Here is a 56,307-nt window from a genome sequence, read left to right on the forward strand (position 1 = left end):
GTTCTCACCCAACCCAGGGGCGCCCCAGCCGGGGTTGGGCCCCCGCGCGCGGCGCCCGCGGGGGCGGGGGGGGGGGGGGCGGGGGGGGGGCCCCCCCCCCCGCCCGGGGGACGTCTCCCGGGGACCAGCGTCGGGGATCAGCGCCGGAACAGGCCGGTGAGCACGTCCCACCAGCTGCGCCGCTGCGCGGGAACGGTCGCGGTCTCAGCCGGTGCCGAGGCCGATGCCGAGTCCGAGGCCGCGGTCGGTCCCGCCGCCGCTCCCGCCGCCGCTCCCGCCTCCGGTGCCGCGGCCTTGGCGGCCGCCCGCTGGGTGGCCGCCAGCGCGCGTTCGGCGAGCTCCCGGGCCTCCTCCGCCGCGCGCTCCGCCTCGGCGACCGACTCCGGGTCGGGCTCGATCTCCTGCGCGGTGAACTCCACCGGCAGCGCCGTCAGGTGGCGTGAGATCCAGGCCGAGCTCCAGGTCAACTCCTCCTCGGGGACGGCCAGTCGGAGGTCCGGGAGGAGGGTGAGCAGGATGTCGATCCCGGCCTCGGCGACGTGCCGGCCGATGTCCTGCCCGGGGCACTCGTGCGGCCCGGCCCCGAAGGACAGGTGCGAGCGGTTGCCGTAGAGCGGGGTGGCGAGGTCGGGCCGGATCGTCGGGTCGACGTTGCCGGCGGCGAGCCCGAGCAGCAGGAGGTCCCCGGCCTGGATCTGCTGGCCGCCCAGCTCGGTGTCGGCGGTGGCCCAGCGCCCGGCGACCAGGGACATCGGCGGGGAGTCCCAGAGCACCTGGTCCAGCGCCTCGCCGAGGGTCATCTGGCCGCCGGACAGGTGGGCGCGGAAGCGCGGGTCGGTGAGCACCATCTTCAGCGAGTCGGCGATCAGGTTGACGGTGGTCTCGTTGGCGGCCAGCAGCACCACCCGCAGGTGCTCCATCACCTCGTCGTCGGTCAGCCGGGCCGGGTGGGCGAGCAGCCGGCTGGTCAGGTCGTCGCCGGGGGAGTCGTGCTTGATCGCGATGGTGCGGCGCAGGCTCGCCACCACGTACTCGTTGCTGGCGATCGCCGTCTCGGTGCCCTTCATCAGGTCCCGTGCGGCGTCGACGAGTTGGGGGCCGTACTCGTCGGGCATGCCGAGCAGCTTGGTCATCACCAGCATCGGCAGGTGCTCGGCGAACTGGGTGATCAGCTCGGCCCGGCCGGTCGGCCCGACCACCTGGACCAGGTCGGTGGTGAAGCGGCGGACGTGGCGTCGGATGCCGCGCCGGTCGAAGCCGTTCAGGCCGTCCAGCAGGGCGTTGCGCAGCCGGCGGTGCTCCTCGCCGTCGGCGAACACGCAGATCGGCTGCCAGGCGACCACCGGCAGCAGCGGGGAGTCCGGCGGCACTTCGTTGTTGCGGAAGGCGCTCCACAGCCGGGAGTCGCGGGAGAACAGCGAGGGGGTGCGCATCGCGGTGATGTTGGCGGCGTGGCCGAGGATCAGCCAGGCCTGCTGGTCGCCGTGCAGCAGCACCGGGGCGACGTCGCCGTGTTCGGCGCGCAGCTTCTCGTACAGGCCCGCCGGGTCGGCCTCGGCCTCCGGGCCGTAGAGCCGGCGCAGTCCGCCGGGGCCGGTCGGCTCGATCGCGCGCCCGTGGGCGGGGCAGCCGGGCGGCGGGACGGGGACGGCGTCGTCGGGGAAGGGGGTGGTCAACAGGGTCTCCGGGTCACGAGGTTCGGAAGCGGTACGTCGGGGGTGCGGGCAGGGGATGAAGCTGGGGATGAAGCCGGGGATGGGGGCCGGGTGGCGGGCCTCAGCCGGCGGGCGGCGCGGCCAGCTCGTACAGGTAGTGCATCAGCGTCATCAGGGTGTCCCGGCTGGACTGGCGGCTGCGCGCGTCGCAGGCGACGATCGGCACCTCGGCCGGCAGGTCGAGTGCCTGGCGCAGCTCGTCGAGCTCGTAACTGGGCGCCTCGGGGAAGCCGTTGACGGCCACCACGAAGGGCACGCCGCGGTCCTCCAGGCGGCCGATCACCTCGAAGCTGACCTCCAGCCGACGGGTGTCCACCAGGACGACGGCGCCGAGCGCGCCCTCGAACAGGCCGTTCCAGAGGAACCAGAAGCGCTCCTGCCCGGGGGTGCCGAAGACGTACAGCACGAGCTTGTCGCTGATGCTGATCCGGCCGAAGTCCATGGCCACCGTGGTGGAGGTCTTGCGTTCGACCCCGGTGGGGTCGTCGACGCCGACCCCGGCCTGGGTCATGGTCTCCTCGGTGGTCAGCGGGCGGATCTCGCTGACCGCGCCGACCAGGGTGGTCTTGCCGACGCCGAAGCCGCCGACGATCACCACCTTGACCGCCGTGGTGACGGTGTCGGGCAGCAGGTCCGCGCTCGCCGGGCCGACGACCGTGTCAGAGCCGTTGAAGTCCATGGATCACCGCCTCCAGCAGGGCACGGTCGGGGAGTTCCGCCGCGGGCACGGCGGAGCGGGCCTCGATCCGCCCGTCGTCGAGCAGGTCCGCCAGCAGGACGGTGACCACGCTCGTGGGCAGTTCGAGGTAGGCGGAGACCTCCGCCACCGAGAGCGGCGAGCGGCACAGCCGCAGGATCGCCGCGTGCTCGGGCTGCATGGCGGGGGTGGGCTCCGCGAGGGAGACGATCAGGGTGACCAGGTCGAAGACGCCCGGCCCGGAGGGGCCGCTGCGGCCACGGGTGATCACGTACAGGCGATCGGGCTCGGGTCCGTCCCAGCCGCCCTGGTCGGAGGTCATGTCACTGCCTCACTGTGCTCGTTCACGTGCCCGCCCGGGCGCCGGGGGTGCCGCGCGGGGGCGCTGCCGGGGTCGTGCTCGGCCGGCTCACGCGACCGCCTCCGGGTTGCGCGGCGGGGTGGAGAGGTGCTCGCCGATCCGCTCGACCAGGTCGCGCATCTGGTGGCTGACCAGCCCGGCGTCCACCCCCTCGTCGGCGAGCACCGCGAGGTAGGCGCGGTCACCGGCCGACATCAGGTAGAAGTAGCCGCCGTCCACCTCGATGACGACCAGCTTCATCGCGCCGTTGCCGTGCGGGAACTCGTGCCCGACGGCGGCGGCCAGGCTCTGCAGCCCGGCGCAGGCGGCGGCCAGCCGGTCGGCGGTGTCCGGGTCGGCGCCGTACTGGGCGATCCGCAGGCCGTCGGCGGAGAGCACGATGACGTGGCGCACGTACGGGACGCTGTGTGCGAGGTCGTTGAGGATCCAGTCCATGTTGCTGCGGTGCGGAATCACTGCTCGCCTTTCCCTGCCGTCTCTTCACTACTGGTCTGTGCGGCCCTGTTCGGTGGGGTGGTGCTCGACCCGCTGGTGGTGCTCGACCCGGCGGCGTTCGTCCCGGTGCCGTTCGAGCCGGTGTCGTTCGGGCCGGCGGAGCCGGTGCCCTTGTAGCCCTCCATGAAGGCCTCCAGCCACAGGCCGGGTTGCTTCTTGGGGCGGGGCGCCGGGGCGGCCGGTCCGGCGGCGGGCCCCGCGGTGGGGCCGTTGGGCTGGGTGGTGCCGCGCGGGGGCGTGGCGAAGACGGCCCGGCCGGTGGGGCGGCTGCGGCGGCGCTGGGGCAGGCCGTTGGCGGTGCGCTCGGTGACGATCACCTCGTCGTCCCCGCCCGAGGCGGCGGACGGGCCCGGCCCCCAGGGGCTGGTGGAGCCGAAGGACGGCCCGATACCCGCGGACTGGCCCAGCCCGGCCGTCTGGCCGAGCCCGCTGGAGGCCCCGAGCCCGCCGGAGGCCCCGAGCCCGCTGGAGCCTGCGAGTCCGCCGCCCCCCGGCCCGCCGGCCGACCCGGCGCCGGCCGGGGCCGTCCGGGCGCCCCAGGGCCGGGCGGGGGCCGCGTGCCGGGCCTGGTTGGCCGGGAGCGGGCGCGGGCCGGAGAAGGCGCCGATGCCGTGCGCCCGCCCGGTCGGCGGGGCGGTGGTGAGCAGCTCCTGCGGCACCACCAGCACCGCGCGCACGCCGCCGTACGCGGAGCGGCGCAGCGAGACCTGGAAGCCGTACGCCTGGCAGAGCCGGCCGAGGATGGCGAAGCCCAGCCGGGGGGACTCGGTGAGGTCGTCGAAGTCCTTGGAGACCATGGCCTCGCGCATCGAGCGCTCGGCCCGGGAGCGGGCTTCGTCGGTGAGTCCGAGGCCGCCGTCCTCGACCTCGATCGCTATCCCGCTCTGCACCTCGGAGGCGCTCAGGTGGACGTGGGTGTGCGGCGGGGAGTAGCGGGTGGCGTTGTCGAGCAGCTCGGCCACGGCGTGGATCAGGGGTTCGACCGCCGGTCCGGTGACCGAGATCTGGGCGACCGGGTGGAGGTCGACCCGCTGGTACTCGAGGATCCGCGACATCCCGCCGCGCAGCACGCTGTAGAGGGCGATCGGGCGGGTCCACTGGCGGCCGGGCCGGGCACCGGAGAGGACGGCGATGGAGTCGGCGAGGCGGCCGACCAGGGCGTTGCCGTGGTCGAGGCGCAGCAGGTCGTCGAAGACGGCCGGGTCGTTGCCGTGCCGGTCCTCCATCTCCCGCAGGTCCTTGGCCTGGCGGTGGATGATCGCCTGGACCCGGCGGGCCAGGTTGACGAAGGCGCGCTCGGCGGAGTCGCGCCGGCTGACCTCGTCGTCGACGGCCTGGGCGATGCCGCGCACCACCAGTTCCAGCGAGGCGCGGAACTTCCGTGACAGCAGCGGGTTCGGGCGCTGGAAGGGCTGGAGCAGCACGTCGATGGACGAGCCGTACCGGGCGCCGCCGACCAGCCGGCGCAGCTCGCCGGTGGCCATCCGCTCGATCTCCTCCTCCTGCCCGGCCAGCTTGCGGTGCAACTCCTCGACGCGCCGGGTGTGTTCGTCGCGCAGTTCGGCGAGGGCCCGTCCGCGGCGGGCGGATTCGGCGGCCACCACGGCGACCAGCACGGTGGCCGTGGCCCCGCACCACAGCACCTGGGCCCGGGCTCCGGCCGACACCACCACCGCGGCGACCGCGACCGCCGCCGCCATCACGGCGGTGGGCAGTATCCAGCCGAGCAGGGGCGCGGGGCGCCGTCTGGCGGTTGACGATCCAGCTCGAAGCATTCGGCATCCTCAAACGATCGGAACAGAAATCGGCACGGAACAGGGGAAACGAGTGGGGACGGGCGACGACCGGATCCGGAGGCGTGGTTCGGCAGCATAGCCAAGTTCAGGACAACCCTGACCGAAACTCAAAAATACTGTCCGTCAACCGACTTGTGACAACTTGCCGGACATGACCGACATCTCGCACACCTGTCGCAGTCCGGTCGGTCGGCCCTGGCCACCAGGCTTCTCGCCCGGCCGCCCCCGCACCGGCAACCCGGCCGGGATTCGCTCATGCGAAGGGTTTCCGGCCCAAGTCGGCACGATCAGCGGAGAGTTCGTGCTAGATGCGGCTCCGGGGTGCGCCGATCACTCCTCCGGGGGACGCCACGGCGTGGCGCAACAACTGTTGCTCTGGTGGGCAATGGCTGTTGACGGCGTAGCCGTACGCTCCCTACAGTGCGGGCCATGAACGACGACGACCCCGCTCGGCGGGTGGCGGCGGACGTGGCCGGGGGCGGCGGGCTGGACGGCCTGCACCGCCTCTCCGAGGCCATCGACGCCCTGGAGGAACGGCGCACGGAACTGGTCGAGGAGCTGCGGCGCGGACGGCAGGCCACCTGGGAGGAGATCGGCCGGGCCTGCGGGATGACCCGCCAGGGCGCGACCCGCCGCTGGGCCGGCCGGCTGCGCGCCCGCTCCTTCGGCCTCGCCGCCACCGCCTACCAGCACGGCCGGCCCGGCTACCCGCAGGCCCTGATCGGCTCGGCCGTGCCGCGCGAGGCCCGCCGGGTGCTCGACCTGGGCGCCGGGACGGGCAAGCTGACCCGGCTGCTGGTCGAGGCCGGGCTGGACGTGGTCGCGGTCGAACCCGACCAGGAGATGCGCGACCAACTCGCCGCCGCCGTACCGAAGGCCGCCGTACGGGCCGGCTCGGCCGAACGCATCCCGCTGCCCGACGGCAGCGTGGACGCGGTGGTGGTGGCCCAGGCCTGGCACTGGTTCGACCAGGCGGCGGCCGTCCCGGAGATCGCCCGGGTGCTCGCCCCCGGCGGGACCCTCGCGCTGATCTGGAACGTCCGGGACGAGACCGAGCCCTGGGCCGCCGAACTCGGCGCCCTGATGCACCGGGCGGCCCCTCAGCAGCTCGACACCGCGCCCTCCCTGCCGGCCCCCTTCGGCCCCCCGGAGCGGCTGGAGATCCGCTGGGAGCACCCCACCACCCCGGCCGGCGTCCTCGCCATGGTCGCCTCGCGCAGCTACGTCATCGCCCTGCCCGAGGCCGAACGCACCCGCCTGCTGGCCGACGTCGAGCGGCTGCTCGCCACCCACCGCGGGGTGGCCGGCCGGGACGAGATCGCCATGCCCTACCTGACCAGGTGCACCCGTGTCCGCCTCGGCTGAGCCTCTGTTCGCGCCCGGGCCCGTCGTCACCGTCCGCCGCCTCGGGCTAGCGGACGCCGAACCGTACCGGGCCTTCCGGCTCACCGCCCTGCGCGAGACGCCCACCGCCTTCACCTCCGGTTACGCCGAGGAGCGGGACAAGCCGATGGCCGCCACCCTCGCCCGGCTCGCCGAGGCCGAACAGGGGCCGGGCGCCCTGCTCGGCGCCTTCGACCCGGACGGCACCCTGCTCGGCACCGCCGGACTGCGGGTCGGGCGGCGCGGCCAGGAGCGGCACAAGGCCACCCTGTACGGCATGGCGGTGGCCCGCCCGGCCGGCGGGCGCGGGGTCGGCCGCGCCCTGGTGGAGGCGGTGCTCGCGGTGGCGGCCGAGGACGGGCGGCTGCGGCAGGTGCTGCTCACCGTCTCGGAGGGCAACGAGGCGGCGCTGCGGCTCTACACCTCCTGCGGCTTCGAGGTGTGGGGCCGGGAGCCCGCGGCCGTGCTGGTGGACGGTCAGCCGGTCGCCAAGCTGCACATGATCCACCCGCTGACGGTGAGGGTCTGACAAATGTCATGGTCCGGGGGTGTGGCAGCACACTGCCGACCACCCCCGGCCGGCCGCCACGATGAAGCCATGACCACCACCGACCTGCACCACCCCGACACCCGTCGGGCCTTCCGCACCGTACGACGACTCGTCTTCGTCTACCTCGGCCTCAGCGCGCTCACCATGGTGGCCGCCGTCGCCCTGCGCTCCCACACCGACCTCATCACCCCGGCCGTGTGGGTCCGCGGCACCATCGTCCTGGTCGGCGCCGCCGTCGCCCTGCTGCTCACCGTCCGCGCGGCGCGCGGCTCCCGCGGCGCCTTCCGACGGCTGCGGATCATCTCCGGCGTCATGCTGGTCGCGATCGCTGCGATCATCGCCGTGCCGGGGGTCTTCCCGGTCTGGATGAAGATCGAACAGGGCCTGTGCGGCCTCGCCCTGGCGGGTGTGGCCGCAGTGATCAACGGACGGCAGCTGCGTACGCTGTTCGCCCGGCCCTGAGCACTGAGGAAGGAACGCACACGGTGACCGACCTCGACCGCGAGAGCACACCGGCCCCCGCCCACCGCTGGGCGGGTGGCCTGCGGCGGATACTGCTGGGCGCCGGGATGCTGGTCTTCCCCGCGCTCACCGCGATGGCCATGAGCGGCAACGTCAGCGGGTCCGCAGCGGTCGCCGGGTACGCCGTCGTCGTCGCGTTCTGCCTCTGCTACGTGCTCCTCGCGCTCGCCCTCGGCCGGGCCGGGCGCCACCGGACCCGGTGGATCGCGGCGCTGCTGGCGGTGATGACCGCCCTGTTCCTCGCCGCGCTGCCGTTCGCCCACGCCGACGCCTTCTTCCTGGCCACGGTCATCGTCTCCGTGGTCGCCGTGCTGTGGCGCAAGCACACCGTCGCCGTGGTGGCCGGCGGCACCCTGGCCGCCCTGCTGGTCCCCTGGGCGGTGCCCGCCTGGCACACCGGGCCCGGCGGCTTCCAGGCGCTGGCCCTGCTGTTCACCTCGCTCACCTGCGGCGCCTTCGCCGAGATCGCCGCCACCAACCAGGCCCTGGTGGCCGCCCGGGCCGAGGTCGCCCGCCTCGCCTCCGAGGCCGAACGCAACCGGATCGCCCGCGACCTGCACGACCTGCTCGGCCACTCGCTCACCGCGATCACCGTCAAGTCCCGCCTGGCCCAACGGCTGGCGGTCAAGGACGTGGACCAGGCGGTGGCCGAGATGACCGCCGTGGAGACGCTCTCCCGCCAGGCCCTGGCCGATGTGCGCGCCGCCGTCTCCGGCTACCGCGAGGTCACGGTGGCCGGCGAACTCGCCCGCGGCCGCGAACTGCTGCGCGCCGCCGGGGTGGTGGCCGACCTCCCCTCGGCCGCCGACGCGGTCGGCCCGGACCAGCGCGAACTCTTCGGCTGGGTGCTGCGCGAGGGCCTCACCAACGTCGTCCGGCACGCCCGGGCCGCGCGCTGCTCGGTGCTGCTGACCCCCACCTCGGTGGAGATCCGCGACGACGGCCGGGGCGGGTCCGGCGGCCCCGGCGCCGGCCTGGTCGGCAGCGGCAAGGGGCTGACCGGGCTGCGGGAACGGGTCGCGGCGGCAGGCGGTACGGTCGAGGCCGGCCCGCTCGACCCGCGCGGGTGGCGCCTGCTGGTCACCGTCCGGCCCCCCGAATCCCGCCCCGAAGGGACGACATGACGATCCGCCTGCTGCTCGCGGAGGACCAGGAGCTGGTCCGCACCGCGCTGCGCACCCTGCTCGACCTGGAGGACGACTTCGAGGTGGTCGCCGCCGTCGGACGCGGCGACCAGGTCGTCGAGGCCGCCCGCGAGCACCGGCCGGACGTCGCCCTGCTGGACATCGAGATGCCCGGACTGGACGGCCTGGCCGCCGCCGCCGTGCTCGCCCAGGAGGTGCCCGGCTGCCAGGTGGTCATCCTCACCACCTTCGGCCGGGCCGGCTACCTGCGCCGGGCCATGGAGGCGGGCGCGCTCGGCTTCGTGGTGAAGGACGCCCCGGCCGAGGTGCTGGCCGACGCCATCCGCCGGGTCGCGGCGGGGGAGCGGGTGGTGGACCCGGACCTCGCCGCCGCCACCCTCGCGGCCGGCGCCTCCCCGCTCACCGCCCGGGAACGCGACGTCCTCAACGCCACCCGCTCCGGCGCCGGAGTCGCCGAGATCGCCGGGAAGCTCTACCTCTCCGAGGGCACCGTCCGCAACTACTTCTCCTCGGCCATCGCCAAGACCGGCACCCGCAACCGCACCGAGGCCCTGCGCTTCGCCGACGAGCGCGGCTGGCTCTAGGTTCTGTCCGGGCGATCATGTGCGGAGCCAGATGGGAGGGCTGCTGCGGTGATGGTGCCGTGATAGGCGTGGCCGCGTTTTGTCGTAGCGGGTTGCGACCGCTCTGGCGTGCTTGAGCTTGTTGATGGCCCGTTCGACGGTGTTGCGTTTCCTGTGCCGCTCCTCGTCGAAGCCCGGTGGCCGCCCGCCGAGTGAGCCCTTTCGCAGTCGGGCGGCCCGGGTGTCGGTCTTCCCGGGGATCGACTGTCGGATTCCGCGTCTGCGCAGGTAGTCGCGGCACGGCCTGTTGCTGTAGGCCCTGTCGGCGGCCAGGCTGTCGGGCGTCCCGCGGGCCCTGCCCGGCCCGATCCGCAGGACGCGGACCTTCTCCGACACCGGCTCGAACTGCGTGCAGTGGGCCCGCTGCCCCGGTGTGACGACCAGGGACAGCGGGCGGCAGCGGCCGTCCGCGTTCAGGTGGACCTTGGTGGTGAACCCGCCGCGCGAGCGGCCGAGGCCGTCGCCTCCCGCGCCACCTCCGTCAGGCGGGCGACGAGGCTCTGCCACGGTGTCTCGTCCTGGTGTTCTCCCGGCCCAGCCCCCTTTGAATCAAGGGCTGGTGGCGGATCGGTGCGGGCGCCCGCCGCGTACTGGTGGGCCCGCACGATCGTGGAGTCGACGGAGACGTTCCAGTCGATGTTGTCGGTTGAGTCCGCTTCAGCCTGGACCCGATGCAGCAGCAGCTCCCAGGTCCCGTCGGCCGACCACGTCCGGTGCCGCTCGTAGACCGTCTTCCATGGACCGAACCGCTCGGGAAGGTCGCGCCGGTGAACACCGGTCCGCCCCCGGCGGCCGAGGACCGCAACTCCCGGTAGGCCAGCCGCCGCTGCTCGGACATGGCCTTCCCGGGCGCGACCGGGACGTGATCGCGCGTGGTGCCGCGTTGCCTTCGCGATGCGGTGCCACGCCCGCACCACCCGGCCACCCGACCGTGGGAGCCCGCTCTCCGTGCCTGACCTGGCTCTGCCGCCGCCCGTCGCCTCACCTCAGCACGTTCGCTTCGAAGCAGTGTTCGTTCCATCGGGTGGTTTGCGCGGGAAGCCACGACGACCGAAGCGCCCGCCTGCCAGGATCACCCCTCGCCGCCCCGCACACCCGCCGCTGACCGCGCCGAGTGAGTAGTCGACGCCCGCCGCGAGCACATCAACAGCGCCTTCCCGAAGAGGAGTTCATTGTGGCGATGACCAGCAGGCTGGCCGTCAGCGTCCTGCTTCATGACCACCGAACCGACCGGATCGCCACCGTGCACTACGGTCCGCGCAGCTGGCACCCGACGCCGGCCTGGACGCTGCCGGGTGGCAAGGTCGACCAGAACGAGAGAGTCGACCGTGCGGCGGCACGCGAACTCCTGGAGGAGACCGGCATCGTGGTGAAGCCGGCCGATCTTCGGCTCGACCGCGTCCTGCACGCCGCCCGGGGCTGGGACGGAGAGGGTGCGTACGTCCTGTTCCTGTTCGCCGCTGAACGCTGGAGCGGCGAACTGGTCAACCGCGAGCCGGACAAGCACCTCGGCGTCGTCTGGGCGCCCGCCCGCGGCCTCCCCGGGCCGATGTTCCCCAGCACCGCGGCGCTCCTGGACGCCTACCTCTGTGACGGTCCCCGCTTCCTCACCCTGGACTGGCCGGAGCCGACCCCGGCCACCAACTGACCCCGGACCCGTCCGAAGGAGCGCCGTGACCGTCCCCACCGCCACCGACGCCACGACCGCCGTGAACGCCGCCGACCCGCCGGTCTCCGACAGCGAGCGGCTCCTCTTCGGCGGACCGATGCGCTACGACTACGGCTGGGCGAAGCACGAACTCGCGGGCGCCGGGCTGTCGTTCTGGTCCATCGCCCGGCAGATGCCGCGTTTCGTCGCCCTGGCCGGCCGGATGGCCTGGAGCGCCGACCGCGCCGCGATGCTCACGCTCGTCGGCGCCGAGCTGCTGCGCGGCGTGGCCGCCGCCCTGGCCCTGATCGCGACCAACCGCGCGCTCGGCCGACTGCTCGCGCCCGGCCAGGTCTCCGACGTCCTGCACTCCGCACTGCCCGCGATCATCACGGTCGGCGTGATCGCCGCCCTGTCGGCGCTGCTGTCCACCGCCTCCAACTGGGCCTCCGGCCGCCTCGAACCGGCGGTCTTCCGGCAGGCCACCGTCGACTTCCTCGGCATCGTCGCAGGCGCCGAACTCGAAGCCATCGAGGACCCCGAATACCTGGCCGAGGTCGACAGCGCCCGCTGGGGCGCCATGTCCCTGCAGCACATCGTCGGCCGCGCCACCGCCCTCCTGACCGCGCTCTTCGCCCTCACCTCCGCGGCGGGCGTCCTGTCCGTCCTCCACCCCGCCCTGCTGCCGATGCTGCTCCTCATCGCCGCACCCCGCGGCTGGGGCGCCGTGCGCACCGCCCGCCGCCGCTACGCCTCCACCCGCGCCATGGTCCAGCACTCCCGCGCCAGCACCCTGCTCGCGGACATGCTGATCCGCCCCTGGTCCGCCGCTGAACTGCGCGTCCACGGCTGCGGCCCCTTCCTCCTCGGCCACTACGAGCAGATGGCCCGCGCCGCCGAACGGGAACAGGGCCGCCTGGCCCGCGCGAGGGCGGGCACCGACCTCCTCACCGCGACCCTGACGGGCCTCGCCACCACGGCCGCGTTCACCGTGCTCGGCTGGCTCGTCCTCGGCGGCTCGATGCCGCTCGCCGTCGCCGGCACCGCGGACGCGGTGCCGGCCTGTTCGCCATCCTGCGGTAGACCTTGTTGTCCGAGCACGCGCGGCGGGGTACCTGTCCAGCATGCGCGGGACGACCCGTGATCATTGTTAGTCTCGGGCACCTGTTCGCAACTTGCGCACGAGGCCCTCGGGGGAGCATCGGTGAGTGTCGTGGAGAAGCCGTTCCTGATGTTGGTCGAGGATGTCATCGTCCCAAGGCAGGGCAGGCTGGTCATGCCGACAGGCCGGATCGAGCGTGGGCGGGTTCGCAAGGGCGACGCGGTGGAGCTCGTCGGCTTCGGCGCCCGGGCGCTCGCTCATGTCACCGGCATCGACGCGGGCAGTCGGCTCGTCGACGAGGCGAGTGCGGGCATGAACGTGGGGCTGCTGCTGCCTGGTGCGATGGCGGGAGCAGTGGAGCGGGGGCAGATTCTCGCGGCACCGGGCTCAATCGGCGCACGCGTCGCCTTCGCCGCGGACATCACGCCGCTGCCGAAGGAACAGGGTGGGGTAGAAGTGCTCACCGGGGAGAGTCTCCACTTCTATATCCGGGTTGCCGCTGTGAGGGGCGTGGTGACGCTGCCTCGCGAAACGGATGTGCTGCAACCGCTTCACATGAGCGCGGCGACGGTCACGCTCGAACGGCCCGTCGCTCTCGAGGAGGGCCAGTCGTTCGCTTTCCGTCTCCGCGGTCGCGCCGCCGGCTCGGGAAATGTGACCCGGCTCTTGCACTGAGCCCCGTGAACGGATCCACCGCCTGCTCCGGGGGTCCCCATCCGGTGTTCCCCAACGGTCGATGCCCGCCGGGTGCGCCCACCCGCCCCCGCCGCTGCGCCCCGCACACCTACCGCGGCCCCCGTCGGGCACGTCGCTCGACGAGGGCCGCGGGACTGTTCTCTAGTACCAGTCCGTCCAGTCCTCCTCGTTGGAGGACTTGAGGTGGGCGCGGGACTTGACGTCCTTGTCGTTGAGCATCGGGGTCCAGAAGCGGCCGGTCGAGTGCCAGGTGGTGGTGTACTTGCCGTTCGCGTCGTTGTAGACCTCCAGGAAGTCGCCGGGGATCCCGGCGATGTCCCGTCCCCAGGCGGCCCGGCAGGACGGGCTGTAGCGCAGTTCCAGCGGGCCGTTCTGGGAGACGGTGATGGCGTCGTTGGCGCAGGTGGTGGCGGCCGGGTCCAGCCCGTTGCAGCCGCTGGCGTAGCAGCTGGTGGCGGCGGAGGCCGGGGCGGCGGCGAGCAGGGCCCCGGACATCGCCAGGGCCAGGGTGGCGCCGATCGTGGCGGCCTTGCGGGTGACGGAACGCACGGGGTCCTCCGAATGGTGCGGGATCTGGGTCAGCGCTCCCACTCTCGGGCCCCGCGTCACCGTCCCTCTAGCGTCCCGGTTTCCCAGGGACGCTCAGGCCCGTCCCACCGGGACGCGGCGGGCTCCGGCCCGGGCGCCCACGCCGGGCAGCTCGCTGACGGTGCCGCGCCGGCCGGCGAGAACGGCCGCTACCGCGCCGGCGGGCGGGCACACCACGAGCCGCGGCCCTCGGACCCGCGCCGCTGGGACTGCGCTGGGCGACACCCCTGACTCCGTCCGGACCAACACCGGCGGCCCCGCGCCCCGCGCCCGTACACACTGAGCGGGCCGGTCCGCGTCCGAACCCCCGAGCGGACAGCGGACCGGCCCCGGCCGAGGCGTCAGTGCCAGGTCACCTCGATGTGCTGCACCAGGAACGCCAGCGCGGTGAGGAGCGCCCCGGCGCCGGTGTTCGACAGCACCGAGCCGAGCATCCGGCCCGGATCGCGCCAGGCCGGCCGCTGCGGCTACTGCTCCGGGGACGGCGCGGCGGCCCCGTCTGCGGGCAGCGCCGTGCCGCGGGATGCAGGTGATGCCCTTACGGCGAGAGCCGCTCACGGTCCACCAGCCGGGCCCCACCCCGGCCAATGGGGCCCTGACGTCGCGTCCTCGCGCGGTCGCCCGCTGGTCACGAGCCGGTCGAGCGCGGGGCGGCCAGCAGATCGGCGGCCCGGGCAGTCTGCCGGTACAGGACGTGCTGCCCGGTGCGGGTACGGGTGACCAGTGCGGTGCGGTGCAGGATGCCGAGGTGGTAGGAGACGGTGCTGGCGGCGAGGAAGTGGCGCTCGCTCAACTCCGCGGTGGTGCGGGCGGTGTGCAGGTCGGACAGGAGGCGTGCGCGGGTCACCCCGAGCAGGGCGTCCACCGTCGGCCCGGGGCTGGGATCCGGTCCTGGCCGGCAGGGGTAGGCGAACATGGGCTGGCGCGTGGCGGGTGCCGGTATCGAGTCGATGACGATGCGCAGGTCGGTGGTGGTGAACACCGAGGGGGTCAGGACGAGGCCGGTGCCGGCGGGGACGCGGCCGTGGAAGCGGCTGACCAGGCTCAGCCGGTCCTTGCTCCAGAGCACCCTGGGGTGCAGGCCGGCCAGCATGCCGGACAGGCCGTCGCGGGCGATGGTCCGGGCCCGGTGGGTGATGTCCTCCTCCATGCGGGTGCGCAGGGCCGTCCACTGCGGGGCGAGGGCCGACTCCCACAGCCGGTGCAGCTCCGCCGCCACCCGCTCGGCGAAGTCCCGCTCGCCCCGGTCCAGGGCGTCGCGAAGGACCACCGGGGTCACCCGGCCTGCCAGGCGCTCCTCGCCGACTCCCTGGGCCATGGTCCGCAGTTCCCAGTGCAGACGGGCGGAGGCGGTGGTGGCGACCGTGTGCAGCTCCTCCGGCAACGCGCTCTCCGGGGCCTGTGGCTGCGGTGTCAGGAAGTCCGGCACGTAGTCCCACGAACCGCTGAACATCGAGCCCAGCAGAGCGAGCTTCTGGTCGCGGACCGCCTCCTGGACCCTGCCCCGCCAACCCCCGCCGCCCGGCGGCGCGTCGTTGCGCAGCAATGCGAGGGCGCCGACCACGGTGCTGAGCGGAGAGATCGCGAACCGGGTGTTCGCGAGTACCGCGCGGTCCATATCGAGGTAGAGCACGACACCCCCGAGGTCGGCTGTCGGCCAGCCGAGCGGCCGGCGTCATGGGTCTTCGAACCTGATCGAATCACTCGAGGGGCAGGCCCGTCAGCCGGTTCCCTTGAGCGCGGGACGGACAGCACGAAGCCAACCGCGGCCACCGCCGTCCGTCCCACCGGCCGACGGCCGAGCAGACAACGCTCCAGCACAGTCGAAGAAGGGACACCCTCCGATGCGCCTTCGCGCAATCGCCGCCACCGCGGCCGCAGTCGCAACCCTCGTACTCGGCCCCGTCGCCGCCGGCCCGGCGCACGCCGCTCCCGCGTCCTGCAGCGGCTGGATCGATGTCGGCAACTCCGGCCCGTACATGTACGGGGGTACGTACGCCGGCTACGTCGTCCAGCAGTACGACACCTGCAACGGCTACGTGGGGGCCCGCTGGCACTGGGACTCCAACTTCTACGGCTACGCCTCCCAGCACGGGTTCACGGTCAAGCTGTACGTCGGCTCGCCCTACCCGGGCGGGTGGACGTACCCCGACTACGACAGGGGCGCCTCCTGGGGCCAGGACGTCGACTACAACCCCCCTATCGACCACGCTCCGTCCGGCCTCAGCGAGGACATCTGGCGAGCGGGCGCGGAGATCAACGACAGCACCTGTGTGGAGTGGGGTTCCCTGCACAACTACGCGAACGGGGGCGAGACGGACCCCTCTCCCCAGGGCGGCTGCAACGACCGCTGGGCCCCGATGTAAGCCGGGTGACCGCCGGGTACTGACGACCGCGAGGTCTCCCGGGCACTGAAGCCGGGTCTGCGGTGGTACGGACAACAGGCCCACGATGATGCGCGAAGGAGGTGGTGTCACCGAAGCGGTGACACCACCTCTTCCCGTCGCGTACCGCTACTCGGTCAGCTCGTCGACGAGCTGCCAGGCCAGCTGGGTACCGGCTGCCTCAAAGCCCTGCCGGATGTTGTCCAACGCACTGTGGATCTCTGCCCAGGACTGCTCGCCTACGGGGGAGCACTTGGTGCGCGGCCCGTCAGCGACCGGGTCGGCACTTGTTGATCACGCCGGACACCCTGGACAAGAAGCCAGTTTGCCTTGGGAGCAACGGCACCCCGATCAGCGTCTCCGGCGTCGCCGGCAGGCTGGCGTGGACCGCACCTTCCTGTACCGACACCGTGACCTGCTCGCCCTGGTCCACGCCGCGGAACTCCAGCCCGCAGGCCAAGACCCGGTCGACTCGCTGGTCAGCCGCGTCCGACCGGCCCTCCGCTCGCAGCCTGAGCGCCCCGCCCGGAGCGCTCAGGCTGCGGCCGTACTCGGTGAGAGCGAGTACGCCGGTGCCCCGAACCGGTGTGTCCGCATCGACCGACCGGGGGTCCAGGCTCAGTTCACCGGCAAGGCCGGGCGCCAGGTCGAGTAGTTCCCAGGTCCATTCGTCGTCTTCCTCCTCGGTGTCCACGTGGCCTCCTGCCAGCGCAGGCAGTCCGAGGGCTGCGCGCCGCTGCTGCTCGTAGGCGAGCGGAACCCCCAGCTCCAAGTGCTGCATGTCCTCGCCGGGTATGTAGGCGAAGCGCCGCACGATCGTGCCCTGCTCGGCGACCAGGACCGCCGATCCGTCGTGCTGGTCGCTGTGCCAGTAGGCCTGGGCTCGCCCGTACCGGGCACTCAGGCGTGCACACGCCTCCAGGACCTCGGCCGCGCGCTCGGCGGAGCTCGGGTCGCACCATGATCCGACCACCAGAGTCCAACCCGCGAGCTCAGGGGTGACGAACACGCGGCGGTACTGATCGAGCGGGTTCTCGTCCAGGCCGGCGTGACTGTCGCAGTCGGCGGCGTACACACCGGCGGCGAACGGCACCGGACGCGGCGCGGACAGACCGAGCAACTCCATCACCCCGCCCTGGTCACCCGTGCTCACCGCGATCCACGACAGGAAGCAGCAGGCTATGGATGCAGGCACGTCGTCGGGCAGCTTGATCCGCACCAGCCTCTCCAACGCCGCCAGGTCGCGAGCGCTCATCACCGCCTCACCGCCGATCTCCGCCAGTGCCTCCAGAGCGCCCGCACGCGCGGCGCCGGGGCCACCGCAACGCACAGCCTGCAGTAGCGGCACCACAACCGCACCCCACGACGAGAACGACCGCACGGCCGTCCGCCGCACCTCCGCGTCCGGGTCACCCAGCAACGGCACCACACGCTCCGCAAGGAGCACCCCGTCGGCCCCGCACTTGCAGATGGCCATGACCGCCGCGCGACGCACTACCGGGTCCTCATGCGTCAACGCGCCGGTGTAGCCGTCCAGTGCCACCGCCCCGAGGCCGGTGAACACCCGAAGCGCCCGCCAGTACGCCTGCCCCGGAGCCACGCTCCGCAGAACGTCCAGCACCGGCCGAAACGCCGAGAGGCCTGTACGGCGAAGGACACCCAGCACAGCGGCCTCGCTCACCGGTGAAGCAGCGTCGCCGAGGTGCTCCATCAGGGCTGGCAGGGCTGCCGGGCCGAGCGAGGCCAGAGCGTCTTCGGCGGCATGCCGGTCAGCCTCGTCAGGAGCTGCGAGGTCCAGAACGAGCTGGTGGATGGTCATGGGCGAACGCTAACGGGCGGCACGGACAACCTGCCCGTGTACCGAATGACCGGCGCCACAGGCTGCTGCCGGGTTTGCATGTGCTTCGCTCAGGGTGGGGCTATGACGAGGGGCCGAGGTCACCGTTGACAACGGTCTCGGTGATCAGGGGACGGTCCCAAAGGGCGAGGATCTCGTCGGCCAGGGCCACGATGGGCCGCGGGTCTTCTCTCCCGAACGTCTGGATGGAGGCAGCCGAAAGGCTGCGCGGGACTGCTCCGGCGTCGAGCAGGACTCGCCAATCCCCGGGCGCGAGTTCGAGGAACTCCAGTCCGGTCAGCGCGGCGATCTCCAGCGGGTCGGCGAGCGTGCCGGGGTAGGCACAGAGCGTGCGCAGACGGGGCAGCCCGACGACGGGGGCGAGGCTCAGGGGAGCGCCACTCCACGCCCCGATTCTCAGGACCTCCAGCGCGGGATGGGCGGCGGCCTCGATGCTCCTGATGCTCTGGTCGTGGACGATGGCCGCGACCGGCCGCTTGTCCCACCGGTGTCCGGTGTACCAGTTCCGTTCTGGGCCGAGGACCAGGTCGGTGAGCGATTCGGCCCACAGCGACGCGCCGATGCTCTGCTCGTGGTCGAGTACGATCACCTGGCCGAGGTGGCCGCGGGGGCCGGGCGTCAGGTCGACGGCGATCATGTCCCCTCCGCCGGTGCCGCCGAGAACGATCCACCCCGGAGAGCCGACCAGGTCCTGTACGGCGTCATCGGGTCCCGTGAGGACGGCCCCCGTGGCCGCATGCTCCCAGCGGAAGTACGAACGGTAGGACAGGTCGGCGACGGCCAGGTCTTCCAGGGAACTCAGCTCGAAGCCGACCGCGCCCCAGACGCGCTCCGCTGCCTCATAGTCGTCCTGCCAGTCCTCCCACCGTGCGCGCGTCACCCGGTAGAGCGCCTTGACCTCCTCGGGAAGCGAAAGGCCCAGTCTCTCCTCGGCGGCGGCGATCTCCTCCTCGGTGGCGCCGATCGCGTCGGGTATCCGCTCGCGGAGCGTCCGTTCCAGCAGCGCCGCGTCCACGGACGGGGCCGGCCGGGCCCCGTCCGCCGGCTCGGGCAGGCGGCGCCACGGCTCGGGGACGGCGCCCTCGACCAGGGTCAGCGCGCCCACACCGCTGCCGATGCCGGGATCGACTGCCGGGCTGCGATCGAACAGCCGGAGAACCGCCGCTCCGTTCGGAGGGATCTCCACGGTGAAGGCGATGTCGGTCACTCCGGCCCCGGCAAGCGTGTCCCGCACCCGCTCGATCGCGTCGTGCTCCTCCTGGTTGTCCGACAGCAGCATGGCCCGACCGGGCGGCGGGTACCGCCACTTCACGGGCACGCTGTACGAGCTGCGGCCGATGTTCCCCGACACCTGGCCGCCCGGCACGGCAAGCGCCTGCGCGTGCTCGGTCCGCAGGAGCCGCAGCAGCGGCTCCCAGATCTTGAAGTCGTACAGCGAGGACAAGTAGGCCTCCGATTGGTGCGGTGATCGCAATGTCGGCGATTATGCCCGCCACCTGCGACACCCCACCGACAGGCGAGCACGGGACAGAGGCGGCCCGGACAGTCGCATCCTGCCGGTTCGGCCGCCGTCCCTACCGCGGGCGGTAGCCCGCCCCCGCCGCGCCCGGATTGCTCCGCTGCCTCCCGTCACCGGCCGTTGCTGCACTGGCGGTTGAACGGGTCCGGTAACGGCAACGGTCGTCGGCCGGCGCGGACTCTGGCAGTGCCACCTGACATCCTGTGCTGACTTGGATGAGTACGTCGTGTGCCGGCCCCGCTCGCCACCAGCCATTCACAGAGTGATCCTGGGGTAGGAAAACGGCCATAGACGTTCCGCCGCGGCGACTACGGGCAGGGACAGGCCTTCATGCGATCGAGGGCAGCCATCGCTCGGGTCGGGCGGTGAACTCATGGGGGTCTTTCAGTTCTGCCTGTTGTCCGTCAGGCAGGTACTCACCCAGGCTCCCTGCCTGTGACTGATCAGCGGCACACTGCGCGCATGAGTACTGATCCCTCATACCTGAGAGCCAGGCCGAGGACGGCTCCGCAGCGGGAGGCCGGCCAGCGGGTCTGCTCCGTAGCGTGGTGACCGAATGCACCCCGGCCGCGGAAGGCTCCGTGAGCGTCCGAACCGCTGAGCGCCCCCGCTGCGGCCGGCCGGTGAACGAGCTGGACAATGACCGTATGGACAGGACTGGGAGGCGGTAGGTGCGCGGAGTGCTGCACACCGTACGGAAGGATCTGTTCACCCCGGCCCCGCAGCCGATGCCGCCCATGAGCGGGCCGGGACTGCTGAGGTGGCTGCCGCACGGCGCGGTCGTCGCGGTGGCGGTCTTCGCGGCCGTCTCCGCTACCGAGGACATCCCGTTGCGGCCGATCGGGATGCTCCACGCCGCGCTCCTGGTACCGGCGCTGTGCCGGCCGCTGCCGGCCTGGTGGCTGTCGCTGGTGGTGCTGCCGGTGTTCTCGTTGTACCCGCCCTTCGCGCCGTACACGGGATGGGCGTGGGCCGTGCAGGCCGGACTGTCGTTCCTGGTCGCGCTGCGCAACCCGCCTCGGGTGACGGCCGAGACGGTGGCGCTGAGCACCGCGCTGCTGCTGGGACTGCAGCTGGCGGGCAGGCGGATCGGGCCCTGGTACTTCACGGTGATCGTGCTGGTGCTGTTCGCCCTCGTCGTGGCCGCCGCGACCGGGGTGCGCCGGACACGAGAGGTCCGCGCCCGGCTCGCGGAGCAGGAGCGGGCCCTCGCGCAGGAGCGGGCGCACCGCACCGTCCTGGAGGAACGCGCCCGCATCGCGCGCGAGTTGCACGACGTGGTCGCCCACCACATGTCCGTCATCTCCATCCAGGCCGAGGCCGCCCGGTACCGGGTCGCGGACCCGCCCCGGGAACTGGTCACGGCGCTGGCCGACATCCGCGCGGGCGCCCTGGAGGGACTGACCGAGCTGCGCCGCCTCCTCGGCGTGCTGCGCTCCGAGGACCGTCCCGGCGGGCGTGCTCCCGAGGCTCCGCAGCCCACCCTGGAACGGCTCGACGACCTGCTCGCCGGGGTGCGCGCGGCCGGGCTCGACGTGCGGGCGACGGTCTCCGGGACGCGCCGCCCGCTGCCCGGGGGAGTGGAGCTATCGGCCTACCGCATCGTGCAGGAGGCGCTCAGCAACACGCTGCGCCACGCCCCGGGCGCCACGGCCCGCGTCGAGCTGACGTACACCGACGCCGCCCTGCGGCTGCGGATCCGCAACGGGCCCGGCACCGCGGCCGCCGAGCCCTCGCCAGGAGCCGGGCCCTCGCCAGGCGCCGGGCACGGCCTCCTGGGCATGCGCGAACGTGCCGTGATGCTCGGCGGGGAGTTCTCCGCCGGCACCACCCCCGACGGTGGCTACGAGGTCACCGCGCTGCTGCCGGTGTCCGCCGCCCCCGCCGTCCGGACAGACGGGAACCGGGCAGACAGGAACCGGACAGACAGGAAGCAGAGCGCATGACGATCCGAGTGATGATCGCCGACGACCAGGCGATGGTCCGCGAGGCCTTCTCGGTGCTCCTCGGCGCCCAGCCCGGCATCGAGGTGATCGCGACCGCCGTGGACGGCCTGGACGCGGTGGCCAAGGCCGAGGAGCTGCGCCCCGACGTGGTCGTGATGGACATCCGGATGCCCGGACTGAACGGCATCGAGGCCACCCGCCGGATCACCGGGCAGGCCGGCCTGCCGACCAGGATCCTCGTCCTGACCACCTTCGACCTCGACGAGTACGTGTACGAGGCGCTGCGGGCCGGCGCCGGCGGGTTCCTCCTCAAGGACGCCTCCGGAGTCGAACTGGCCGAGGCGGTACGCGTCGTGGCCGCCGGGGACGCGCTGCTGTCGCCCGGGCTCACCAAGCGGCTCATCGAGGAGTTCGCCCGGCTGGGCGGCTCGGCGAAGCCGTCCGCGCGGGTGCGGATCGACGTCCTCACCAACCGCGAGAGCGAGGTGCTCACGCTGGTCGCCCGAGGCCTGTCCAACGCGGAGATCGCCGCCGAACTCGTCGTCGCCGAGCAGACCGTCAAGACGCACATGGGCAGCATCCTGCAGAAGCTCCAGCTGCGGGACCGCACCCAGGCCGCAGTCCTCGCCTACGAGACGGGACTGGTCGTTCCCGGCCGCACCGGTCTGTGATCCCGTGGTGGTACGCCGGCACCGGCCCGGACGTCTCCCTCCGACCCCCTACCTGAGAGCTGCTCCGGAGAATGGCTCCGCGGTGTGAGGCCCGTGCGGGTGCCGGATTCCTAGCGTTCTTGTACGAGCCGGTCCTCGCCGCCCCCGTGTGCGGTGGCGAGGACCTCGCGGCTCCCGACACGTTCCGCGGGCGGCGACCGTCCCGCGCACCATCGCAGGAGTACAGCCATGACCACACCCGAAAGCTCCGCCGCATCGCCCGGACGTCCCGCCGCGTCGCCCGGACGTCCCGCCCGGACCGGACGTCCTGCCGCGTCGCCCGGACGTCCCGCCCGGACCGGACCTCCCGCCCGGACCGGCTGGCCGGTCCGGATCCTGCGCGCCGCATGCGCCGTCCTGGCGTCGTTCCTCGCGTTCCTGGCCGTCGCCGTCGTGCTCGGCGCGTACGTCCCCTCGATACCCAAGGCTGGGGTGATCGGGCCGGTCCTGGGCGGGCAGTACCCGTTCCACACGGCCCTGTTGGCCCTCGTCGCCGCCGGCCTCGCCGCGGTGGCCTGGTGGGCCGGTCTGGTGCGCTGGGGACGCGTGGTCACCGTCGTCTCGACGCTGTGCACCGCGGGTGCGCTGGTCATCGGCGGCATCCAGTTCCAGGCCGCCCGGGAGTCCGGCGCCGAAGTCTCGCTGGGCCAGGTGTTCACCGAACTCGGCTACCCCGCGGCGAAGCCGGACGCGACCGAGACGTTCGCGAGCCCCGACGGCGAGCCGCTGCGCGTGGACACCTACCTGCCTGCGAGGAATCCGGGCAAGCGGACCCCGGCCGTCGTGCTGGCCCACGCCGGCGGCTTCCACACCTTCGACAAGAGCGACCTGCGCGGCACCGGCCGCTGGCTCGCCGACCACGGCGTCGCCGTCTTCGCCGTCGACTACCGCCTGGCCGGTCCCGACCGCCCCACCTGGGACAAGGCCCCGCAGGACCTCGTCTCCGCGATGGCCTGGGTGCAGCGCAACGCCGACGCGTACGGCGTCGACGGCGCGCGGATCTCGCTCGGCGGGATGTCGGCGGGCGGCACCCTGGCGATGAACACCGCCTACCGCCTCCACAACGGCACCATCAAGGCCGCCGAGGGCGCCACCCCCGCGCCCCCGGCCTCCGTGATCGGCTTCTACCCCGGCACCGACGTCGCGCAGATGTGGCAGGACGACGTGGCCGGGACCCGCGAGGCGGCGCAGATGTACACCGGCGGCACCCCGCAGCAGTACCCGGACCGCTACCGCGAGGTGTCCCCGACCTCCGACGTCCGCCCCGGCCTGCCCCGCACCCTCCTCGTCGTCGGGGACCGCGACCGCAGCGCCCGCCCCGAGACCGTCACCGGCCTCGGCGACGCGCTGAGGAAGCAGGGCGTCGACGTCGAGGTGAAGGAACTGCCGTTCGCCGACCACGCCTTCGACGACGCGTACGGCAGCCTCACATCCCAGACGAGCCGGCAGATCCTGCTCGACTTCCTCCTCGCCGCCCCGCACTGACGCCGGACCCCGGCCGACGGACGGACCCAGCCGCTTCCGCGGCCACCATACGTTTTCCGCCACCTCTGGGACGTACCGCGCCGGACAGGTCATCGAAGCCGAGCTCGCGTGTGGCACCCCCGGCCGACGGCTCCGGCTCCGGCTGCGGCGGGACCGGAAGCCGTGGCCCATCATGCGGCGGCCCAGCACCACGGTCGTCTCCGACGGCGCGTCGGTCACCGCAGCGACGGGGCAGCCGCGCCAGGCCGTCCCGTCGCCGTCCCCCTATACGAGGAGAGAACTTGACCTCCCTTGAAGAGCTCGAAGAGCGGCTCCGGGCGCTCGACCGCGAGGAGGAGGACCTGGGCCGGCAGCGGGCCCTGACGCTGCGCGCCTACGTCCAGGCCGCCGGCGGAACGAACGAAGCGGTCCGGCGGCTCGGCATGGACCCCCGCACCCTGGTGCGCCTCCAGCGGCTGGACGAGCTGGCCATGGTGGTCTACCGCGGCACCGGCATCGGCTACGACGAGGACGGCCGCCCGTACGGAGAGCTCGGCGACGAGGACCCGAGCGCCCAGCAAGTCGCCGACTCCCGCTGGTGGCGCGTCGCCAAGGCGACCCGCCCCCGGATCAAGGCACTCGTCGTCGTCACGGCCGGCACCGTCACCCGGATCTGGCAGGTCCAGCCCGGCGCCCCGTGGACGGAGCAGGACGGCAAGGTCGCCATCCCCCTGCACAGCCCCCGCTCGACCGGGAAGCCGTGGCCCGCCACTTCCCCGAACTGGGCATGACCATCGGCTCCAACCGCCCCATGCGTCGCGGGCTGATCCGCGAATACCTCCCCCTGGCCAACCCGGCAGAGAAGAAGTAGAGCTGATGGAAAGGGAGTTGAGCTCATGCAGCTGATCAATCACGACGCCATGGCGCAGGCCTTCCCCGACGGCCTTCTCGTCCTGCCGGAGCACCTGGCTGCCCTCATCACCCACGCCCCGACCCGGGCATTCCTGCGGGATGTCGGCCTCCCGGACCGCGAGCGGTGGTTCGAGTCGAGCCAGGAGCTCGTGGACGGCCGCGTTCGGATCGGAGGCGAAGCCTGGCAACGGGTCGCGGAGCAGCATCCCGGCTGCCCGTTCGACATGTCGGCGTGGCTGGCACTCGGGGGCATCGGCCTCGACGGCGTGGCAGTGGACACCGCGACCGGACTCGTCTACTCGATGCCCGACGGAGGGTCATCACACCTGCTGAACAGCAGTGTGCAGTGTCTCGGGAGCTTCCTGTACGCCCTGGAGGTGGAGCGCGGGGCCTACGACCCCGAGGCCGACGGCGGGGCCGACCCGGACGGCGCGGTGGAGCGCCTGCTGGAACTGATGCGCGCGGTGGACCCGGCCGCCGCACGTCACGCGGCGCCGGAGTACGAGTACGGGGGCCCCACGTGGTCCATGGTCCTGCACTACGTCAGCAACATGCTGGGCGACTAGGACGCCTGTTTCAGAAGGCGTCGAAAGCGTGTCCGGTTGGCCGTCCGGGGAAGCTCCGGGCGGCCGACCAGCGGCCGACCAGCGGCCAACCAAAGGATGCTGACCGGGGCGCATCGCGGCAACCCGCCACTACCATCACGCCGTCGTGTCGTCGCCCGTGGGGGTGATGAGGCGGGGGTCGGCTGGCGGCGGCGGCCCGCGCCGTGGGGTACTGGGCGGGTGCGTATCAGCAGGACGGCGACCGCCGTCGGGGCCGTCGCGCTTGCGCTGCTGACGGCGGTGCCCGCCTACGCGGCCGAGACACCGCCGGTGCGCGGCGCCCACCGGACGGCCGCCGTCGTGGATGCCGGGGTGCTGGGACGTCAGGCCGCCCTGGAACGGCTCGCCGACGCCGTCACCGGGGTGCCCGAACACCTTCGCGCGACAGTGCCCGGCTACGCCGGACACACCATCGACCCGCAGCGAGGCGTCCTGGCCCTGTACTGGCACGGCGACGTACCCGCACGGGTCACCCACCTGCTGGAGCACCCCCGCCGGGGATCACCGCGACCGTCCGGCCGGCGCCCTACACCCTGGGGCAGCTACGCGCGGCGCGGGACCGGCTCGTCGAGGCCGCCGTGCGGGGTGCGGCGGGCGCGGTGTGGCACGGCGCCGGCTCGGCGGCGGACGGCACCGGTCTGGTCGTCGCCTACACCCCCGACACCACCGGCCGCTCCCTCTCCGGCGAGCAGGTCGCCGCGCACGCCGCCGAGCTCGCCGGTGTCCCGGTCCAGGCCGCGCCCGCGATCGCCCCGGTGGCCACCGCGACCCGGCACAGCGACGCCAGCCCGTGGCGTGCCGGCGCCGAGCTCAGGGCGCCCGACGGTGCGTTCTGCAGCTCCGGGTTCGGCGGGTGGCGCGGCAAGACCGCGGTCCTGCTCACCGCCGCGCACTGCGGGACCTCGGGCACGTACAAGGCTGGCACCGGCACGACGATCGGCACCGCGTCCGACTCGGACACCGGGCTCGACGTCACCGTGATCAACACCAACGGGCCGCCCAGCGGCCGGTTCTACGACGGGGCGTGGGACAACGCCTCCGGGTACTCCAAGCGCGCCATCGGCGCCGGGCACAACAGCGTCGGCGGCCTGTTAACCGAACTAACATCGACATATTCGCAGGTCAGGGGCATGATCTGTTAGCTTCCCCGGGTGTTCGAAACTGATCGTCCCGAGCGGGATCTGGAGCAGTTCGTCCTGCCTGAGATAGGCAAGTTGCAGGAGACCGGGAATCCCTGGGCTCCGTACCAGCTGATAGCCCCAGATGGTGGTGTCGTAGAGCCCGTCCGCACCTACTTCGCCGAGCTCCAGGCGGTGGACAGTTCTGCCGCCACGATCCGCTCGTACGGGATGGACCTGCTGCGTTGGTGGCGGTTCCTGTGGGCCCTGGGCATCGAGTGGAACCACGCGACCCGCGTGGACGCGCGGGACTTCACCCGGTGGATGCGGACTGCGGACAAGCCCCGACGTCTGCACTGGCGGCACCGCAAGGCCGGCTACACCGCTGAGACTGCCCCGAAGCCGAAGGCGAGCCGCAAGGCGATGCCAGGTGCACCCAATGCGATCACCGGGAAGGCGTCGCCGGGCCCGAAGTACTCGGTGAGGACGCGCGCGCACTGCGAGACCGTGCTTCGCACGTTCTACGCCTTCCACCTGGAGGAGGGTACCGGCCCGATCATCAACCCGTTCCCCCTGGACCGCTCGCGACGCGGTGAGCGGGCAAACGCCCACCACAAGCCCGGCCAGCCTTTCCGGCAGGAACGGGCGGGCCGCTATCGGCCGACCATCCCCAAACGCGCCCCGCGGCGAATCCCCGACGAGATGTTTAACGCACTGTTCGCGGCCTTGCGGTACAACCGCGACCGCGCCCTGCTCGCCTTCTGGGTGTCCAACGGTGCCCGCGCGGAAGAACAGTTGACCAGCCGACAGCGTGATGCGTTGGCTGGCCAGCAACTCCTCGGCATCGTCCGGAAAGGAACCCGTGCCTACCAGCAAGTCCCCTGCTCGACGGACGCGTTCGTGTGGCTGCGGCTCTACCAGGAGGAAGCCCGGCGATCAGGTACTCCCGTCGGACCGAACCTGCCGCTGTGGTGGACGCTGAGGCGGCCGTGGAGACCGCTGAACTACGACGCGGCCAGGGCGATGTTCAACCGGGCCAACGACCTCCTGGGCTCGAACTGGACCCTGCACGACCTGCGACACACCGCCTCCTACCGGCTTGCCCGTGACCCGAAGATGCCGCTGACCGATGTCCAGTGGGTCCTCGGTCACGCGCATCTCACCACCACCCAGCTCTACCTGCCTGCCAGCCAGGACGAGGTGATCGAACGCGTCCGCGCCCACCACGCACGCCAGGCGGAACAGCGCGAGCGCCCGCCGGCGCCACCCGCCCCCGGCTATAACCCCGACTCGTTGAAGACCCTCTTCGGGAGCTCCTGGTGATCCTCACCCAAACCTTGGAGGCGTCGGCCTCCGCCGCCCCTCCGGCTAGGGAACCGCTCGCCGGAGCCGCTTTGGCGGCGGTGAAGGAGCGCTTCCCGCCCCGACCCTACGAAGACGACTGGCATGCGACGAGTCAAACCTACGAAGAGGTGATGGACCGGCTGAACCAGCCATCGCTGCGAGCCGCCGGACTAACCACCCGCTACTGCCGGAGCCGCGGAGCCCAGCTCGTCCTCCGCTGGCTCCAGGACCAGCCGGGCGACACCTGGCAGCAGCGCTGGAACGCGAGCCCTGCAGCCACCTCCACCGGGTCGGAGTGGAAGACACACGCACCCGGCTGGACCGGCCATGAGGTGACGCGCGCCAGCGAGACTCTGGGCTCAGGCCTTCTCGCGCTGGTGAGCGCTGATGTGCTTCGACCCTCGCTCCGCTGGCAGCTCACCCGTGCGTCGACCAACAGCCGCGCCATCGTCAGCCAATACCGCGACCCCGACGGCTTCGCCCACCTGGAGCAGATGGTCGGCCCGGAAGCATGGTCCTCCCGTCTGGGCACCATCGCGAGGAACGTGCTGGTGAAACTCATCATCGCCAAAGGGGGTGGCCTGACCGACATCACGGTCGGCGACTCCTTGGAGTTCATGGAGGCATTCCGCGAGAACCAGCCCACAACCAGCGGGAACACCCTGTTCTACTCCTGGCTCAGGGAGCTCGGGCACATGCCGCCCGATGCGCCGATGACGCTGAGATTCCTGACCCGGACCACCGGACAGGTCTCGGTCGAACAGCTGGTAGACCGCTACAACCCTCAGTCGACGCCGATCCGGAACCTGCTGGTCGAGTACCTGAAGGAGTGCCAGCCCACCATGGACTACACGTCCTTGGAGGGCGCGTCGCGCACCCTGGTGAGGAACTTCTGGCTTCAGATCGAGCGCATCCAGCCCGGCATCGACACGCTCCGGCTACCGCCCGAGGTCGCCGCGGCTTGGAAGCAGGCCAGCCGGACCAAGATCACGCGTCGACGGGCGTCCGACGGCTCAGTTCACGAGGTGGTGTCGGAGCGCGCCAACTACGGCAACCTGATGATGAGTGTCCGGGCCTTCTACCTCGACCTGGCGCACTGGGCGGTCGAGGAGCCCGAACGTTGGGGCCCATGGGTGGCCCCATGCCCGGTGAGCGCGGCCGACGCCAGTACCTCCAAGCACGAGAAGCGCCGCAAGGCGAAGATGGACCAGCGCACCCGAGAACGCCTGCCCGCCCTGGCGACCCTGGTCAGGGTCGCCAGGGAGAACTGGGCGGAGGCCAGAGAGGGCATGGAGGCTCTGCGGGCCGCACCGCTGGGCGGGCGGTTCACGTTCATGGGCAAGACCTACACCCGGCAGAAGCAGGACTCGACGACGCCCTACCGGGCCTACGACGAGACCGGCCGACGCACCCACCTGGGGCAGGTCGAGGAACGGGCATTCTGGGCCTGGGCCACGATCGAGTTCCTCCAGCACACCGGCGTCCGGATCGAAGAGATGCTGGAAGCCAGCCATCACAGCCTGATTCAGTACAAACTGCCCAGCACCGGCGAAGTCGTTCCACTCCTCCAGGTCGCACCGTCCAAGACCGACGAGGAACGGCTCCTGCTGGTCAGCCCGGAGTTGGCAGACGTCCTCAGCACGATCATCGCCCGTGTCCGTGACCCGCGAACGGGTGCGATTCCCATGGTGACCAGCTACGACGTCGCGGAGAAGGTCCGGAACCCGCCGATGCCGCTACTCTTCCAGTGGACCTATGGCAGTCAACTCACGCCGGTTTCAAGGGCGTTGATCCAGAATGGCCTCAATGAGGTCCTGGAGCGGGCAGGTCTCACGGACTCAGCCGGCCAACCACTCGACTTCTCGCCCCACGACTTCCGACGGATCTTCATCAGCGACGCGATTCGCAGCGGCCTGCCGCCCCACATCGCCCAAGTCCTCGCCGGCCACTCCGACATCAACACCACGATGGGCTACAACGCCATCTACCCCGCTGACGCCATCGAGGCCCACCGCGCGTTCATCGCACGCCGACGAACGCTCCGCCCCAGCGAGGAATACCGCACTCCGACAAACGAGGAGTGGGACGCCTTCCTTGCCCACTTCGAGAAGCGCAAGCTCTCGCTCGGCACCTGCGCGAGGGCCTTCGGGACGTCTTGCGTCCACGAGCACGCCTGTGTCAGGTGCTCGCTTCTACGACCCGAGCCGTCCCAGCGCGACCGGCTGATCGAGATTCGAGACAACCTGATCGATCGGATCGCCGAGGCACAGCGCGAAGGCTGGCTCGGTGAGGTTGAAGGACTTGAGATCAGCCTGTCCGGCGCCGCAGACAAGCTGGCACAGCTAGACGCAATGCTCCAGCCCTCGGTCGTCCACCTGGGCCTGCCGACCTTCGGACAGATCGCCGGGAGGTCCAGCATCTCGTGACACCTTCGAGCTAATGATCTCGGGCTTCCAGCTCACTCGATCCGTTAGTTCGGAGAAGGCCTGGTCTGCGACAGCGGCGCGATGTCGGGCGTGCACTGCGGGTTGAAGGCCACCCAGACCGAGTTCGCCACCAGCGTCGAGGGCACCTGGCACACCGACCTGGACGTCGCCGAGCGCACCGACGGCAACACCATCGCCGTGGCCCAGGGCGACAGCGGCGGGCCGGTCTTCGCCAGCGTCACCGGCGGTGAGGACATGCAGGCCCGGGGCGTCATCGTGGCCGGCGGCGGTCAGAAGGTCATCTGCTCTCCCGTGGCCAACGGGCGGCCCTACTGCTACGACACCCTGCTGTACACCCCGATCTCGCCGGTCATCGACAAGTTCGGCCTCTCCCTCGCCTGACAGCACGAACGAAAGGCGCCCCCGTGGACGTCGCACTCACCGGCCGGCTCCTGGCCACCCTCTCGGTGCTGGCCGTCGCCTGCGGCGCGGCCGCCGTCCAGCCCGAAGGCCCCCGTGGCCAGGCGCTGGCCGACCTCCAGCAGGCCATCTACCGAGCCGGGATCGGCCCCGCGACCTGGCACGCGGACATGGTCGGGGCCCACCCCGGGGACGGGGTCCAGGCCGTCGAGGTGATCGGCAGCCTGGACGACGCCCGCCGCGACCTCGACCGGCAATTCCCCGGCCAGACCCGGGTCGTGCCCGGCCACATCCCCTCCGACCTCGTCTACCACCCGGACCATGACTACCAGCTCGAAGGCGAACTCCAGGACCTCCGGCAGCCCGGCTTCCAGGTCTTCCACACCGACCTCGCACCCGACGGCCGTACCACCGTCGGCGTCGTCGGCGACCTCACCGCCGCCCGCGCCTACATCGACGCCCACTACCCCGGCCGCGTCATCGTCCACGGCAACACCCGCTGACCACCCCGGCGCCGACCCGCTACGCTCCCCGGGAAGGCCGCACGCGGCCCGCCCACCTCGGTGCCACCAACCGGACACGGCATCCCGACTGCGGCCACAGCGGACCGTCCCGAGCACGCAGCGGCGTGATCCGCTCCTTCGTCCGGGAGATGTCCAAGGTCTACGAGCGTGCGCTGAACGCGAAGTACTACGACGACCGGCGGCACCGGGTGATCCGCTGGGACGACGGGCCCACCGAGGCCACTGTGAAGAGGGCGGTCGAGCGGCAGCTGCCCGAGCACAAGGACGTGGTCTGCACCGGCCGCGGTCTCCGTGCGGAGGCGGCCGTCCTCGGCGCGATCCGCCTCTACGCCACGGGGGAGTCCTCCCTCTGGCGAAGCGTCGACACCTGGACCGTCGGCCACCACCTCCAGGATGTCGCCTTCCCGCTGCGGACGGCGAGCGCCTGGGAGCTGGCGATAGTCGAACGGGTCCTGGAGGAGTCCGAACAGGACAACGGCTGGGGGCGTTACCGGGACGTCTACGCCGCGCTGGAGCTGCTGAGGGAACGGCAGGGCGTCGGCTCCTCGCCCCCCGCCAACGACCGTCAGCCTACGGTTGACGAACCCTGCGGCCGCACTCACGCCGGCCCCGGCCGAGCTGCTGACCGCCCGCGGCGAGTACGGCGCGGCCTGGCACGCCCGGGCCGAGCCCATGACCCTCGCGGAGGCGTTCACCGCCGCGCTCGCCGACGAGAACATCGACAAGGACGCCGCGCTGGCTACTCGCATCCGCGCCGAGACCGTTCCTACCGGTCACCGGCCGATTGTGTCGCGCGCTGGCCGGCACGCCAGCGCCGTAATGCTGCTCAGGTGACGAGGTGTTCGCCGCAGGCGGTGTAGAGGTGGACGTGGGAGGAGCAGCCCGCGCGGTCTGTCTTCAAGGTCGGGCAGAGCCCCGTGCCGAGGAGCTGGCACGGGGCTCCGCTGACGAACCTTGGGCGAGGGTCCGGGTCGTGCGTCAGCCGCCGAGAAGGCGGCCGAGCGGGCCGGTGAGCACCAGGGCGTTCCCGTCGGCCTTGCCCGCGGGGCTGGTGTTTCCATGGGGCGATTGTCCGGGTCTGGCCGGGTCTACCCTGATCTTCGCCCGGCGATCGCGATCGCAAGGTAGGGACTTCGTCCATACTGGGACGACTGGAGCTTCCTGAGCGACTTCTACAACGAGATCCTTTACCAGGACACCTGCCAACCAGCCACCGCCGACGGCCTCGCCCTGCTTGCGGCCCTCGCCGTCGACGACCTGGTTCCCGCCCGGCAGCGGTTCCAAGCCGTCCATCTGCTGGTCAGGGCTGCCACCGCTGGCGAACGCCACCTCCCCGAGACCTGGCCGAACACCCCTCAACATGCCGATCCCGACAGCGAGGCCCGGGCCCGCGGCGCGGTCCAGGCCCGCACTCCAGGCCTGCTGACCCGCTGGTCGGCTGAATGCCCTGCCGTCCGGCTGGCCCTCGCCGGCCTCGCCGTCGTCTTCCCCACCGACCGCACCCTGCCTGCCCTGACACCGCGCCTGCAGACCTTCACCGACCAGCACCCCCAGGGCACCAACATCGGCGACTACGTGCGGTTCGTCCTCGTAATGGCCGCACCGGACGATGACCGGATCCTCACCGTGACCGAGAAGCTCACCGACGCCTGCTGGGCGGGAACAGCACGAGGAGTTCCGATACGGGCACGAGCCCTCCACCTCCTCGGCCAGATACTGGCCAAGGTCGGAGCCGAACTCACCCGGCCACGCGCTGAGCAGTGACGCCCCGCAAGCACGACGAGCGACTCACCGCGCGTCGCGCGCGCTGCTATTTCTCGGGTTCTGACACGAGTTCTGCGGTGCGGTCTCGGTCGACAACACAGAGTGACCTACTGGTCCTGGTCGCACGGCAGGCCGGCTGGCTGGTTGGATGGCGACGGTTTGTTGTGGACGGGAGAGATGCCAGAGTGCTGATCGTCTTCAGATGTCGGCAGTGTGATGCTTCCTTGTCGAATCCGCTGGAACGACTTGAGTGGAAGCCTCTACCGCGGGTGAAGGGGAGGGAGCACTACACCTACGGCCCATCGACGGTGGCGCTAGGTTCCGTCGCCGCCGACCCGGATCCGTACGTTCCTGCTGGCGCGATTGCGACCTGGGTGATCAACCCGCTGGACGGCGTGCAATTGCGGCCTCACATGGACCCGGCCCGGCTTTACGGATGCTGCAGGCGGGATGGACTCAATGGCCCGAACCTGCTGTGCGCCTGTTGCGACAGCGAGGTTGGCATCGAGATCTCAGATTGCTGGACCGAGTACGACATCCGGCTGTTGAGCTCAGCGGTGTCTGTGGGGCATTACCGCTGACCGGCAAGGCGAGAAACCAGCACAACAGCAGAACGCGCTTGCGGAGAAGCCGGAAGCCCGCCCGGCCATCGCCAGGCCAACCACGGCGAGCGTCGACCGCAGCCGCTCGGTCCACCGGCCGTTGCGCCGGGTCAACCCCGTGATCTGTTCGACGAAGGCCAGTCGGCGGCGGTGACGCGATCGTGGTCCCTGCTCAGGGAGTTGCTGTTCCCGTCGGTATCGGAGATGGCGGTTGCCCGGGTGAAGCCGGTCGGCCCCGTGGTTCGGGGGGAGGTGCAGTCGACCGCCGACGGCGCCAACTGCCCCGGCCCTGGCGCCTGGTCGAGTCGCGTGCACGGCTCCTACCTTCGGTTCAGTGCCGACCTGCCGGGGCGCGGGACGGCGGGTCGTGCTCGCGCTGCATGTACGACGGGTCGCCTGCCCGGATCGGTCGTGTCCACGGCGGACGTTCGTCGAGCAGACCGAGGGCCCGACGCGCTGGCATGGGCAGAGCACCGAGCCGCTGCGCACGGCGGTCACCGCGGTCGGGCCGGCGCTCTCCGATCGGGACGGTGTCGGTCCAGAAGCCGCTGCCTCTCGCGAGCTCCCGGATCATGCGCTTCACCAGCGGGAGCGCCGCGCGGAGGCGCTTGTTGCAGCCTGCTCGCGGCAGCAGGTACGGGAGCATGCCCGCCAGGTGTCCGTTCCGCGCGGCGCGGCCGGCGGGCCTCGGACTGGAAGGTGAGCAGGGCCTGGGCCACCGCCAGGCAGATCAGTTCGGAGTCGCCGAGCAACTCCTCTAGACCCTCCCGGTCCGGCTCCGGCAGACCACCCGGCTCCAAGAGGTGCCGCCCCGCGACCCGCTGCGACGTGGGCCTGCTCCTGGCCGCCGACGAGCCCACTGCAGGCCGACCCGCCACAAGATCGGCACCGAACCACGTCGCGCCGGGTGGATCGCAGGCTCAGCGACTTCCATCGCCCTCGCTCGTTCGTCAGGTGTCGTTGCTCTCCGGGACGATGTCCTGGTGACGACGCATCTGGAACTCTTCGCCGACTACCATCAGATCCATGTGATGGACGAGCACTCCGACAGTGATGTGGGGGGCGCGTGGACGGCGCAGGCTCTGTTCGACGGTCTTGCCACTGCCGAGGACATCCTGGCGTTCAGCACGGTGAACAACATGGACGTCGTCGTCGCCGTGGACGTCCTGGAGGGCGAGCCCGCGGACGACTCCGCCGACTTCGACCACGTGGTGGAGGCGAGCGTCCATGTCCCTTCCGGGCGCCTGGCCATCCTGGGATGCAGTGATTACCTGCCTGACGCCGCCCGCTTCGACGTCCCGGCCGGCTGGATGCGTGTTCGTGTCTCCCGCAGCGGCCTGGCGGCTGCTGCCGCGGACCCGGAAGGCTTCGCCCCTGAGGGCATCCGCCTGCAGGCCTGGCCCGCGCCCCGACGAGAGCTGCGGGTGATCACCAGGTGGACGAGGCCGACGAATGGGGCTTGACCTCCACCGTGACCGCGCCCACAGCGAGCCGCGGTCACCGTCCGTCCGAGGGCGGACGTCAGATCACAGGCTCAGACCGGTCCGGTGTCGTTCAGGTGGTCGAGGGCCCGGTGGACGATGGGCTCGTGCTGGTGGGGGGCGAGTCGGCGGCGGTACTCCCTGGCCAGGCCAGGGGGGAGCGTGCCGGAGAGGTCGACGGCCTGGTGGGCTGCTTCGGCGGCGACGTCGAGCTCGCCGAGGGCCAGGTGGGTGTCGATGGTGTACAGCAGCCACACCGCGGTGCGGGCCAGGGGAGCGGTCGTGTGCGGGGCGAGGAGGAACTCCGTGATGGGGCTGAAGCACTGTCCGGCCTTGCGCGGTTCGTCCAGGTACCACCACATGGCACCCGCGGTGGCGGACAGGTAGAGCTGGTAGCCGAGCCGATGGCCGTCACTGAGCGGCCCGTCCGCGGCGGTGGGCGTGTCGGCCAGGCACTGGCCGGCGTTCTCCAGCGCGGCGGCGGCCGTACGCGCGCGGCCGAGCCGGGCCAAGGTGACGGCCTCGAAGTTGTGCAGCGCCACCGTGGCCACCTCCGAGGTCCGGGGATCGGCGCTGCGGGCGGCATGGATGAGGAGCATGGCATCGTTCGCCTCGCCCACGACCAGGTGATGACGTGCCAGCTGCGCCATGGCCCGCGCGGCGAGCGACGGGCGGCCGGCTGCGGCGGCGGCCCGGATCCCGGCGAGGATGTGGCGCTCCGCCCGCGCCGCCTCGCCCAGCGCGCCGCCGAGCCACCCGCAGACCATGGCCGTGCGGGCGGCCAGCGCGAACAGCTGCGGCGCCGCCGGGTGATCGTGCCCGGTCCGCGTGAGCAGGGACACCACCAGACGGTGCTCGGCGTGCGCCGCCGCGTAAAGACCCGCCGGTGACAGCAGGGTGCCGTGCTCCTGGGCCTCCAGAGCGCCCACACGCGCCTCGATGCCCGCGACGCACCCGGCCATCTCCTCGGGAAGCGGCCTCGGCGGCTGGGACGGCGACCCGGCGAGGCGGGCCAGCGCGTCGCGCAGCTGGCCGGCGAGCGCGGCACCGCGCAGTACGAGGGCCCTCGGCTGTGGGCCCCTGGTGGGCTGCGTCGTGGAGGCGAGGACGGTCGTAGCGCCCTCGCGGGTGTAGGGCTGTTCCAGCAGGACCGTGTCCTGGATCGCCAGGTGCGTCCAGTACGGCCAGCCCAGGCGACGCACCTCGGCCGCTGGCACGCCGTGCAGGTGCGCCATCGCCAGCTGCGCGGTGAACTCGGGCGCGATGCGTCCCGATTCCCAGCGCGACACCTTCTCCCGGCGCGCGGCCATCGCCCCCAGACCGAGGTTGCTGTGCGTGCGCGCGACGAGGCGGGCGTACTCGGGCTGTGACAGGCCCAGCGTCGCCCGCAGCAGGGTGAGGGGGTGTGCCATGGAGGGTGCCCTGGTCTGTTGTGTTCGAGTCAGTCAACCCGATCGTAGAAAGATTGTTCGGCGCATGCCAGGCGGCGAGGCACCTCCTGAGGCACCCCCTCAGGCACCTCTGGGGAGGTGTCAGGCCGCCGGGCGGTACGTGGTGATCGGGTGCCCGCTCACCGTGTGCGGGCGCACCCGGCATCGTGCTGCCGCGATGCGGCGGCCTTCAGGCGCGCCCGCACCGTCGGCCTCGCGCTCTGCGTGGCTTCGGAAAGGGTGCCTCCTGACGTGCTTGCATCAAATCTTCCTCAACTCGACTTATGTCCGGAGGATTCAATCCCTAGGGTTCTGAATTGCCCGCCCGATCGGCGAGCGGGCAAATCGGAGGGAAAATTCCGTGAACAAGGCTGTGCGAAAGAATGCTTCTCGAATCTCTGCGGCGGCAGTCGGCCTGGGGGCTTTCCTCGCGCTGGCGGCTCCGCAGGCGTTAGCCGCTCCAGCGTCCACCGTCGGGCCGGCGCCGGCTCCGGCTCCGGCTTCGAAGACAGCGGTTCGGCTTCCGGCCGGGGCGGTGCCGGAGCACTGGACGATCGACCGCAAGGCGCCGGCCGCGAAGCTCCCGGTGCCTGCGACCGAGCAGGCGGCACCGCCTCAGGGGGCGCAGGAGTCGACCACGACCAACTGGTGGCTGGTGGCCCGGAACGGGAAGTTCCAGGGGCAGACCTGCGGCACGGACCGGGTGGACATCGTCACCGGCCAGGGCCCGATGACCCTGACGCTCACCCAGAGCCGGGCGATAAGCAGCCAGTGGTCGTCGAGCGTGTCGGTCGACGCGGGGAAGGTGAGTGCCACCGTCGGGTTCAGCGTCACGGACACCGCCACCAACACCGAGTCCGGTCAGTGGGCCGTCCCGGACGGCAAGTTCGGCACCCTGGAGGCGTATCCGCTGTTCGATCACTTCACCTTCGACGTCTACGACACCTCGGTCGGTGACCGCTACGTCGGCGGCGGCGACGCCTACCACCCGGTAGGCTACTGCTACAACCACTGGGCGAACTAGGGGAGTTCAGCACATGCGGCGATCGAGCCGGCTCGCGGGCGCGGCACTCCTCCTCACGGTCGGCCTCGCGACCGCTTGCACAGGTGGCGGTGGCACCGGGCCTCAAGGGGGAGACGGGCCGTGGGCTCTGAACGGACTCGCCGCGACGTCCGCCAGTGTGCCGGTCCAGCGCACCATCGACCTCCTGCCCGCCGAGGGAACCGCGAAGATCCTCGGGGTCGCCGAGATCTCGGGCACCGACGTGATCCTCTCGGTGAGGGGCGGAGTCTGCCAGGTGACGCTCCTGCCGGACTCGTTGACCGAGCCGACCACGACGGCTCCGGCATCCGTCGGGGCACCGCGCCCTGCCGGTCACGTCGGTGCCTCGGACGCCCACCAGGACTTTCCCGGGACGGTTCTCGACGGGAAGTACACGGTCGGGTCTGCCCAGCTGCAGCCTTTCCAATTCGCAACTGTCGGATGCTCCGAAAAAGCAATGGCGGTCAGAATTGAAGGGATCGGCGAATCATCGCCGGCGAAGAAGTCGGGTGATTCGCTGCTGATCTGGCGCCAAGGCCAAGACGCTGTGATCGCCGTCGGCCTCCATGAGGCCATCCACGGCACAGCCCCGAATTAGAAAACCGTGGGGGTGCACCCGCCGCTGGGCGCTTCTCGACGGCCAGTCGGGGGATTGACTGGTGCTCGGCGTCGCCGAGGCCGTCAGTGTGGCAGAACGACCGGTCTGGGCAGGTCCCGGTGTCCGGCCGCAGCCACGGGGAGACGTCCATCGCCAGCACCAGACGGCCGTTGGCAGTGCGCGGAAGCGCCAGGTCGGCCAGCGCTGTCTGCAGTCGTCCGACGTCCAGGAGGTCCGGCGTCGCGCCTGCCGCTCAGGCAGTGGTAGAAGTCCGCCCGGAAACATGACAGTTCCGCGAACGTATCGCGCTGGACTGCCTTGTTGCGCCACCCATTACGCGGCCGTCGCACTGGTTCCTGAGCCTCGTCGCAGAGCTCAGGATCTTGCGAAGGCGTCCTGTGAAAGCGGATCTTGACCGTCTGCCGTTAAAGGTTGACGATCGCGGGTTCGTGCCATCGAAGATCGACCGTTCACGTCTGCCCATGGCCCCGGCGGCACGATGCCGGGGCCATGGGCAGACGCGGTGCCGACGATTCGCCGCGAACCGTTCGCTACAGCAATCCGACCAGAAACCGCACCGCCAGCACGGATCCGAGCAACAGGAAGCCGCCCACGAGCCACATTCCCACGCGCAACGCGAGGTCGGCCCAACGGTCACCGACGGTCCGAGGAGCCATGTCCCACGGCTCATCCCGGAAGGGTTCCGGAGCGGGAAGCGGGCCTGCGAGATCCAGACGCATGTGGTCCTCGGAGCAGTACGTGCGGTAGAGCACCTCGGCGCCCCGGCGGTCGATCTCCAGGGCCACCCAGCCCTCGGGCAAGTCGAGGCCCCTGCCGAATGCGGTCCTGGCCTCCCAATTGCCGCAGAAGTCACAGAGCTCCAGATCCTGACATTCCGTAGGCTCGTCCGGCTCGCTCGCCGTTCCGCCAGCGGTCGCGGCCGGTGTCGCCACCGGGGTGGGGTGTCGCGGTGACGGCCGTGCCGGTGTCCGTCCGGGCGTTCTCGGGCTGCCGCAGTTGAGGAGCAGGAGCCAGGTCACGGTCCGGAAGCCGCGGAATCGGAAGCGGTGCATTCGGCGATCCTGCCAGGCCCTCGCAGGGGGCACACCATTCGCTTCCTGATGTCCCGCTCAACCTTCGATGGTGGGAACCATCGGTCGTCAACCTTCAGTGGTAAACGGTCAAGATCCGATGTCACAGCACAGAAGGCCTCTCCGTCGTCTGGCTGGTCCGCGTGTGGGCGACAGGGTTCGATCATCCGTACGAAGCATCATGCGGAGTGCTGCGATACTGCTTCCGTGAACAACGACTCCCACCCGGTGGTCCGACAGGCGTCCTTTCCCTTCCCCGACGGCCGGTTTCCACGTGACCTAGGCGCAGTGGTCCAGCGGACTGTCGCGGAAGGACGCCTGCCGGCGCTCGTCGTCGTCCACGACAGCGACGGCGATTGGTTGATCGGGGACGGCATCAACGATCCGAACCTCCCCGGTGCCAGCGGTTTGTACTGCCTCTCCTGTCTGGTGGAGGAGGATGCCTCCCTCTCTGAGACCGCGTGCCTGCAGCCCGGCTCCGCGGCCTATCGGGACGGGCCCGGCCTGCCCTGGACGATCGAGCCGTTCCGCTACGAAGACGGCGAAGGCTGAACGTCGGGCTGACCACGGTCCATTGATCCCCGAAGCCGGTCACGCCGGTCCGTCCAGCGGGTTGCCCCGTCCACGCCGGCTTCGCCCAGGCCCGTCGTAGCGGCCACGTCCTCCTCGTTCAACGACGTCGGCCCGCATCCGCTTCTGCGAGGGCCGCACGGTCGGCGACCTGAGCACTGGTTTGCAGCCCGTTCTACCGCGCTGTCCGGTCCGATGCGCGGGAGCCGACGGTCCGGGGCCAACCGACCTCCCTCGGCGAGGGTTGGTCTTGGCGGCTACTGCCTCGGCGTCGTCATCGCGTCGCGGATGTGGCGGGTGCGGTCGGCGGCGTCGGCTTGGTCGAGCGTGGCCGGGCTGCCCTGGACCCAGGGCGGGAAGCTCACGGAGCCGGCGGTGTTGTGATCGGCCCAGATGCACACGGGCATGACGAGCAGCGCGTCGGTCTCTACGCCGCAGGTGAGCCGGCCCTGCGGGTCGTACGGGTCCTGGGCGTCGACCTCGGCCAGCGGCACCGTCCAGGTGCCTCTCGGGGACTGCATCGCGGTGATCGCGGACGCCAGCACCGCGCCAGGATCCGAAATGGTGCCCCAGGCGCCGCCGATCATCAGGGGCTTGCCGGAGTCGGCCGTGTACCTGGCCACCAGAGCCCCGTCGAAGCTCTTGTAGCCGGCGGGCTGCTGCTGCGGGCCCGCCGGATCGTTGGTGCGGATGTCGGCGGGGTCCTTGGCCCGGTAGTCGCCGGGAAGAGAGTCCGGAGCAGTCAGCCGCAAAGAGCCGGGCGCCGCGCCGGCGGAGCGGCCGGCCTCCGTCGGGGCACCTGCGGCAGGCCGCGAACTGCCTCCGCAGCCTGCTGCCGCCCCCACCAGCAGGACTGAGACCCCGACCATCGACGCAGCCTTCACGCTACGCACACCCACCCCAAGCTTCATGATCACATCGTAGTGGCCGGGGCAGTGGCCTCCGAGGTCGGGTGATGCCTCCACCAGGTCGGCCGTTTCAGGGAAAGTACGCCATGACAAATGCCCGGCGTGGAGCACCAGTTCCGCACTCTCGGGGGCGCTGTCTCCGCGTACGCGGTCCGGGTCCTGTTCGCCGCCGGGATCGTGTCGTCGCTGCCCGACGCGGCTGGGTCCCGGTGGCGTGTGTGTGCGGTACGACCTGCTGCGGTCGGGGACACGTGCGGGTGACCTGCTGGGCGTGGGCCGGACGGTGAACTGCCCACGCCGGTACGGTCGCCGGATGGTCAGGGCGTTGCGGTTGGCGGTGGCGCAGAGCACGGTTCCCGAGGACCCGCGGGACCGGACGGCGGTCCGGGCGGCGGGCAGGGAGGTCCGGGCGCTGATGCGGGAGGCCGCCGGGGCGGGGGCGCGGCTGGTGCAGTTCCCGGAGGGCGCCCTGGTCTACCCGGACAAGCGGGTCGTGGCGACCGGCCCCGACGGCGGCCCGGTGCCGGCGGACTGGACCGGCGCCGCGTGGGACGTCCTTCGCGAGGAGGCCGAGCGGATCGCCGCCCTGGCAGGCGAGTTGGGCCTGTGGACGGTCTTCGGATCGCTCCACCTGCTCACACCGCCCCGGCCTCCGCACAACAGCCTCTACGTCGTCTCCGACCAAGGACGACTGGTCGCCCGGTACGACAAGCGCTTCCTGTCGAACACCGAACTGTCCTACCTCTACACCCCCGGCCGGCCCGAGCCGACCGTGTTCGACGTGGACGGCGTCCGCTTCGGCCTGGCGATCTGCATCGAGGCGAACTTCCCCGCCCTGTTCCACGCGTACGAACGCCTGGACGTCGACTGCGTCCTGCTGTCCGTCATGGTCGACGACCCCGCCCGTGCCACCGTCGCCCAGGCCTACGGCACCCTCTACAACTACTGGCTCGGCTACGCCGTCCCCGCCCAGTACGCCGCCAACGCCCCCTCCGGCATCGTCGCCCCCGGCGGCCGCTGGCTCACCCGCGCCCCGGCCCACAACCGACCCGCGCTCGCCCTCGCCGACCTCGACCCCGACTCGACCGACCCGGACATCGACATCGCGCTTCGCTGCGCCCGGCCCTGGCGACGGCTGGCCCGTGCCGGCCTCTACGCCGACCAGCGTGCCGACCGTGACCCCAGGAGCCAGAACCGCACCGCGTTCTGACACCACCAGGGACAGGTGGGAAAGGCCCAAGGGGTTCTCCGCGTTCGTCACCCGCCCGGCAGCGAGCGGCCTGGGCATCCGGACGCGGCCTCCGGCGGCCGTCAGGCGTCCGCACACCGACCACGCGGGCCCGGCCGTCGTGCAGGTGCAACCAGAACGGCTGCGAGGCTCGCTGAGAACGGTCGAACCCTGAGACGGGCCATCCGGTGTCCTCCGCCGCACGGCTGCGCCGTCGGGCCCCTGCCGCCCTCCGTCGTCCCGAGTCCGAGCGGCTCCCCGGGTCCCGCCTGGTCCGGCGAACCTGCGGTGCCGCCGGATGCCTGGCCCTGCTCGGACTCGGCGTGGTCGGCTACACCGCGCCCGGAGGTACCGGGATCGCGTCCGATCCGGCCGGGTCCGGCCCGGATCCGATCGTCACCGCGCTGCAGCGCCGACCGGTCGACAGCCTGACAGCCGGTCTGCAGGTCTGGGCCTGGGGTTACTTCGGGGGGCGCAGCATCATGCAACAGTACGAGGGCGCCCTCGCCGCCGCCGACCGCAGTGTCGGTCCGGACGGCGTTGTGGACGCCGTGGCGCTGCGGAACGCCTGCACGGACCTGCTCGACGCGGCAGGCCGGGCCGATGCCTACTTCCCCGTCCCGGTCGCCGCGGAGCAGGCGGCGTGGACGGCCGCCCTGGCCAACAGCCGCACCCAAGCGAGGCACTGCCTCGACACCCCACCCCCAGCCGGTCCGGCGGAGATCAGCCGGTTCTTCTCCGCCCTCGACCCGCAGCCGGACCCGGTGGCCGCTGTCATCGACCACTTGCTCAACCTCTCGCGACCGACCCAGGAACTCCTGCTGCCCTAGGCCAGCGAGGATCGGTCAAGATCACTTGGCAGATGGCCGAGACCGCCTGTCAGAGGACGTCGGACGGGCGCGCCGGAAGCCGCCCGGGACGGCCGAGGCCAGGCCGAATGGTTGGGAGGCTGTGCGAATCACCCGAATCGTGACCTCCCGGACCGAGGGGCCCGCAACCCGCCGTTCACGGGCTGCGTCCCACCCAGCGGCCGCCGTGCCGTATGGTGCGACGCCGCGATGCCGAGCAGGCAGTGACGGGAAGAGCGCTAGGCGATGGACGACAGACCGACGCAGGACGACAGACGGGCCCAGGACGGCAGACCTGGGACGGACGGCACGGCACCCGTCCCGGGCGGTGTCCCGACGCCGCCCGGGGACGAACGCCCCTGGGAGCTCCCGGACTACCTCCACGAGCGGGAACTCGGCGCCGGCGCGAGCGGCCGGGTCGTCCTCGCCCGCCACCGGGAGACCGGCACCCCGGTGGCGATCAAGTACCTGCACGCCTCCGTCGGCACGCCCGCGCTGCGCGCGGAGGCGCAGGTCCTCGCCAGGATCGACTCCCCGCACGTCACCCGGCTCTACGAGTACGTGGAGGGGGACCGGGGTTCGGCCATCGTGATGGAGCTGGTGGACGGGATCGCGCTGCGCGACCTGCTCCGTGCGGAGGGCGCCACCACCGCGGAGGCCGCCCTGGTGGTGCTGAAGGGCTCGCTGCTGGGCCTGGCCGCCGCTCACGCGGCCGGCGTGGTGCACCGCGACTACAAGCCCGCCAACGTGCTGGTCGACACGACCGGCAGGTCGAAGCTGGTCGATTTCGGCATCGCGGTGCCCAGCGGCGCCGACCGCGACGTCTCCGGCACCCCCGCCTACATGCCGCCCGAGCAGTGGGCCGGCCGGCCCGCCTCCCCGGCGGGTGACGTCTACGCCGCCACCGTCACGTTCTTCGAGTGCCTCACCGGCGCCCGCCCCTACACGGGCACCACCATCGCCGAACTCGCGGCCCAGCACACCGAGGCCCCGATCCCGGCCGAGCTGGCCCCCGACCCGGTCCGGCCGCTGATCCTGGCGGGCCTGGCCAAGGACCCGCAGGCCCGGCCCGCCGGCGCGGCCGCGCTCGTCGAGGAACTGGAGGCGGTCGCGGCGGCCGGCTACGGGCCGTACTGGGAGGAGAAGGGCCGCCGTGACCTGACGGCTCTGGTCGCCCTGCTCGCGCTGCTGCTGCCCGGCGCCCACGGCGGGGCCGTCGGCGGCACCTCGCTGGCCCACACCGCCCTGGGCGGCAGCGGCGGCAGCGGCGGCAGCGGCGGCACCGGCGGCCCCTCCGGCACGGAGGCCGCGGACGTGACCGCGGCCGCCGACATCGTCCCGGCCGCCGTCCAGCGGCCCCTGACCCGCCGTGGTGCGCGCCTGGGCACCCGCGGCAAGGTGCTCGCCGGCGTCGCGGCCGGCGCCGTCGCCCTGGCCACCCTGGCCGGCGTGGCGACGGCGGGGACCGCCGCCGGCGGCGCCCGTACGGTCGTCGGCGGCGCCTCCCCGGAGGCGACCACCAGCCTCGGTGCGCACGACCCGGCCGACCCCTCCCCGGCGCCGAGCGGCGTCGGCGGCTCCGGCCCGACACCGTCGGCCTCGGCGGACCCGACGGCCGCCGCGCCGACGACCCCGGGCACCCCGACGACCCCGGGGACCCCGAGCGGCAGCACCACCGCCGCGCCGGCCGGCAGGACGCCCGTGGCGCCGGGCATGCCTCCCGCCGCCCCGGCCACCGGCCCGCATCCCGTACCGTCCGGCCCCGCCGCAGCGCCGACGGCGTCCCCCGTCGGCCCCGGCCAGGTCGGGCCGGGCTCCGCGACCACCCCGGCGACGCCGAGTCCGACCGTCGCTCCCGCCACCATCACGGTCAGCACGGTGAACCTGGACTCCCTGGTCTGCGGCGGCCGTTGGAGCCTGACCGCCACGGTCACGGTGGCCGCCCAGGGCGCCGCCACCGGAACGCTGACGCTGAGCTGGTACCACAGCTCCGGCGGACGTGCGGTCACCGTCGCCACCGACACGGTGGCGGTCCAGAACGGCCGCGCCACCATCACCCGGACCCACGACTTCGGCTCGGCCGACACCTTCCCGACCTGGGGCGTGCGCATCGGCACCACCCCGGCAGCGGCACAGCCGGGCCGGGCGTCGGCCGAGACGTCGGCCTTCCTCTGCAACCCGCCCCGCTGACCCCCGCCCCGGACCCCCGCCGGTCCGTCACCCGCCGGTCCGTCACCCGCCCTCGTCCTGGAGAAGCCATGCCCACGCCCCGCCCCGACTCCGCCCCCGCCCCGGGCGCAGACCAGACCGTCCGGCTCGGCCCGGGCCCGGGCACCGGCGAACAGACGCTCCGCCTGGGGCCCGGCCCGGAGGGGCGGGCCCCGACCGTCCGGCCGGAGAGCGGCGCACCGGATCCCGAGGCCACGGTCCGCCTCGACGTCGACGAGGCCGAGAGCGCGACCTTCCTCGACCCCCGGGTCTGGGGCAGCGCACCGCCCTCCGGCCCCTCCTCGCCGCCACCCGGCGCGGGCGCCGAGGCGGACGGCGACGCCGCCGCCGACGCCGCCGCCACGGTCAGGCTCGGCGCCACGCCCCCGCTCGGCGCCACGCCCCCGCCCGGCACCGCCCCCATCGACGCATCCTTGGACGAACAGCCGCTCGCCCCGGGCGAGTTGCGCCGCTTCGGCCCCGGCGTCCCGCCGCAAGCCGCCGCCGCATGGCACGGCGGGACGGCACCCGAAGGGCCACAGCCACGACGGCCCCGCCGGATACAGCGCTGGCCGGTACCGGCGGCCGTGCTCCTGGCGATCCTGGCACTCCTGTTCTGGCGCCTCCACACACCCGCCCTCGCCGTCACCGCCGCCGACGTGACCAGCGACCCGGCAGGCCCCGGCTGCGCCGGCACCGCCGTGATCACCGCCGCCGTGGAAACCAACGGAGGAACCGGCACCCTCCGGTACCGCTGGCTGCGCAGCGACGGCACCACATCCGCCGAGATCGCCCAGGACCTCCCCGCCGGGACCCACCGCACCGACCTGGTCCTGCGCTGGACCTTCGAGGGCCACGGCTCACTCCAGGCCACCGCCACCCTGGAGATCCTCTCGCCCACCCCCCGAACCGCGACCACCTCCTTCACCTACCACTGCCCCTGAGCCCCCGCCACCCACCCCGAGCCCCGAGCCCGGCACCCCGCAGGCCCGGGCCGCCGCGCCCGGCGACCGTCCGACCGTCCGACCGGACGAACCCCCACAGCCAGCTACGCTGTGCACCGCCAAAGACGCCTGGGGGAGGGCCACATGGACATGGGGGCAGCCGAAGCCGCGATCATCCGCCTGAGGGCCGCACACCGCTGGAACCCGCCACCGCCCGCCACCGCCATGGAAATCCTGGAGACCGACCGGCTGGAGATCCCGCACAGCCGCATGGTCGCCTGGCTCCTGACCCCCTCCGGCTCGCACGGCCTCGGCCCCCGGCTCCTGAAGGCCCTCCTCACCCGCGCCGACCGGCCCGACCTCGCCCACACCCTGGCCACCGACCGCGTCCACGTCCAGCGCGAGGTGCCGCTGCCGGCCACGGCCGAGCACCCGGACCGGCGGGCCGACATCGTCATCTGGGCCGACGGCACACCCGTGGTCATCGAGATGAAGGTGGCCTCGAAGGAACACGAGGAGCAGACCCACGACCTGGCCGGCCACTTCCGCGCACTCCACGACGCACCCGCCTTCCTCTACCTCACTCTCGACGGGTCGCACGCCCAGGACAACGCCTTCCGCCCCATGCGCCTGCTCGACCTGGCGGCGGACCTGCGCCAGGCACTCCACACCGGGCCGACACCGGACCCGGCCCTCCACCACCCGGGACGCGCGACCGCCGCCGACTACCTCGAGACCCTCGAAAGGCTCACCCACATGACCCCGACGTCCCGCTCCACCGCGGAGTTCTGGCTCCGCCACGGCGACGACGAGGTCTTCGCCCAGGCCAAGAAGGCCGCCTGGGCCCTGCTGCGCCGGCTGCCGGAACTGACCGCCGCCGCCCTCACCGAGCGCGGCGCCCTGACCGACGACCTCGTGCTCCAACAACGCCTGGACACCGTCCACGGCGAACGGACCCGCAACGAACGCGTCGTCCTGCTGGGACGGCGCGACTGGCTGACCGACGGCCACCTGACGGCCGGCGTCGGCCTCGCGGTCCGCGAACGCCTCACCGCCGACGACGACCGCTGGACCACCCACAACAAGCCCTTCCACGGCATCTGGATCGCCGACCCCCGCCTGCGCAAACCCCTCCTGGCCGCGCCCCGCCTCACCGAGCCCTGGGGCAACTGGGGCGCCAACTGGGACTACTTCGACCTCGCCCTGCCCGACCCCTCACCCGACCTCGACCCCGAGCAGACCTACGCGAACCGCGCCGCCGACCTCCTCCTGCACCTGTGGACCGAGCACCACACCCCGCTCGCCCACCTCCTCACCACCACCGACGGCCCCGGCTACGGGAGTTGAGGGCCGATCCGGCGAACCGAGGGGCAAGACCCGCCGCCACCGGCATCACGCGGTACGGCGCGACGCCGGCCGGGCACGCCGGACGAGCCGGTGCAGGTCGTCGCAGAGCCGGCTGTGCAGCAGGCCGTGGTCGTACCCGAGCACCTCTCAGCCGGAGTTGCCTCAGCCTTGGCCACCTCCGGGACGGCTGCGCCGCCGTCCCCGCCGCCTTCCTGACCCGGACGCTGCACTGGATCGACCCCGCAGACCACCCCGTCATCGCGATCGGCTAGAAACTCCCCGCCGCGCCCGATCGCGGCATCCCACCCGCTCCTCGCAGCAGGGAAGTCGACCGGTCGGTCCAGCTGGGCTGCGAGCCCGAGGTGGTCGGGATCGCCTCGCGGCCGTTCCGGTTGCACTGCCACGACGGGAAGCGGCGCGGTGCCGATACGGGCCGGACAACTTCGTGCTGTCACATGCCAGGCAACGGCGGCCAGTACCCCATCGCGTAGGACTGGTACGCGCGGTCGGTGGTGCAGGGCGCCTCGAAGGGGGCGGGCCACACGCTGACGGCGTGGGTGTCCATGGTGGCGAAGACGCACTGGTGCGGTGTGCCCAGTGCGAGCACGGCGACGCCGGAGCGCATGGCGAGCGTGCGCGGCAGGGCGGGATCGATCCTCGCGGTGACGAGCACGTCGTTCAGCCCGTCCACGCCGGGCTGGAGCGCCGCGCCGGCGGGACGGTCCGCGGGGCGGATCCGGAGGGCGAGCTGCGCCGTGCGGCGTTGGAGCGTCCACACGTCCTCAGCGGCCGAGCCGGGGCCGGAGGACGTGTCCGGGTTCGTCGGCGACGGGCCCGGCTGAGGGGGCGGGGGCCAGGTCCTTCGGGCAGCTGATCACCCGGTGACGCAGGGTGTACAGCATGTTGGTGAAGGTGTAGCGGTAACACCCCTGGACGCCCTTTCCCGGGCCCCAGCCGATCAGTGCCTTCGGGACCGCCCCGCTGAACACGTAGTCCACCTCGACCGTCCGGTCCCTGGCGTCGTGGTGCTCACGCACATCGAGCAGCGCGGGGCTGCGGACGTCCTGGTCGGACACCGCGAAGCGCTGGTCGCTGCCCGTGTTGTTGGAGCGGTAGAGGTTCTGCTGCAGCATGCCGTCGATGCGGTCGGCCTCGGCCTTCATCTCCGCCGTCGGAACGTCCGCCGCGCCGAACGGGCCGACCTCGTAACACGTCAATCCCGCCAGGAGCAGCCCCGCGACCACGGCAGCCGCACCCACCCCGCGCCGTACACCCATCGCCCGCCCCCCGGCCCGCTCCGATGCTCGGTCGGTACTCTAACCGCCCACACCATCGACCCGGCCCCAGCCCCGGCGACGGCAGGATCTCCCTCCACCGGGCTGCTCCCGTGCTGGACGTGCCGGGGCCCGATCGACGGGAAGGCGGGTTCGGGGCTGGAGCTGCGGGAGAGGGCCGGCCCGGGTCGGCTGGAGTGTCCGGAGTCAGCGTTGGGTGCGGCGGAAGTCGCCCGGGGTGCGGCCGGTTTCGCGGACGAAGAACTTGCCGAAGTTGGTCGGCTCGCTGAAGCCGAGTCCGCGACCGATCGTGGCGACCGGGAGATCGGTGTGGGCGAGGAGGCGCTGGGCCTGGAGGGCGACGCGGGCGTCGGCGAGCTGTTTGGCGGTGCGGCCGGTGGCGGCCAGGCAGGCGCGGGTGAGGGTGCGGGGGGAGCAGCCGAGGCGGGCGGCGTAGTCCTCGACGGAGCGGGTGGTGGCGAAGGAGCGTTCCAGCTCGCGCCGGAAGGCGAGGTGGAGGTCGTCGTCGCGTACCGGGTTTTCGGCTGGGTCCGGGGCCGGGAGGCGGGCGATGCGGATCAGGAGTGCGCCGAGGAGTTGGCGCAGGAGGGCGCCCGTCAGGTCGGTGGGGGTCTTTGCGGCCCGGAGTGCCGCGTACTCGGCTTCCAGTTCGGCCGTGGCTCGGTCGAGCGCGCCGAAGTCGGTGGGCGGCAGCTGCCACGCGACGGGTCCGAAGCCGTCGAGTACCCGGCGGGCCGCGGGCAGGGGTGGCGGGAAGTCGGGCGTGAAGAGGAGGAGGACGGCGTCGAGGTCCGCCGGGCGGCCGCTCGCGTCGGACGGCAGGCGCTGTACCTGGCCTGGGTGCAGGTGCAGGAGCGTGCCGCGGGTACACGGGTGTTGGACGAAATCGACCATTGCCGTGCCCTCGCCGCCGCGGACGAGCACGAGCTGGTGGAAGTCGAGGCGGCTGGGCCGCCGGGCCACCGAGCTTTTCAGGCGCTGCTTCAGCGCGTCGAAGGTCAGGGCCTCGATGCCGACGCGGGGTCGGTCCGGGTTGTCGTAGGCGATGTCGATGACGTCGCGCTGTCCACTTTCGACCATGGTGAGTCCGGACTCTACCTCGCCCGGGAGGCGGCCTCGGCGGGATCGTGGAGGCACGGCGGCCGAGGGCCGCTGACTCCGTCGAGAAGTGAGGACCTCCACCATGCGTCATCCCGTCATCACCGACCCCGCGCAGCTGCCCAAGGCCTTCGAGGAGGCCCTGAACGCCGGCGACGTCGACGCCGTGCTGGCCCTGTTCGCCCCGGGCGCGGCCATGCGCACGGTGACCGGCGAGCGCGTCACCGGCGCCGAGGCGCTGCGGGCGGAGATCGGCGGCACCGTCGCGGCGCGCGGCAGGCTGACGAACGTCCAGCGGCACACGCTCGTCGGCGCGGGGACCGCCCTGCTGGTCACCGACTGGACCCTGGAGGTCGACACCCCCGACGGCGAACGGATCACCCCGACCGGCACCACCGCCAACATCGCCCGCCAGGACGCCGACGGCCACTGGCGCTTCACCGTCCTCAACCCGCTCGGCACCGCCTGACCGCCCGCCTCGGTGCTACCCGTCGCTGTCCTGACGGCTGCCCATCACGCCTTGGGCGACTTGTAGATGGTGGCGGCCATCGCTCCCAGTTGCTTGTTGGCCTTGAGCGCGAGGTCGATGGCATCGCTCACGGAGTCACTGGGCACCGGAATGTTGTTCACGTAGATCGCGAAGGCGTAGCGGCGGCCGTCCTTCGCATCGATGTAGCCTGCGAGCGCCTTCGTGCCGAGAGCCAGCTTGCCCTGGTAGGAACTGACCAGGGTGCCGGTCTTCGCACGGATGTGTCCTGCGGCGGGATCGGTGCGCTCGATGACGTCGGCGAGCGAACCGTCGACGCCCATGCTCGGCATGGAGTCGTAGAAGACGTCGAAGTCGTCCTGTCGTGCCAGGTGCCGCAGCAGCGCCACCTGGGCAGTCGGCGTGGCCTTGTCGCCGGGGAGGCCCTGGGCATCGACGAGGCTCACCGAATTCGGATCCACACCTGAGTGAGCGAGGAACTCCTTCTCGGTCTTCATGCCGTCCGCGTAGGTTCGTTGCCCGTTGTGTGCTGCCATCAGCGGCGGCAGAAGGTTCGCCCCGAGATTGTGGCTGACCTTGTTGATCAGCTTTGCGTACTCCTTGAAGGGCGGGGAGGTATAGGTCGCCGATACGGGCAGCGAGCTCACTTCCGCCGACGGGGGAAGCTTGTTGTCGGGGTTCGCTCCCAGCGAGGGGGCGGATACGCTGACGCCGTTTCTGGCGAGTGCCTCGATGAGGACGGTGCGGGCGAACGCCGCCGGGTCGGGAACCTGGTAGGTCGTCACGAAGGGGGCCTTCACGTCCGCGGGCACGGAGCCTCGGACCCTGATATGACCAGGGCTCACGCTTTCGGTCGTCACCGTCGGCTTGCTTCCGGCGGGTGTGGTCGTCACCTGCGCGTCGACGCCGAAGGCGGCCGTCTTCGGGCGCCAGTCGACCTCGGCCGGCTCGCCGGGTGCGCCCGGCGTGATGAGCACGTCGATCAGGTTGTCGTTGACGATGGTCGGAGTGACCGGCACCCCGCCGATCGACACCGGATCCCAGAGTCGGTTGTCGATCACCACGTCGCCGTCGACATGGCGGACTCCACTGGCCGCGACCTGTCGGGCCAGCTTGTTGACACCCGCCAGCGGATCCTCTTCGGTGATGGTCGCCATGCCGGGTACGGCGTTGGCGTCGTAGTGGTCGAAGTCGGGGACGTCCAGTCCGCCTGACGCGGTGGTCCGCCCACCGAGTGCCAGATCGCCGCTCCCGACCAGGATGAGATCGCCGGAGAGCCGCCCGTCCGCGGAGACCGTACCCGAACGTACCACGGGCGTACGGAAGCGGTGGTCGTCACCCAGGACGTCGAGCGCGGCACTGACCGCGAAGGTCTTGGCCGTCGAACCGGTCATGAACTGGGAATCGGCGCCCTTGGATTGGACGACCTTCCCCGTCTGCAGATCGGCGACCTGCAGGCCCCACCGGCCCGACGACCACGGCGCGGTACTCATGAGCTTCTGCAGGTCGGCGCTGACCCGGGTAGCACCCGGTGCCGGAGAGGCTGAGTTGTCCGTGTTATCCGTGTTGTCCGTGGAGTTGTGGGAGCACGCCGTCATCGCCACGGCAGCCGTCATCGAAGCGGCGAGCGCCAGGGCGGTACGCCGCCGTACCCGAGGTGTCTTGGTTCCGGAGAGGGAGTTGCTTGGCATTCGTTCTTTCCTGTTCGACTTTCCCGCGCCCCGGTTCACGGGCGCAGCGCCCGGACCGCGACCGTGCGCGACACCCGGGCCGCCTGCAGGACCAGCGCGAGGCAGGTGGTGACCAGCGTCCCGGCGGCGAGCGCCCCGAGCGTGGCCCAGGGGAGGCCCGCCAGGACCCGGAGGACGTCCATCCGGGCTCCCAGGGCGATGGTGAGACTCGACACGGCGACGAACAGCGCGCCGAAGACGATCGCCGTCCCCGCGTAGATCGCCCCCTCGTAGACCATCGACCGGGTGACCACGCCCGGCCGCGCACCGGCCACCGTCACGACGGCGCAGTCACGGGCGCGCTCCCGCCCGACGAGGGCGATCACGGCGAGGCCCCCGACCCAGGACACGACGAAGACCCAGCCCAGCACGACCAGGATGCTGTCCAGCCCGGCGCTGCCTCCGGGCATGACCTTCCCCATCACCATGAAGAGGCCGACGAACGACAGGGAGAGCGCGAAGGGCAGCACCGTGGTGACGCTCCTCGTCGCGCGGGCCCGGCACGACTGCACGGCAAGGTGCCAGGCGACACCGCGCGAGGGCACCAGCGCCGTCCAGAGCTTCATCAGCGGGGTGAGCACCCACGGCCCCATCAGCAGCAGCAGGCAGAGGAGGAAGAGGTCCCCGGCGAACGCGAAGGCCGTCCGCTGGGCGAGCCCGCCCTTGAGTTCGAGGCCCAGGCCGGGGACCCACATCCCGACCACACCGGCGAGCAGGCCCAGGGCGAGGCCACCGCGGGCCACGCCCGGCCGCGCCGGGGGATCGGAGAAATCCCGGAAGGCGCGCATCTCGGGCGTCCTGGCGGCCCGCCGGGTGACGCCCCAGCCCCCGAGCAGGCACGGAACCAGTCCGAACAGCACGCTCACGCCGACGTACCAGAACCGGAACCCGACCGAGGCCCCGTGCAGTTCGAGACCCGTCCCCTTCCACTGCGCGAGGGCGACACCCGCGACCAGCAGGGCGAGCGGTGCGGCCAGCGCGCCGGCCACCGCGCCCAGCACCACCAGCTGCGTCCGCAGGATGAACCTGACCCGGTGGCGCGGAATCCCGAGGATCACCCACAGGGCGTGCTCGCGCCGCTGGGTCGTCAGCGTCAGACCGACCGCGGAGGCGACGATGCCCACGGCGGCGAGCACGGTGAAGAAGACGATGTTGCCGCCGAGGGCGATCGACGCGGAGACCATCCGTGCGTCACCCGCCGCCCGCGCCGCCGAGACGGCGGTGAACATCGCGATGGCCGAGCCCGCCGAGCACGCCGCGCCGACCGTGGCGCACAGGAGCGTCCACCACCACATCGACGCCTGCAGGCGGATGTCCGACAGCACCAGCCGGATCACGACTCCTCCCCGCCCGCTTCGTCCGCCGACTGCGCCGCGAGGACGGCCTCGCCCACCGCGCGGGAGTCGCCACCGGGGATGACGGCGTGCACCCGACCGGACCCCATCACCACGACCTGATCGGCCCGCGCGGCCGCATGAGGGTCGTGGGTGACCATGAGCACCGTGCTCCCCTGCGCGGGAAGCGCCTGCAGCCAGTCGAGCACCACATGACCCGACTTGAGGTCGAGCGCACCCGTCGGCTCGTCGGCGAAGACGATCCGCGGCTGGTTCGCCACCACCCGGGCCACCGCGACGCGCTGGCGCTCGCCACCGGAGAGGCGGTCGGGGCGTCGCCGCGCGTGCTTGGCGATGCTGAGCCGCGCCATGGCGTCCTCGACCCGCGCCCTGGGCACCCGGCGGCCGGCGAGCCGCGCCGGCAGGGCGATGTTGTCCTCGACCGTCAGCGAGCTGACGAGGTTGTACTCCTGGAAGACGAAGCCGATGTTCTCGCTGCGGAACGCGGCCTGCCTGCGGGGGCTGAGTGAGCGGACGTCCGTCCCGAGGATCTCGACGGACCCCGCGGTCGCCCGCTCCAGCCCGGCCGTGCAGAGCAGGAGCGTCGACTTGCCCGAACCGGAGGGGCCGACGACGGCGGTCAGCCGGCCTTCGGGAATCTCCAGGTCGATGTCGTGCAGGACGCGCGTCGTCTCGCCCCGGCGGCCGGGAATGGGGAATTCCGTCCGAAGGCCGCGCAGACGAATGCACGGCACGGGAGCGGTAGTGGAAAATGGCATGAATCAAGGAAAGCAGGGCCGGACAGTGGAGTGCACGGGAGCCTGCACTGCTATGGAAGGTAGACTTGGATCTACCGCCCGACCGATCCGAACTGTGCGAAAATGTTGGTCATGGCGCAGATTCGTGTTGCCCGGAGGCTGCTGACCGAATTCGTCGCAGCGGCCGCCTTTCCGATTCTCCTGATTTCCGTTCTCGCTGCGCCGGTCTCGGTTCCGGTGGTGGCCGAACTGGACCGCTCCAGGGCCCAGTGGTGCGGAGTCCGGACGGTGCCGTTGCGACCCGCCGACCGCAGCTGGCCGCAGTGGGTGGCCGGTCGGCTGCGGGCACGGTCGGTGTGGAGGACCGACCTCCCCGTGTTCGTCACCGCCGCGCTCCTGTCAGCGCTCTCCCTGCTGGTGGGCTTCTTCGGATTCGTCGGCGCCCTGGCGCTGGTTCTCTCCCCCGTCTTCTGGGGTTTCGGCATCGCCGCGGAAGTCGGCCCGTTCACCCCGGCCGCCCTGTGGGAAACCCTCGTGGCGGTGCCCGCGGGAATCGCCCTCGGCGCGGTCACCGTGGCCGTGCTGGCCGGCATCTCCCTGCTCCGCGACCTGCTCCTGCGGGCCTTCTCGGGGAGCCGGAACCCCGACCTGCTCGCGAAACTGGAGGAACTCAGCGCCAGCCGGGCCTCGCTGACGGCGGCCTTCGAGAACGAGCGCCGGCGCATCGAGCGTGACCTGCACGACGGCGCCCAGCAGGAACTCGTCGCCCTCGTCATGCGCCTGGGAATCCTGGAAGCCGCAGCGACGGCCACCGACCAGGAACGGATCGTCCAGCTGGCCCGCCAGGCCCAGGCCCAGGCGGAGCGCGCGCTCGAACGGCTGAGGGAGACCGTGCGCGACATCCACCCCAGCGAACTGAGCGACCTCGGTCTCATCGCCGCCGTCCGGGAACTGGTGTCCAGATCACCGTTGCAGGTCGAACTGACCAGCACCGGCACGGACGCCTCGCTCTCCTCGCCGATCGCCACGGCCGTGTACTTCACGGTCTCCGAGGCCCTGACGAACATCGCCAAGCACGCGGGCGTCGGGAGCGCCCGGATCGAGATGCGGTGCACCGAGAACGGCGTCCGCGTCCGGGTGGGCGACGACGGCGCCGGCGGCGCGCGGATCAGCACCGGATCCGGGCTCTCCGGGCTGCGTGAGCGGATGCGAAGCGTCGGTGGGAACCTCGAAATCAACAGCCCGCCGGGCGGCGGAACGGAGGTCGTGGCATCCGCCCCGGCCCAACCCCCGTGGTGACGGAATTCGACCGGGAAAAGCGATGGGAATTCGATTGTGAGAATCATCCTGGCGGACGACAGTCTGCTGATACGCGCCGGAATCCGGGAGATCCTGGTTTCCAGCGCCCACGACGTGATCCGCGAATGCGAGGACGCCGACGAACTGGTCGCCGCCGTCGACGACCTCGCCGCCGCCGGAGCCGCCCCCGACCTGGTGATCACGGATGTCCGCATGCCGCCCGGGAACACCGACGACGGACTCCGGGCCGCGATCGCCATTCGGTCGCGGCACCAGGACCTGCCGGTACTGGTCCTCTCCGCCTACGTCACCGGCCCGTACGTGCGCGAACTCCTGAACGGCCCGGGCGCCGACGGGGCAGTCGGCTACCTGCTCAAGGAGAAGGTGGGCAGAGTGGCGGACTTCCTGCGGGCCGTCGAGACGGTCGCCGGCGGCGGAGTGGTGATCGACCCCGAGGTGGTTCGCCACGTCACCCGCGCCGACCCGCCACGGGGCCCGCTCGCCCGGCTCACGGCCCGCGAACAGGAGGTGCTCGCTCTCATGGCCGAAGGCCGCTCCAACGCGGAGATCGAGGCCGAGCTGTTCCTCTCGGGCGCCGCCGTGGCCAAACACGTGGGGAACGTCTTCCTGAAACTCGGCATGCCCTCCGGCGAGGACAACCGCCGGGTGAAGGCCATCCTGACCTGGTTCGAATACAACTAGGTTCCCTCAGCCGGTGGTCGGCGACGGCTCCACTGGTGGCGGCTCGGGCGAGTAGCGGGCCCCACGGGCGTTGAAATGGGCCAGGTAGTAGGTGGCGCCGTCGAGCTGCAGTTCCATGGGCGGAGGATCGGTGACCAGGTGGGCCCGACTGCGGTGGCCGTCCACCCGGGCCTCCATCTTCGGTGTGTTCCAGGACCGCGCCCAGCTCTCCGCCTGTTCCAGGGGCCACAGGAAGTGGGCGCCGAACTCCTTCTCCTCACCAGGCTCCGCCTCTGTCAGCGCACGCACCAGCGCCGGGCTGTAGACGGCACGGACCCGGAAGTTCACCAGGAATCGGCTCTCGATCACGATCCGCATGTAGCGACGGTGGTTACCCCGATGACGTCCGGCCACAATGACGCGTTCGCCGCCATCGCCCCAGGCCGGCGGTGCTATCCACACCTTCGCCCCTGGCGCGAAGTGCCGCAGCCCCTTACGGATCTCCAGCCCACCTTCGCCATGGCTGGTCTCCTGAGCGATATTGGCCACGAGGCATATGCCCAGCGGCTCCGGTCCAGTTGCATCCGTCATGGCTGCCATGATCGCCGAGTACGGGCGGAGCGGCATGGTCTTTTATTGGGCTCTTGGAACTGTCGGGTAGCCCGAGGGGAGAGCACACACCGTCACCGGACTCGAAGCCGTATTCCGCGAGCACCTGAGCGACCTGTAACCCCATCGAACGTTTACCCCGACCCGATCCGACCCGCCCGCTGCTGGGACTGGGCGGGCGGCGCTCTCTGGCTCCGCCTGGACCAAACCGAGCGGCACCGCGGTGCCGGTCCGTACACACTGGCCGGTCCGGTCCGTGTCCGGACCCCCGAGCGGACAGCGGACCGGGCCTCAGCGCGAGGAAGCCCCCCCGGGCCTACGCACGGGGCGCTTCGCCGGTCGGTGCGGGTCGGTCCGGGGTCCGGGCGACGTCGGGGGCGTCGAGGTAGGCGAGGGCGGCGTCC

Annotated in this window: 55 protein-coding genes and 2 pseudogenes (1 of these 57 only partly in view); 34 read left to right on the plus strand and 23 right to left on the minus strand. The window is 71.9% G+C overall.

Features of this window, described 5'->3' with window-relative positions:
* Positions 1-137 precede the first annotated feature (137 nt).
* The 5 genes from ACFVXG_RS26755 to ACFVXG_RS26775 all read right to left on the minus strand — a co-directional run bounded on the left by ACFVXG_RS26755 (position 138) and on the right by ACFVXG_RS26775 (position 5,043).
* Positions 138-1,676 carry a cytochrome P450 gene (locus tag ACFVXG_RS26755; RefSeq protein ID WP_387930972.1) on the minus strand — a complete coding sequence of 513 codons (1,539 nt, stop codon included), beginning with the start codon at positions 1,674-1,676 and terminating at the stop codon, positions 138-140.
* Positions 1,677-1,776: 100 nt separating this feature from the next.
* Positions 1,777-2,394: an ATP/GTP-binding protein gene (locus ACFVXG_RS26760; RefSeq protein ID WP_387930973.1), complete on the minus strand. Its 618-nt coding sequence runs from the start codon at positions 2,392-2,394 to the stop codon at positions 1,777-1,779.
* Positions 2,375-2,734, minus strand: a complete 360-nt coding sequence (locus tag ACFVXG_RS26765; protein WP_387930974.1) for a DUF742 domain-containing protein — start codon at positions 2,732-2,734, stop codon at positions 2,375-2,377. Before ACFVXG_RS26765 ends, ACFVXG_RS26760 begins: the two co-directional genes overlap by 20 nt.
* Before the next feature lie 87 nt (positions 2,735-2,821).
* On the minus strand, positions 2,822-3,208 hold the full coding sequence (locus ACFVXG_RS26770) for a roadblock/LC7 domain-containing protein (RefSeq protein ID WP_350510306.1): 387 nt from the start codon (positions 3,206-3,208) through the stop codon (positions 2,822-2,824).
* A gap of 17 nt (positions 3,209-3,225) precedes the next feature.
* Entirely contained in the window at positions 3,226-5,043 is a 1,818-nt protein-coding gene (locus ACFVXG_RS26775; RefSeq protein WP_387930975.1) for an ATP-binding protein, read from the minus strand.
* Positions 5,044-5,493: 450 nt separating this feature from the next.
* Between ACFVXG_RS26775 and ACFVXG_RS26780 the strand changes: the two genes are divergently transcribed.
* The 5 genes from ACFVXG_RS26780 to ACFVXG_RS26800 all read left to right on the plus strand — a co-directional run bounded on the left by ACFVXG_RS26780 (position 5,494) and on the right by ACFVXG_RS26800 (position 9,248).
* A complete protein-coding gene (locus ACFVXG_RS26780; protein ID WP_387930976.1) occupies positions 5,494-6,429 on the plus strand; it encodes a class I SAM-dependent methyltransferase in 936 nt (311 codons plus the stop codon).
* Positions 6,413-6,976, plus strand: a complete 564-nt coding sequence (locus tag ACFVXG_RS26785; RefSeq protein ID WP_387930977.1) for a GNAT family N-acetyltransferase — start codon at positions 6,413-6,415, stop codon at positions 6,974-6,976. Before ACFVXG_RS26780 ends, ACFVXG_RS26785 begins: the two co-directional genes overlap by 17 nt.
* A 69-nt stretch (positions 6,977-7,045) precedes the next feature.
* Positions 7,046-7,459 (plus strand): hypothetical protein, encoded by a 414-nt coding sequence (locus ACFVXG_RS26790; protein ID WP_387930978.1) that lies wholly within the window; start codon positions 7,046-7,048, stop codon positions 7,457-7,459.
* 23 nt (positions 7,460-7,482) lie between these two features.
* Positions 7,483-8,643: a sensor histidine kinase gene (locus tag ACFVXG_RS26795; RefSeq protein WP_387930979.1), complete on the plus strand. Its 1,161-nt coding sequence runs from the start codon at positions 7,483-7,485 to the stop codon at positions 8,641-8,643.
* Complete coding sequence (locus ACFVXG_RS26800; protein ID WP_387930980.1) at positions 8,640-9,248, plus strand: response regulator; 609 nt, start codon at positions 8,640-8,642, stop codon at positions 9,246-9,248. Before ACFVXG_RS26795 ends, ACFVXG_RS26800 begins: the two co-directional genes overlap by 4 nt.
* A 15-nt stretch (positions 9,249-9,263) precedes the next feature.
* Here ACFVXG_RS26800 and ACFVXG_RS26805 read toward each other — a convergent pair.
* A pseudogene (locus tag ACFVXG_RS26805) lies at positions 9,264-10,204 on the minus strand (IS5 family transposase).
* 263 nt (positions 10,205-10,467) lie between these two features.
* On the opposite strand from ACFVXG_RS26805, the gene ACFVXG_RS26810 reads away from it, so the two are divergent.
* Genes ACFVXG_RS26810 through ACFVXG_RS26820 form a run of 3 tightly spaced genes read left to right on the plus strand, consistent with a single transcriptional unit; the run spans position 10,468 to position 12,712 of the window.
* Positions 10,468-10,935 carry an NUDIX domain-containing protein gene (locus ACFVXG_RS26810; protein ID WP_387930981.1) on the plus strand — a complete coding sequence of 156 codons (468 nt, stop codon included), beginning with the start codon at positions 10,468-10,470 and terminating at the stop codon, positions 10,933-10,935.
* 25 nt (positions 10,936-10,960) lie between these two features.
* A complete protein-coding gene (locus ACFVXG_RS26815) occupies positions 10,961-12,079 on the plus strand; it encodes a hypothetical protein (protein ID WP_387930982.1) in 1,119 nt (372 codons plus the stop codon).
* A gap of 60 nt (positions 12,080-12,139) precedes the next feature.
* A complete protein-coding gene (locus ACFVXG_RS26820) occupies positions 12,140-12,712 on the plus strand; it encodes an EF-Tu/IF-2/RF-3 family GTPase (RefSeq protein ID WP_387930983.1) in 573 nt (190 codons plus the stop codon).
* Between the two features lie 162 nt (positions 12,713-12,874).
* Here the strand turns inward: ACFVXG_RS26820 and ACFVXG_RS26825 are convergent, their stop codons facing one another.
* Both ACFVXG_RS26825 and ACFVXG_RS26830 read right to left on the minus strand, forming a co-directional pair.
* Positions 12,875-13,282, minus strand: a complete 408-nt coding sequence (locus tag ACFVXG_RS26825) for a DUF2690 domain-containing protein (protein WP_387930984.1) — start codon at positions 13,280-13,282, stop codon at positions 12,875-12,877.
* A gap of 667 nt (positions 13,283-13,949) precedes the next feature.
* Positions 13,950-14,954, minus strand: a complete 1,005-nt coding sequence (locus ACFVXG_RS26830) for an ArsR/SmtB family transcription factor (RefSeq protein ID WP_387930985.1) — start codon at positions 14,952-14,954, stop codon at positions 13,950-13,952.
* A gap of 211 nt (positions 14,955-15,165) precedes the next feature.
* On the opposite strand from ACFVXG_RS26830, the gene ACFVXG_RS26835 reads away from it, so the two are divergent.
* Complete coding sequence (locus tag ACFVXG_RS26835) at positions 15,166-15,687, plus strand: hypothetical protein (RefSeq protein WP_387930986.1); 522 nt, start codon at positions 15,166-15,168, stop codon at positions 15,685-15,687.
* A 286-nt stretch (positions 15,688-15,973) separates the two neighbouring features.
* Here the strand turns inward: ACFVXG_RS26835 and ACFVXG_RS26840 are convergent, their stop codons facing one another.
* Together ACFVXG_RS26840 and ACFVXG_RS26845 are read right to left on the minus strand one after the other, a co-directional pair.
* Positions 15,974-17,524, minus strand: coding sequence for a HEAT repeat domain-containing protein (locus ACFVXG_RS26840; protein ID WP_387930987.1), 1,551 nt, complete (start codon positions 17,522-17,524; stop codon positions 15,974-15,976).
* A 100-nt stretch (positions 17,525-17,624) separates the two neighbouring features.
* Entirely contained in the window at positions 17,625-18,842 is a 1,218-nt protein-coding gene (locus ACFVXG_RS26845) for an SMI1/KNR4 family protein (RefSeq protein WP_387930988.1), read from the minus strand.
* On the opposite strand from ACFVXG_RS26845, the gene ACFVXG_RS26850 reads away from it, so the two are divergent.
* The 12 genes from ACFVXG_RS26850 (at position 18,841) to ACFVXG_RS26905 (ending at position 31,385) form a co-directional block, all read left to right on the plus strand.
* The gene (locus ACFVXG_RS26850; RefSeq protein WP_387930989.1) at positions 18,841-19,011 is read left to right on the plus strand and encodes a hypothetical protein; all 171 of its coding nucleotides are present in this window, start codon (positions 18,841-18,843) and stop codon (positions 19,009-19,011) included. The genes ACFVXG_RS26845 and ACFVXG_RS26850 overlap by 2 nt on opposite strands.
* An 808-nt stretch (positions 19,012-19,819) precedes the next feature.
* Positions 19,820-21,028, plus strand: a complete 1,209-nt coding sequence (locus ACFVXG_RS26855; RefSeq protein WP_387930990.1) for a sensor histidine kinase — start codon at positions 19,820-19,822, stop codon at positions 21,026-21,028.
* Positions 21,025-21,699, plus strand: coding sequence for a response regulator (locus tag ACFVXG_RS26860; protein ID WP_387930991.1), 675 nt, complete (start codon positions 21,025-21,027; stop codon positions 21,697-21,699). The genes ACFVXG_RS26855 and ACFVXG_RS26860 overlap by 4 nt, the downstream gene beginning before the upstream one ends.
* 228 nt (positions 21,700-21,927) lie before the next feature.
* On the plus strand, positions 21,928-23,223 hold the full coding sequence (locus tag ACFVXG_RS26865; RefSeq protein WP_387930992.1) for an alpha/beta hydrolase: 1,296 nt from the start codon (positions 21,928-21,930) through the stop codon (positions 23,221-23,223).
* Positions 23,224-23,504: 281 nt separating this feature from the next.
* A complete protein-coding gene (locus ACFVXG_RS26870) occupies positions 23,505-23,993 on the plus strand; it encodes a hypothetical protein (RefSeq protein ID WP_387930993.1) in 489 nt (162 codons plus the stop codon).
* A gap of 105 nt (positions 23,994-24,098) precedes the next feature.
* Positions 24,099-24,680 carry an SUKH-4 family immunity protein gene (locus ACFVXG_RS26875; protein ID WP_387930994.1) on the plus strand — a complete coding sequence of 194 codons (582 nt, stop codon included), beginning with the start codon at positions 24,099-24,101 and terminating at the stop codon, positions 24,678-24,680.
* 617 nt (positions 24,681-25,297) lie between these two features.
* Complete coding sequence (locus tag ACFVXG_RS26880; protein ID WP_387930995.1) at positions 25,298-25,861, plus strand: hypothetical protein; 564 nt, start codon at positions 25,298-25,300, stop codon at positions 25,859-25,861.
* Positions 25,862-25,870: 9 nt separating this feature from the next.
* Entirely contained in the window at positions 25,871-27,160 is a 1,290-nt protein-coding gene (locus ACFVXG_RS26885; RefSeq protein WP_387930996.1) for a tyrosine-type recombinase/integrase, read from the plus strand.
* Positions 27,157-29,607, plus strand: a complete 2,451-nt coding sequence (locus ACFVXG_RS26890) for a tyrosine-type recombinase/integrase (protein ID WP_387930997.1) — start codon at positions 27,157-27,159, stop codon at positions 29,605-29,607. Before ACFVXG_RS26885 ends, ACFVXG_RS26890 begins: the two co-directional genes overlap by 4 nt.
* 81 nt (positions 29,608-29,688) lie before the next feature.
* A complete protein-coding gene (locus tag ACFVXG_RS26895) occupies positions 29,689-30,009 on the plus strand; it encodes a hypothetical protein (RefSeq protein ID WP_387930998.1) in 321 nt (106 codons plus the stop codon).
* Positions 30,010-30,032: 23 nt separating this feature from the next.
* A complete protein-coding gene (locus ACFVXG_RS26900; protein ID WP_387930999.1) occupies positions 30,033-30,530 on the plus strand; it encodes a hypothetical protein in 498 nt (165 codons plus the stop codon).
* A 597-nt stretch (positions 30,531-31,127) separates the two neighbouring features.
* Entirely contained in the window at positions 31,128-31,385 is a 258-nt protein-coding gene (locus ACFVXG_RS26905) for a hypothetical protein (protein WP_387931000.1), read from the plus strand.
* 144 nt (positions 31,386-31,529) lie between these two features.
* Here the strand turns inward: ACFVXG_RS26905 and ACFVXG_RS26910 are convergent, their stop codons facing one another.
* Complete coding sequence (locus ACFVXG_RS26910) at positions 31,530-31,880, minus strand: hypothetical protein (RefSeq protein WP_387931001.1); 351 nt, start codon at positions 31,878-31,880, stop codon at positions 31,530-31,532.
* A 620-nt stretch (positions 31,881-32,500) separates the two neighbouring features.
* Here ACFVXG_RS26910 and ACFVXG_RS26915 point away from each other — a divergent pair.
* Both ACFVXG_RS26915 and ACFVXG_RS26920 read left to right on the plus strand, forming a co-directional pair.
* Positions 32,501-32,896, plus strand: coding sequence for a hypothetical protein (locus ACFVXG_RS26915; protein ID WP_387931002.1), 396 nt, complete (start codon positions 32,501-32,503; stop codon positions 32,894-32,896).
* A gap of 1,004 nt (positions 32,897-33,900) precedes the next feature.
* On the plus strand, positions 33,901-34,380 hold the full coding sequence (locus tag ACFVXG_RS26920) for a hypothetical protein (protein ID WP_387931003.1): 480 nt from the start codon (positions 33,901-33,903) through the stop codon (positions 34,378-34,380).
* A gap of 71 nt (positions 34,381-34,451) precedes the next feature.
* On the opposite strand, the gene ACFVXG_RS26925 is transcribed toward ACFVXG_RS26920, so the two are convergent.
* Positions 34,452-35,810, minus strand: a complete 1,359-nt coding sequence (locus ACFVXG_RS26925; protein ID WP_387931004.1) for a hypothetical protein — start codon at positions 35,808-35,810, stop codon at positions 34,452-34,454.
* Between the two features lie 553 nt (positions 35,811-36,363).
* Between ACFVXG_RS26925 and ACFVXG_RS26930 the strand changes: the two genes are divergently transcribed.
* Positions 36,364-36,852, plus strand: a complete 489-nt coding sequence (locus ACFVXG_RS26930) for a hypothetical protein (protein WP_387931005.1) — start codon at positions 36,364-36,366, stop codon at positions 36,850-36,852.
* Positions 36,853-36,865: 13 nt separating this feature from the next.
* Positions 36,866-37,468, plus strand: coding sequence for a hypothetical protein (locus tag ACFVXG_RS26935; protein ID WP_387931006.1), 603 nt, complete (start codon positions 36,866-36,868; stop codon positions 37,466-37,468).
* Between the two features lie 46 nt (positions 37,469-37,514).
* Here ACFVXG_RS26935 and ACFVXG_RS26940 read toward each other — a convergent pair.
* Positions 37,515-37,697, minus strand: a pseudogene (locus ACFVXG_RS26940) (transposase); the annotation flags it as partial.
* Positions 37,698-38,019: 322 nt separating this feature from the next.
* A complete protein-coding gene (locus ACFVXG_RS26945; protein WP_387931007.1) occupies positions 38,020-38,421 on the minus strand; it encodes a hypothetical protein in 402 nt (133 codons plus the stop codon).
* 345 nt (positions 38,422-38,766) lie between these two features.
* Between ACFVXG_RS26945 and ACFVXG_RS26950 the strand changes: the two genes are divergently transcribed.
* Positions 38,767-39,111, plus strand: a complete 345-nt coding sequence (locus tag ACFVXG_RS26950) for a hypothetical protein (protein ID WP_387931008.1) — start codon at positions 38,767-38,769, stop codon at positions 39,109-39,111.
* A gap of 275 nt (positions 39,112-39,386) precedes the next feature.
* On the opposite strand, the gene ACFVXG_RS26955 is transcribed toward ACFVXG_RS26950, so the two are convergent.
* Positions 39,387-39,881, minus strand: coding sequence for a hypothetical protein (locus ACFVXG_RS26955; protein WP_387931009.1), 495 nt, complete (start codon positions 39,879-39,881; stop codon positions 39,387-39,389).
* A gap of 469 nt (positions 39,882-40,350) precedes the next feature.
* Between ACFVXG_RS26955 and ACFVXG_RS26960 the strand changes: the two genes are divergently transcribed.
* The 5 genes from ACFVXG_RS26960 (at position 40,351) to ACFVXG_RS26980 (ending at position 46,612) form a co-directional block, all read left to right on the plus strand.
* Positions 40,351-41,247, plus strand: coding sequence for a carbon-nitrogen hydrolase family protein (locus ACFVXG_RS26960; RefSeq protein WP_387931010.1), 897 nt, complete (start codon positions 40,351-40,353; stop codon positions 41,245-41,247).
* A 206-nt stretch (positions 41,248-41,453) separates the two neighbouring features.
* Complete coding sequence (locus ACFVXG_RS26965; protein ID WP_387931011.1) at positions 41,454-42,095, plus strand: hypothetical protein; 642 nt, start codon at positions 41,454-41,456, stop codon at positions 42,093-42,095.
* Positions 42,096-42,359: 264 nt separating this feature from the next.
* A complete protein-coding gene (locus tag ACFVXG_RS26970; protein ID WP_387931012.1) occupies positions 42,360-44,303 on the plus strand; it encodes a protein kinase in 1,944 nt (647 codons plus the stop codon).
* A gap of 68 nt (positions 44,304-44,371) precedes the next feature.
* Positions 44,372-45,265 carry a hypothetical protein gene (locus tag ACFVXG_RS26975; protein WP_387931013.1) on the plus strand — a complete coding sequence of 298 codons (894 nt, stop codon included), beginning with the start codon at positions 44,372-44,374 and terminating at the stop codon, positions 45,263-45,265.
* 144 nt (positions 45,266-45,409) lie between these two features.
* Positions 45,410-46,612 carry a PD-(D/E)XK nuclease family protein gene (locus ACFVXG_RS26980; RefSeq protein ID WP_387931014.1) on the plus strand — a complete coding sequence of 401 codons (1,203 nt, stop codon included), beginning with the start codon at positions 45,410-45,412 and terminating at the stop codon, positions 46,610-46,612.
* Between the two features lie 451 nt (positions 46,613-47,063).
* On the opposite strand, the gene ACFVXG_RS26985 is transcribed toward ACFVXG_RS26980, so the two are convergent.
* The 3 genes from ACFVXG_RS26985 to ACFVXG_RS26995 form a co-directional block, all read right to left on the minus strand.
* Positions 47,064-47,390 (minus strand): hypothetical protein, encoded by a 327-nt coding sequence (locus ACFVXG_RS26985; RefSeq protein WP_387931015.1) that lies wholly within the window; start codon positions 47,388-47,390, stop codon positions 47,064-47,066.
* Positions 47,391-47,394: 4 nt separating this feature from the next.
* Positions 47,395-47,889, minus strand: coding sequence for a hypothetical protein (locus ACFVXG_RS26990; RefSeq protein ID WP_387931016.1), 495 nt, complete (start codon positions 47,887-47,889; stop codon positions 47,395-47,397).
* A 204-nt stretch (positions 47,890-48,093) separates the two neighbouring features.
* A complete protein-coding gene (locus tag ACFVXG_RS26995) occupies positions 48,094-48,987 on the minus strand; it encodes a helix-turn-helix domain-containing protein (protein WP_387931017.1) in 894 nt (297 codons plus the stop codon).
* 103 nt (positions 48,988-49,090) lie between these two features.
* Between ACFVXG_RS26995 and ACFVXG_RS27000 the strand changes: the two genes are divergently transcribed.
* Complete coding sequence (locus tag ACFVXG_RS27000; RefSeq protein ID WP_387931018.1) at positions 49,091-49,474, plus strand: YybH family protein; 384 nt, start codon at positions 49,091-49,093, stop codon at positions 49,472-49,474.
* Positions 49,475-49,518: 44 nt separating this feature from the next.
* On the opposite strand, the gene dacB is transcribed toward ACFVXG_RS27000, so the two are convergent.
* From dacB to ACFVXG_RS27015, 3 genes are read right to left on the minus strand one after another with little or no spacing between them, the layout of a single operon-like run.
* The gene (dacB, locus tag ACFVXG_RS27005; protein WP_387931019.1) at positions 49,519-51,183 is read right to left on the minus strand and encodes a D-alanyl-D-alanine carboxypeptidase/D-alanyl-D-alanine-endopeptidase; all 1,665 of its coding nucleotides are present in this window, start codon (positions 51,181-51,183) and stop codon (positions 49,519-49,521) included.
* A gap of 35 nt (positions 51,184-51,218) precedes the next feature.
* Complete coding sequence (locus ACFVXG_RS27010; RefSeq protein WP_387931020.1) at positions 51,219-52,559, minus strand: FtsX-like permease family protein; 1,341 nt, start codon at positions 52,557-52,559, stop codon at positions 51,219-51,221.
* On the minus strand, positions 52,556-53,311 hold the full coding sequence (locus ACFVXG_RS27015) for an ABC transporter ATP-binding protein (RefSeq protein ID WP_387931021.1): 756 nt from the start codon (positions 53,309-53,311) through the stop codon (positions 52,556-52,558). The genes ACFVXG_RS27010 and ACFVXG_RS27015 overlap by 4 nt, the downstream gene beginning before the upstream one ends.
* A 291-nt stretch (positions 53,312-53,602) precedes the next feature.
* On the opposite strand from ACFVXG_RS27015, the gene ACFVXG_RS27020 reads away from it, so the two are divergent.
* Together ACFVXG_RS27020 and ACFVXG_RS27025 are read left to right on the plus strand one after the other, a co-directional pair.
* Positions 53,603-54,613, plus strand: coding sequence for a histidine kinase (locus tag ACFVXG_RS27020; protein WP_387931022.1), 1,011 nt, complete (start codon positions 53,603-53,605; stop codon positions 54,611-54,613).
* A 36-nt stretch (positions 54,614-54,649) separates the two neighbouring features.
* The gene (locus tag ACFVXG_RS27025) at positions 54,650-55,315 is read left to right on the plus strand and encodes a response regulator (protein WP_387931023.1); all 666 of its coding nucleotides are present in this window, start codon (positions 54,650-54,652) and stop codon (positions 55,313-55,315) included.
* A 6-nt stretch (positions 55,316-55,321) separates the two neighbouring features.
* Here ACFVXG_RS27025 and ACFVXG_RS27030 read toward each other — a convergent pair whose 3' ends face one another.
* The gene (locus ACFVXG_RS27030; RefSeq protein WP_387931024.1) at positions 55,322-55,885 is read right to left on the minus strand and encodes a hypothetical protein; all 564 of its coding nucleotides are present in this window, start codon (positions 55,883-55,885) and stop codon (positions 55,322-55,324) included.
* 334 nt (positions 55,886-56,219) lie between these two features.
* On the minus strand, positions 56,220-56,307 hold the end of the coding sequence (locus tag ACFVXG_RS27035; RefSeq protein WP_387931088.1) for a helix-turn-helix domain-containing protein. The gene runs 185 nt beyond the window's last position; 88 of the gene's 273 nt are visible here — the last part of the coding sequence; its start codon lies off the right edge, out of view — the gene reads right to left on this strand; it ends in the stop codon at positions 56,220-56,222.

The sequence above is a fragment of the Kitasatospora sp. NPDC058162 genome (genome assembly GCF_042884005.1).
GTDB lineage: Bacteria > Actinomycetota > Actinomycetes > Streptomycetales > Streptomycetaceae > Kitasatospora.

Bases quoted from the DNA above. Each gene is read 5' to 3' on its own strand.
- ACFVXG_RS26760 (WP_387930973.1), bottom strand. From the start codon at position 2,394: ATGGACTTCAACGGCTCTGACACGGTCGTCGGCCCGGCGAGCGCGGAC.
- ACFVXG_RS26765 (WP_387930974.1), bottom strand. From the start codon at position 2,734: ATGACCTCCGACCAGGGCGGCTGGGACGGACCCGAGCCCGATCGCCTG.
- ACFVXG_RS26770 (WP_350510306.1), bottom strand. From the start codon at position 3,208: ATGGACTGGATCCTCAACGACCTCGCACACAGCGTCCCGTACGTGCGC.
- ACFVXG_RS26775 (WP_387930975.1), bottom strand. From the start codon at position 5,043: ATGCTTCGAGCTGGATCGTCAACCGCCAGACGGCGCCCCGCGCCCCTG.
- ACFVXG_RS26780 (WP_387930976.1), top strand. From the start codon at position 5,494: ATGAACGACGACGACCCCGCTCGGCGGGTGGCGGCGGACGTGGCCGGG.
- ACFVXG_RS26790 (WP_387930978.1), top strand. From the start codon at position 7,046: ATGACCACCACCGACCTGCACCACCCCGACACCCGTCGGGCCTTCCGC.
- ACFVXG_RS26800 (WP_387930980.1), top strand. From the start codon at position 8,640: ATGACGATCCGCCTGCTGCTCGCGGAGGACCAGGAGCTGGTCCGCACC.
- ACFVXG_RS26810 (WP_387930981.1), top strand. From the start codon at position 10,468: ATGACCAGCAGGCTGGCCGTCAGCGTCCTGCTTCATGACCACCGAACC.
- ACFVXG_RS26835 (WP_387930986.1), top strand. From the start codon at position 15,166: ATGCGCCTTCGCGCAATCGCCGCCACCGCGGCCGCAGTCGCAACCCTC.
- ACFVXG_RS26840 (WP_387930987.1), bottom strand. From the start codon at position 17,524: ATGACCATCCACCAGCTCGTTCTGGACCTCGCAGCTCCTGACGAGGCT.
- ACFVXG_RS26850 (WP_387930989.1), top strand. From the start codon at position 18,841: ATGGCCCGACCGGGCGGCGGGTACCGCCACTTCACGGGCACGCTGTAC.
- ACFVXG_RS26845 (WP_387930988.1), bottom strand. From the start codon at position 18,842: ATGCTGCTGTCGGACAACCAGGAGGAGCACGACGCGATCGAGCGGGTG.
- ACFVXG_RS26855 (WP_387930990.1), top strand. From the start codon at position 19,820: ATGAGCGGGCCGGGACTGCTGAGGTGGCTGCCGCACGGCGCGGTCGTC.
- ACFVXG_RS26860 (WP_387930991.1), top strand. From the start codon at position 21,025: ATGACGATCCGAGTGATGATCGCCGACGACCAGGCGATGGTCCGCGAG.
- ACFVXG_RS26865 (WP_387930992.1), top strand. From the start codon at position 21,928: ATGACCACACCCGAAAGCTCCGCCGCATCGCCCGGACGTCCCGCCGCG.
- ACFVXG_RS26875 (WP_387930994.1), top strand. From the start codon at position 24,099: ATGCAGCTGATCAATCACGACGCCATGGCGCAGGCCTTCCCCGACGGC.
- ACFVXG_RS26895 (WP_387930998.1), top strand. From the start codon at position 29,689: ATGTCGGGCGTGCACTGCGGGTTGAAGGCCACCCAGACCGAGTTCGCC.
- ACFVXG_RS26925 (WP_387931004.1), bottom strand. From the start codon at position 35,810: ATGGCACACCCCCTCACCCTGCTGCGGGCGACGCTGGGCCTGTCACAG.
- ACFVXG_RS26935 (WP_387931006.1), top strand. From the start codon at position 36,866: ATGCGGCGATCGAGCCGGCTCGCGGGCGCGGCACTCCTCCTCACGGTC.
- ACFVXG_RS26960 (WP_387931010.1), top strand. From the start codon at position 40,351: ATGGTCAGGGCGTTGCGGTTGGCGGTGGCGCAGAGCACGGTTCCCGAG.
- ACFVXG_RS26970 (WP_387931012.1), top strand. From the start codon at position 42,360: ATGGACGACAGACCGACGCAGGACGACAGACGGGCCCAGGACGGCAGA.
- ACFVXG_RS26975 (WP_387931013.1), top strand. From the start codon at position 44,372: ATGCCCACGCCCCGCCCCGACTCCGCCCCCGCCCCGGGCGCAGACCAG.
- ACFVXG_RS26980 (WP_387931014.1), top strand. From the start codon at position 45,410: ATGGACATGGGGGCAGCCGAAGCCGCGATCATCCGCCTGAGGGCCGCA.
- ACFVXG_RS26990 (WP_387931016.1), bottom strand. From the start codon at position 47,889: ATGGGTGTACGGCGCGGGGTGGGTGCGGCTGCCGTGGTCGCGGGGCTG.
- ACFVXG_RS26995 (WP_387931017.1), bottom strand. From the start codon at position 48,987: ATGGTCGAAAGTGGACAGCGCGACGTCATCGACATCGCCTACGACAAC.
- ACFVXG_RS27000 (WP_387931018.1), top strand. From the start codon at position 49,091: ATGCGTCATCCCGTCATCACCGACCCCGCGCAGCTGCCCAAGGCCTTC.
- dacB (WP_387931019.1), bottom strand. From the start codon at position 51,183: ATGCCAAGCAACTCCCTCTCCGGAACCAAGACACCTCGGGTACGGCGG.
- ACFVXG_RS27030 (WP_387931024.1), bottom strand. From the start codon at position 55,885: ATGACGGATGCAACTGGACCGGAGCCGCTGGGCATATGCCTCGTGGCC.